Annotated in this window: 55 protein-coding genes, 4 pseudogenes and 2 riboswitches (1 of these 61 cut by a window edge); of the genes and pseudogenes, 18 read left to right on the top strand and 41 right to left on the bottom strand. The window is 71.7% G+C overall.

Features of this window, described 5'->3' with window-relative positions:
• From ACFY4A_RS30830 to ACFY4A_RS30820, 3 genes are all read right to left on the bottom strand, one after another.
• A protein-coding gene (locus ACFY4A_RS30830) for a protein kinase (protein ID WP_390832608.1) crosses the window boundary here: on the bottom strand, nt 1-841 show its 5' portion. Its footprint begins 1,931 nt before the window's first position; only the first 841 of its 2,772 coding nucleotides appear in the window; the start codon lies at nt 839-841; the stop codon falls past the left edge of the window.
• Nucleotides 842-1,018: 177 nt separating this feature from the next.
• Nucleotides 1,019-3,115 (bottom strand): serine/threonine-protein kinase, encoded by a 2,097-nt coding sequence (locus ACFY4A_RS30825; RefSeq protein WP_390832607.1) that lies wholly within the window; start codon nt 3,113-3,115, stop codon nt 1,019-1,021.
• 254 nt (nt 3,116-3,369) lie between these two features.
• Entirely contained in the window at nt 3,370-5,076 is a 1,707-nt protein-coding gene (locus ACFY4A_RS30820) for a glycerol-3-phosphate dehydrogenase/oxidase (protein WP_390832606.1), read from the bottom strand.
• A gap of 300 nt (nt 5,077-5,376) precedes the next feature.
• Here ACFY4A_RS30820 and ACFY4A_RS30815 point away from each other — a divergent pair, with 300 nt between their 5' ends.
• On the top strand, nt 5,377-6,585 hold the full coding sequence (locus ACFY4A_RS30815; RefSeq protein WP_390832605.1) for a nucleotide sugar dehydrogenase: 1,209 nt from the start codon (nt 5,377-5,379) through the stop codon (nt 6,583-6,585).
• A 561-nt stretch (nt 6,586-7,146) separates the two neighbouring features.
• Here ACFY4A_RS30815 and ACFY4A_RS30810 read toward each other — a convergent pair.
• The 4 genes from ACFY4A_RS30810 to ACFY4A_RS30795 form a co-directional block, all read right to left on the bottom strand.
• Nucleotides 7,147-8,271 (bottom strand): GuaB3 family IMP dehydrogenase-related protein, encoded by a 1,125-nt coding sequence (locus ACFY4A_RS30810; protein ID WP_390832604.1) that lies wholly within the window; start codon nt 8,269-8,271, stop codon nt 7,147-7,149.
• 105 nt (nt 8,272-8,376) lie between these two features.
• Complete coding sequence (gene guaB / locus ACFY4A_RS30805; RefSeq protein WP_390832603.1) at nt 8,377-9,879, bottom strand: IMP dehydrogenase; 1,503 nt, start codon at nt 9,877-9,879, stop codon at nt 8,377-8,379.
• Between the two features lie 142 nt (nt 9,880-10,021).
• Nucleotides 10,022-10,609, bottom strand: a complete 588-nt coding sequence (locus tag ACFY4A_RS30800; RefSeq protein WP_100569800.1) for a sigma-70 family RNA polymerase sigma factor — start codon at nt 10,607-10,609, stop codon at nt 10,022-10,024.
• A gap of 450 nt (nt 10,610-11,059) precedes the next feature.
• Nucleotides 11,060-11,671 (bottom strand): response regulator transcription factor, encoded by a 612-nt coding sequence (locus ACFY4A_RS30795; RefSeq protein ID WP_003948568.1) that lies wholly within the window; start codon nt 11,669-11,671, stop codon nt 11,060-11,062.
• A 381-nt stretch (nt 11,672-12,052) separates the two neighbouring features.
• On the opposite strand from ACFY4A_RS30795, the gene ACFY4A_RS30790 reads away from it, so the two are divergent.
• A complete protein-coding gene (locus ACFY4A_RS30790; RefSeq protein ID WP_358733963.1) occupies nt 12,053-12,382 on the top strand; it encodes a WhiB family transcriptional regulator in 330 nt (109 codons plus the stop codon).
• A 94-nt stretch (nt 12,383-12,476) separates the two neighbouring features.
• Here ACFY4A_RS30790 and ACFY4A_RS30785 read toward each other — a convergent pair whose 3' ends face one another.
• Nucleotides 12,477-13,373 (bottom strand): LysR family transcriptional regulator, encoded by an 897-nt coding sequence (locus ACFY4A_RS30785; RefSeq protein WP_390832602.1) that lies wholly within the window; start codon nt 13,371-13,373, stop codon nt 12,477-12,479.
• A gap of 81 nt (nt 13,374-13,454) precedes the next feature.
• Between ACFY4A_RS30785 and ACFY4A_RS30780 the strand changes: the two genes are divergently transcribed.
• From ACFY4A_RS30780 to ACFY4A_RS30770, 3 genes are all read left to right on the top strand, one after another.
• Entirely contained in the window at nt 13,455-14,135 is a 681-nt protein-coding gene (locus tag ACFY4A_RS30780) for an MOSC domain-containing protein (RefSeq protein WP_390832601.1), read from the top strand.
• Between the two features lie 96 nt (nt 14,136-14,231).
• Nucleotides 14,232-15,005, top strand: a complete 774-nt coding sequence (locus ACFY4A_RS30775) for an SDR family NAD(P)-dependent oxidoreductase (RefSeq protein WP_390832600.1) — start codon at nt 14,232-14,234, stop codon at nt 15,003-15,005.
• Nucleotides 15,006-15,120: 115 nt separating this feature from the next.
• Nucleotides 15,121-15,828 (top strand): ester cyclase, encoded by a 708-nt coding sequence (locus ACFY4A_RS30770; protein WP_390832599.1) that lies wholly within the window; start codon nt 15,121-15,123, stop codon nt 15,826-15,828.
• Nucleotides 15,829-15,835: 7 nt separating this feature from the next.
• Here ACFY4A_RS30770 and ACFY4A_RS30765 read toward each other — a convergent pair whose 3' ends face one another.
• The 5 genes from ACFY4A_RS30765 to ACFY4A_RS30745 form a co-directional block, all read right to left on the bottom strand.
• On the bottom strand, nt 15,836-16,777 hold the full coding sequence (locus ACFY4A_RS30765; RefSeq protein WP_390832598.1) for a biotin-dependent carboxyltransferase family protein: 942 nt from the start codon (nt 16,775-16,777) through the stop codon (nt 15,836-15,838).
• Nucleotides 16,774-17,457: an allophanate hydrolase subunit 1 gene (locus ACFY4A_RS30760; protein WP_390832597.1), complete on the bottom strand. Its 684-nt coding sequence runs from the start codon at nt 17,455-17,457 to the stop codon at nt 16,774-16,776. The genes ACFY4A_RS30765 and ACFY4A_RS30760 overlap by 4 nt, the downstream gene beginning before the upstream one ends.
• Nucleotides 17,454-18,233: a LamB/YcsF family protein gene (locus tag ACFY4A_RS30755; protein WP_390832596.1), complete on the bottom strand. Its 780-nt coding sequence runs from the start codon at nt 18,231-18,233 to the stop codon at nt 17,454-17,456. Before ACFY4A_RS30755 ends, ACFY4A_RS30760 begins: the two co-directional genes overlap by 4 nt.
• Before the next feature lie 14 nt (nt 18,234-18,247).
• Entirely contained in the window at nt 18,248-19,090 is an 843-nt protein-coding gene (locus tag ACFY4A_RS30750) for an urea carboxylase-associated family protein (RefSeq protein WP_390832595.1), read from the bottom strand.
• A gap of 78 nt (nt 19,091-19,168) precedes the next feature.
• Nucleotides 19,169-19,861 carry a GntR family transcriptional regulator gene (locus ACFY4A_RS30745; protein WP_390832594.1) on the bottom strand — a complete coding sequence of 231 codons (693 nt, stop codon included), beginning with the start codon at nt 19,859-19,861 and terminating at the stop codon, nt 19,169-19,171.
• Nucleotides 19,862-20,145: 284 nt separating this feature from the next.
• Between ACFY4A_RS30745 and ACFY4A_RS30740 the strand changes: the two genes are divergently transcribed.
• Together ACFY4A_RS30740 and ACFY4A_RS30735 are read left to right on the top strand one after the other, a co-directional pair.
• On the top strand, nt 20,146-21,501 hold the full coding sequence (locus tag ACFY4A_RS30740; RefSeq protein ID WP_390832593.1) for an MFS transporter: 1,356 nt from the start codon (nt 20,146-20,148) through the stop codon (nt 21,499-21,501).
• Nucleotides 21,502-21,683: 182 nt separating this feature from the next.
• Nucleotides 21,684-21,839 (top strand): hypothetical protein, encoded by a 156-nt coding sequence (locus tag ACFY4A_RS30735; RefSeq protein ID WP_390832592.1) that lies wholly within the window; start codon nt 21,684-21,686, stop codon nt 21,837-21,839.
• Between the two features lie 128 nt (nt 21,840-21,967).
• Here ACFY4A_RS30735 and ACFY4A_RS30730 read toward each other — a convergent pair whose 3' ends face one another.
• Nucleotides 21,968-22,231, bottom strand: coding sequence for a hypothetical protein (locus tag ACFY4A_RS30730; RefSeq protein WP_390832591.1), 264 nt, complete (start codon nt 22,229-22,231; stop codon nt 21,968-21,970).
• Between the two features lie 289 nt (nt 22,232-22,520).
• Nucleotides 22,521-22,617, top strand: a riboswitch (glycine riboswitch).
• Nucleotides 22,618-22,708: riboswitch (glycine riboswitch) on the top strand. It abuts the riboswitch before it with no gap.
• 318 nt (nt 22,709-23,026) lie between these two features.
• Between ACFY4A_RS30730 and cycA the strand changes: the two genes are divergently transcribed.
• Both cycA and ACFY4A_RS30720 read left to right on the top strand, forming a co-directional pair.
• A complete protein-coding gene (cycA, locus tag ACFY4A_RS30725) occupies nt 23,027-24,508 on the top strand; it encodes a D-serine/D-alanine/glycine transporter (protein WP_390832590.1) in 1,482 nt (493 codons plus the stop codon).
• A 182-nt stretch (nt 24,509-24,690) separates the two neighbouring features.
• A pseudogene (locus tag ACFY4A_RS30720) lies at nt 24,691-24,756 on the top strand (hypothetical protein); the annotation flags it as partial.
• A 345-nt stretch (nt 24,757-25,101) separates the two neighbouring features.
• On the opposite strand, the gene ACFY4A_RS30715 reads toward ACFY4A_RS30720, so the two are convergent.
• The 6 genes from ACFY4A_RS30715 to ACFY4A_RS30690 all read right to left on the bottom strand — a co-directional run bounded on the left by ACFY4A_RS30715 (nt 25,102) and on the right by ACFY4A_RS30690 (nt 30,094).
• Nucleotides 25,102-25,500 carry a type II toxin-antitoxin system VapC family toxin gene (locus ACFY4A_RS30715; RefSeq protein ID WP_390832589.1) on the bottom strand — a complete coding sequence of 133 codons (399 nt, stop codon included), beginning with the start codon at nt 25,498-25,500 and terminating at the stop codon, nt 25,102-25,104.
• A complete protein-coding gene (locus ACFY4A_RS30710; protein ID WP_390832588.1) occupies nt 25,497-25,730 on the bottom strand; it encodes a hypothetical protein in 234 nt (77 codons plus the stop codon). Before ACFY4A_RS30710 ends, ACFY4A_RS30715 begins: the two co-directional genes overlap by 4 nt.
• 164 nt (nt 25,731-25,894) lie before the next feature.
• Entirely contained in the window at nt 25,895-27,520 is a 1,626-nt protein-coding gene (groL, locus tag ACFY4A_RS30705) for a chaperonin GroEL (protein ID WP_390832587.1), read from the bottom strand.
• Nucleotides 27,521-27,649: 129 nt separating this feature from the next.
• Nucleotides 27,650-27,958 (bottom strand): co-chaperone GroES, encoded by a 309-nt coding sequence (gene groES / locus ACFY4A_RS30700; protein WP_100569792.1) that lies wholly within the window; start codon nt 27,956-27,958, stop codon nt 27,650-27,652.
• Between the two features lie 361 nt (nt 27,959-28,319).
• The gene (locus tag ACFY4A_RS30695) at nt 28,320-29,156 is read right to left on the bottom strand and encodes a polysaccharide deacetylase family protein (RefSeq protein ID WP_390832586.1); all 837 of its coding nucleotides are present in this window, start codon (nt 29,154-29,156) and stop codon (nt 28,320-28,322) included.
• The gene (locus tag ACFY4A_RS30690) at nt 29,153-30,094 is read right to left on the bottom strand and encodes a polysaccharide deacetylase family protein (protein WP_390832585.1); all 942 of its coding nucleotides are present in this window, start codon (nt 30,092-30,094) and stop codon (nt 29,153-29,155) included. Before ACFY4A_RS30690 ends, ACFY4A_RS30695 begins: the two co-directional genes overlap by 4 nt.
• A gap of 90 nt (nt 30,095-30,184) precedes the next feature.
• Here ACFY4A_RS30690 and ACFY4A_RS30685 point away from each other — a divergent pair, with 90 nt between their 5' ends.
• Nucleotides 30,185-31,393, top strand: a complete 1,209-nt coding sequence (locus tag ACFY4A_RS30685; protein WP_390832584.1) for a methyltransferase domain-containing protein — start codon at nt 30,185-30,187, stop codon at nt 31,391-31,393.
• A 6-nt stretch (nt 31,394-31,399) separates the two neighbouring features.
• Here the strand turns inward: ACFY4A_RS30685 and ACFY4A_RS30680 are convergent, their stop codons facing one another.
• Both ACFY4A_RS30680 and ACFY4A_RS30675 read right to left on the bottom strand, forming a co-directional pair.
• Nucleotides 31,400-32,485 carry an LCP family protein gene (locus ACFY4A_RS30680; RefSeq protein ID WP_390832583.1) on the bottom strand — a complete coding sequence of 362 codons (1,086 nt, stop codon included), beginning with the start codon at nt 32,483-32,485 and terminating at the stop codon, nt 31,400-31,402.
• Nucleotides 32,486-32,579: 94 nt separating this feature from the next.
• Nucleotides 32,580-32,903: pseudogene (locus ACFY4A_RS30675) on the bottom strand (substrate-binding domain-containing protein); the annotation flags it as partial.
• Between the two features lie 2 nt (nt 32,904-32,905).
• Between ACFY4A_RS30675 and ACFY4A_RS30670 the strand changes: the two are divergent.
• Nucleotides 32,906-33,601: a hypothetical protein gene (locus ACFY4A_RS30670; RefSeq protein ID WP_390832582.1), complete on the top strand. Its 696-nt coding sequence runs from the start codon at nt 32,906-32,908 to the stop codon at nt 33,599-33,601.
• 52 nt (nt 33,602-33,653) lie between these two features.
• Here the strand turns inward: ACFY4A_RS30670 and ACFY4A_RS30665 are convergent, their stop codons facing one another.
• From ACFY4A_RS30665 to tsaB, 4 genes are read right to left on the bottom strand one after another with little or no spacing between them, the layout of a single operon-like run.
• Nucleotides 33,654-33,920, bottom strand: a complete 267-nt coding sequence (locus ACFY4A_RS30665; RefSeq protein ID WP_390832581.1) for a hypothetical protein — start codon at nt 33,918-33,920, stop codon at nt 33,654-33,656.
• A complete protein-coding gene (gene tsaD, locus ACFY4A_RS30660; protein ID WP_390832580.1) occupies nt 33,917-35,023 on the bottom strand; it encodes a tRNA (adenosine(37)-N6)-threonylcarbamoyltransferase complex transferase subunit TsaD in 1,107 nt (368 codons plus the stop codon). The genes ACFY4A_RS30665 and tsaD overlap by 4 nt, the downstream gene beginning before the upstream one ends.
• Nucleotides 35,016-35,498 (bottom strand): ribosomal protein S18-alanine N-acetyltransferase, encoded by a 483-nt coding sequence (rimI, locus tag ACFY4A_RS30655; protein ID WP_390832639.1) that lies wholly within the window; start codon nt 35,496-35,498, stop codon nt 35,016-35,018. Before rimI ends, tsaD begins: the two co-directional genes overlap by 8 nt.
• Before the next feature lie 44 nt (nt 35,499-35,542).
• Nucleotides 35,543-36,196 (bottom strand): tRNA (adenosine(37)-N6)-threonylcarbamoyltransferase complex dimerization subunit type 1 TsaB, encoded by a 654-nt coding sequence (gene tsaB, locus ACFY4A_RS30650; RefSeq protein ID WP_390832579.1) that lies wholly within the window; start codon nt 36,194-36,196, stop codon nt 35,543-35,545.
• Between the two features lie 112 nt (nt 36,197-36,308).
• Here tsaB and ACFY4A_RS30645 point away from each other — a divergent pair, with 112 nt between their 5' ends.
• Complete coding sequence (locus ACFY4A_RS30645) at nt 36,309-36,866, top strand: hypothetical protein (protein WP_390832578.1); 558 nt, start codon at nt 36,309-36,311, stop codon at nt 36,864-36,866.
• 79 nt (nt 36,867-36,945) lie between these two features.
• On the opposite strand, the gene ACFY4A_RS30640 is transcribed toward ACFY4A_RS30645, so the two are convergent.
• The 7 genes and pseudogenes from ACFY4A_RS30640 to ACFY4A_RS30610 all read right to left on the bottom strand — a co-directional run.
• Entirely contained in the window at nt 36,946-37,143 is a 198-nt protein-coding gene (locus tag ACFY4A_RS30640; RefSeq protein WP_390832577.1) for a hypothetical protein, read from the bottom strand.
• Between the two features lie 131 nt (nt 37,144-37,274).
• Nucleotides 37,275-37,793, bottom strand: a complete 519-nt coding sequence (gene tsaE / locus ACFY4A_RS30635) for a tRNA (adenosine(37)-N6)-threonylcarbamoyltransferase complex ATPase subunit type 1 TsaE (protein ID WP_390832576.1) — start codon at nt 37,791-37,793, stop codon at nt 37,275-37,277.
• Nucleotides 37,762-39,015, bottom strand: coding sequence for an alpha/beta fold hydrolase (locus ACFY4A_RS30630; protein WP_390832575.1), 1,254 nt, complete (start codon nt 39,013-39,015; stop codon nt 37,762-37,764). The genes tsaE and ACFY4A_RS30630 overlap by 32 nt, the downstream gene beginning before the upstream one ends.
• A gap of 121 nt (nt 39,016-39,136) precedes the next feature.
• The gene (gene alr / locus ACFY4A_RS30625) at nt 39,137-40,345 is read right to left on the bottom strand and encodes an alanine racemase (protein ID WP_390832574.1); all 1,209 of its coding nucleotides are present in this window, start codon (nt 40,343-40,345) and stop codon (nt 39,137-39,139) included.
• A 127-nt stretch (nt 40,346-40,472) separates the two neighbouring features.
• Nucleotides 40,473-41,909, bottom strand: a complete 1,437-nt coding sequence (locus tag ACFY4A_RS30620; RefSeq protein ID WP_390832573.1) for an NAD(P)H-hydrate dehydratase — start codon at nt 41,907-41,909, stop codon at nt 40,473-40,475.
• Nucleotides 41,910-41,976: 67 nt separating this feature from the next.
• Entirely contained in the window at nt 41,977-42,348 is a 372-nt protein-coding gene (locus ACFY4A_RS30615; protein ID WP_390832572.1) for a holo-ACP synthase, read from the bottom strand.
• Between the two features lie 30 nt (nt 42,349-42,378).
• Nucleotides 42,379-42,632: pseudogene (locus ACFY4A_RS30610) on the bottom strand (ATP-binding protein); the annotation flags it as partial.
• On the opposite strand from ACFY4A_RS30610, the pseudogene ACFY4A_RS30605 reads away from it, so the two are divergent.
• The 3 genes and pseudogenes from ACFY4A_RS30605 to ACFY4A_RS30595 all read left to right on the top strand — a co-directional run.
• Nucleotides 42,631-43,143, top strand: a pseudogene (locus ACFY4A_RS30605) (DUF5753 domain-containing protein); the annotation flags it as partial. The pseudogenes ACFY4A_RS30610 and ACFY4A_RS30605 overlap by 2 nt on opposite strands.
• Nucleotides 43,144-43,151: 8 nt before the next feature.
• Nucleotides 43,152-43,352 (top strand): DUF397 domain-containing protein, encoded by a 201-nt coding sequence (locus tag ACFY4A_RS30600; RefSeq protein ID WP_390832638.1) that lies wholly within the window; start codon nt 43,152-43,154, stop codon nt 43,350-43,352.
• Between the two features lie 8 nt (nt 43,353-43,360).
• Nucleotides 43,361-43,576, top strand: a complete 216-nt coding sequence (locus ACFY4A_RS30595; RefSeq protein ID WP_390832571.1) for a DUF397 domain-containing protein — start codon at nt 43,361-43,363, stop codon at nt 43,574-43,576.
• Here ACFY4A_RS30595 and glmS read toward each other — a convergent pair.
• Both glmS and ACFY4A_RS30585 read right to left on the bottom strand, forming a co-directional pair.
• The gene (gene glmS, locus ACFY4A_RS30590; RefSeq protein WP_390832570.1) at nt 43,537-45,384 is read right to left on the bottom strand and encodes a glutamine--fructose-6-phosphate transaminase (isomerizing); all 1,848 of its coding nucleotides are present in this window, start codon (nt 45,382-45,384) and stop codon (nt 43,537-43,539) included. The genes ACFY4A_RS30595 and glmS overlap by 40 nt on opposite strands.
• A gap of 100 nt (nt 45,385-45,484) precedes the next feature.
• Nucleotides 45,485-46,273 carry a hypothetical protein gene (locus ACFY4A_RS30585; RefSeq protein WP_390832569.1) on the bottom strand — a complete coding sequence of 263 codons (789 nt, stop codon included), beginning with the start codon at nt 46,271-46,273 and terminating at the stop codon, nt 45,485-45,487.
• Nucleotides 46,274-46,489: 216 nt separating this feature from the next.
• Between ACFY4A_RS30585 and coaA the strand changes: the two genes are divergently transcribed.
• Nucleotides 46,490-47,458 carry a type I pantothenate kinase gene (gene coaA, locus ACFY4A_RS30580; RefSeq protein WP_390832637.1) on the top strand — a complete coding sequence of 323 codons (969 nt, stop codon included), beginning with the start codon at nt 46,490-46,492 and terminating at the stop codon, nt 47,456-47,458.
• Between the two features lie 228 nt (nt 47,459-47,686).
• Nucleotides 47,687-48,640 carry a DUF389 domain-containing protein gene (locus ACFY4A_RS30575; RefSeq protein WP_390832568.1) on the top strand — a complete coding sequence of 318 codons (954 nt, stop codon included), beginning with the start codon at nt 47,687-47,689 and terminating at the stop codon, nt 48,638-48,640.
• A gap of 3 nt (nt 48,641-48,643) precedes the next feature.
• On the opposite strand, the gene glmM is transcribed toward ACFY4A_RS30575, so the two are convergent.
• From glmM to rplM, 3 genes are all read right to left on the bottom strand, one after another.
• Nucleotides 48,644-50,002, bottom strand: a complete 1,359-nt coding sequence (glmM, locus tag ACFY4A_RS30570; protein WP_390832567.1) for a phosphoglucosamine mutase — start codon at nt 50,000-50,002, stop codon at nt 48,644-48,646.
• A 203-nt stretch (nt 50,003-50,205) separates the two neighbouring features.
• Nucleotides 50,206-50,718 carry a 30S ribosomal protein S9 gene (gene rpsI / locus ACFY4A_RS30565; RefSeq protein WP_351930989.1) on the bottom strand — a complete coding sequence of 171 codons (513 nt, stop codon included), beginning with the start codon at nt 50,716-50,718 and terminating at the stop codon, nt 50,206-50,208.
• 42 nt (nt 50,719-50,760) lie between these two features.
• Nucleotides 50,761-51,204, bottom strand: a complete 444-nt coding sequence (gene rplM, locus ACFY4A_RS30560; protein ID WP_030173943.1) for a 50S ribosomal protein L13 — start codon at nt 51,202-51,204, stop codon at nt 50,761-50,763.
• 377 nt (nt 51,205-51,581) lie between these two features.
• Between rplM and ACFY4A_RS30555 the strand changes: the two genes are divergently transcribed.
• A complete protein-coding gene (locus ACFY4A_RS30555) occupies nt 51,582-52,463 on the top strand; it encodes a hypothetical protein (RefSeq protein WP_390832566.1) in 882 nt (293 codons plus the stop codon).
• A gap of 60 nt (nt 52,464-52,523) precedes the next feature.
• Here ACFY4A_RS30555 and truA read toward each other — a convergent pair whose 3' ends face one another.
• The 3 genes from truA to ACFY4A_RS30540 form a co-directional block, all read right to left on the bottom strand.
• Complete coding sequence (gene truA, locus ACFY4A_RS30550; protein ID WP_390832565.1) at nt 52,524-53,378, bottom strand: tRNA pseudouridine(38-40) synthase TruA; 855 nt, start codon at nt 53,376-53,378, stop codon at nt 52,524-52,526.
• Nucleotides 53,379-53,468: 90 nt separating this feature from the next.
• Complete coding sequence (gene rplQ / locus ACFY4A_RS30545; protein ID WP_390832564.1) at nt 53,469-53,999, bottom strand: 50S ribosomal protein L17; 531 nt, start codon at nt 53,997-53,999, stop codon at nt 53,469-53,471.
• A gap of 203 nt (nt 54,000-54,202) precedes the next feature.
• The coding region (locus ACFY4A_RS30540) for a DNA-directed RNA polymerase subunit alpha C-terminal domain-containing protein (protein WP_308401769.1) at nt 54,203-54,526 on the bottom strand (324 nt) is incomplete at its 5' end.

Raw genomic sequence — 54,526 nt, 5'->3', positions numbered from 1 at the left:
CGGGATCCGCCGGCGGGGTGCCCCTGCCACCCTCGAAGCCACCCGCGCCGCCCCCGAAGCCACCGAAGCCGCCCGTGGCCTCCGTGAATCCGCCGAAGTCCGTCGCACCGGCCGTGCCGCCGAGGCGGCCCGTGGAACCACCCGGCGTGCCGGACGCGCCGTCCGGATCGTCCTCGCCCCCGGTGCCCTCGAGCGGGACCGGGTCGTACCCGCACAGGGCCTCCTCCGCCGCGCCGACCGCGAGGCCGGTCAGCATCACGCGGCCGTCGTCGCAGACGAGGACCGTGCGGGCGGTGATGTTGCGGTGCACCCAGCCGTGGGCGTGCAGCACGCGCAGCGCCGTGAGGATGTCGGAGGCGACCTCGGCCGCCCGGTACGGCGTCAGCGGCTTCTCGGCGAGCAGTGCGGCCAGCGGCCGCGCGGCGACCAGTTCGCTGACGACCCACAGCGAGCCGCCCTCCGCGAACACGTCGAAGACCTGGTCGAGCCGAGGGTGGTCGGGGATCCGCGCCGAGGCCTGCGCGGCCTCCACCGCCCGCCGCACCGCCGGATCGGCGGGCCGCCGCGACGCCGTACGCGCGCCACGGGCCTCGCCCGCCGTACGCCCGGTACGGGCCGTCCCCCGCCAGGAGGCTCCGTCGCGCGCGGTGAAACCGTCGGGCAGCCCGTCCGCGTCGAGCACCTCCGCCTCGACCACTTCGGGCAACGGCACCTGCCGGAGCAGGACTTCCTGCCCGCTGTAGGTGTCGAAGGCCCTGGTCTCGGTCAGTTCGTACTCGTCGGACGGAGGCAGCGGCAGGCGGTAGCGGTCGGCGAGAACCCGGCCCGAATAGTCGTCCACGTTGCCTCCCCCGGCCGCACGGTCGGTCAATTCCGTTCGCCACGCGTCCCGTTCCCGATGCTTACGGTCCGCAACCACTCACGATACGTGCCGGAGGCAACCCGCAATGACGGGATGCCGGATCTCGCACGCCCGACCCGGCAACCCCGGAGACGGACGGCGGGACCGGTCCGCTCACTACTTCTTCGGCTGGAAGGTCCCCGTCAGCGTCTTCCAGCTGCTCTTGCGCAGGTCGCTGTCCCACGTCGCGGCCTTCGCGCTGTACATCAGCGCGTGCCCGAGGTGGTCGTTCACCACGAACCCGCGGTCTATGGTGCGGTACTTGGTCCCGCCGTCGACGTAGGTGAACTCCCAGTCGGCGGTGTTCCAGTCGCGGTAGTCCACCTTCTCTATGCGCACTCGCTTGTACTGGGAGCGCACCATGTACTTCTCCTGGTTGGCCCAGTCGGTCACCGGGTCGCCCTTGGGCGTGGACGTCCAGGCGACGAGCAGCCGCTGCCCGTCCGGGCCGGTGAAGCGGACCCCCGCGGAGTCGGTGCTCGCGTACTTCCAGCCCTCGGGCAGCCCGATGGAGAAGCCCTGAGCGCCCTTGTACGTCGACGCCACGGCGGCGCCGTCGTCGTCCCCGGACCTGTCCCCGCCGGAGCGGGCCTCGGAACCAGAACCGGAACCGGAGTCCTCACCCGACGTCCCGGCGTCGGCGTCCCGGGCCGGCGTGCCGCCGGAGCCGTCGGCCTCCGTCGCGGAGCCGGCCCGGTCCTGGCCCGTGGAGGCCTCGCCGCTCGCGCCCTTCCTGGTGGAGCCGCCCGCGGACGAACCGGCGGTGGCGGCCGTGCGGCCGGACGCGTTCTTGTCGTCACCGCCGAGCGTGAAGGCCAGCACGGTGCCGATCACGGCGAGCACCACGACCACCGCGGCGATCACCAGCGTCCGCCGCGGCACCACGTCGGTGAGCGACGCCCTGGGCGCCGGCCGCGGCGGCAGGTCCAGGTCCGGCGGGGTCATCACGGGCCACCCCGAACTGGGCCGCCCCGCCTGCGCGCCACCGGCACCGCTTCCCGAGGCGGACGCGGTCCGCGTCCGGGCCTCCGCCGACTCCGCGGCGGCCCCGGTCTCGGAGCCGGAGCCCGCCGAACCCGTGCCGCCGGACGCCGAAGCGGCCTGGGCCCCGGCTGCCGCCGAGGGGTTCGCCCCCGCCACGGCGGCCTTGCGCACCGAGCGCAGCGCCCCGCGCAGCCGCTCGCCCGCCTCCTCTCCCCGCCTGCCCCCGGAACCCGAACCGGAGCCGGAACCGGAACCCGCCGAACCACCTTTGCGGGAACGCCTGTCCGGCTGCGCGGGCAGCGGGACGACCTTGGTGGCGTCCGCGGGCGGCTCCGGCTCGGCGTCCTTCGGCTCGGGCGCGTTGATGACGGCGTTGAGCATGGTCCGGGCACCCGCGTCGTCGAGCCGCTCGACCGGGTCCTTGTTGAGCAGGCCGTGGATGACGTCCTTGAGCGGGCCGGCGTTCCTGGGCTCCTCCAGCGGTTCGGTCATCACCGCGGTCAGGGTGGCGATCGCCGAGCCCTTGTCGTACGGCGGCGTGCCCTCCACCGCCGCGTACAGCAGGCCGCCGAGCGACCACAGGTCGGCCGCAGGGCCCGGCTTGTGCCCGCGGGCCCGCTCCGGGGAGATGTAGGAGGGTGCGCCGACGAGCATGCCGGTGGAGGTGATGGACGGGTCGCCCTCGACCTGCGCGATGCCGAAGTCGGTGAGGACGACCCGGCCGTCGTCGGCGATGAGCACGTTGGACGGCTTCACGTCGCGGTGCAGGATGCCCTGGCTGTGCGCGGAGCGCAGCACGTCGAGGACCGCGAGGCCGACCTCGGCCGCCCGACGCGGCTCCAGCAGCCCGTCCTCGCGGATGACTTCGGCGAGGGACTTGCCCTCGACGAGCTCCATGACGATCCACGGGCGGTCGTCCTCGTCGACCACGTCGAAGACGGTCACCGCGCTCGTGTCGCGAATGCGCGCGATCGCCTTGGCCTCGCGCAGCGTGCGCGTGATCAGCCGCCGCTTCTCGTCCTCGTCGATGTTCGACGGGAACCGCAGCTCCTTGACGGCGACGGTCCGGCCCAGGGTCTCGTCCTCGGCCCGCCACACCGTGCCCATGCCGCCGCGGCCGAGCACGTCCCCCAGCCGGTAGCGTCCGGCGAGGAGACGCTCGCTCCTGTCCTGCAGAGAGTCCTGACGAGTGTCCTGGCGGGATGTTCCCGCCCGCTCCGCGTCCGACATGCGTCCCCTCATGCAACCCGCCCTGACAGAGCCTCCATTGTCTCTCACCCGACAAGCACGCGACGCCCAGGGCCCCCTGAGGACACCCCGGGGGGAGGGCCGAACGCCCGTGTTACTACCGGGAATGACGGGCCGTGACGACAAGGAAGCCATGGATGCCGACCCTTCGGACCATTCCGGCCATAATCTGCGCCGGACGCCCGCGGCAGGTGTCGTGCGTCTCGTGCGGGGCGGTGGGCCGGGCCCCGGCGGGTTCACAACGGCACGATGTCCGGTGCTCCCAGCCGGGCCGCGTCGGCCGTCAGGTCGTCGGGCTGGCGCTGCGACTCCCGCTCGGCCTCCACCCGCTTCTCGTAGTGCTCGACCTCGCGCTCGAGCTGGTCCTTGTCCCAGCCCAGCACCGGCGCCATCAGCTCGGCGGCCTCCCGGGCGCTGCGCGTGCCCCGGTCGAAGGTCTCGATGGATATGCGCGTACGCCGGGTCAGCACGTCGTCCAGGTGCCGGGCTCCCTCGTGGGAGGCGGCGTAGACGATCTCGGCGCGCAGATAGTCGTCGGCGGCCTTGAGGGGAGCGCCCAGGGTCGGGTCCTCGGCGACCAGGGCGAGCACCTCCCGCGCCGCCGACCCGAACCTCCTCAACAGGTGCTCCACGCGCACCACATGGAGGCCGGTCTCGGCTGCGATGCGCGCCCGCGCGTTCCACAGGGCCGGGTAGCCCTCGGCGCCGAACAGCGGGATCTCCTCGGTGACGCAGTCGGCGACGCGCATGTCGAGGCCGCGCACCGCCTCGTCGACGGCGTCCTTTGCCATCACCCGGTAGGTCGTGTATTTGCCGCCGGCGACCACGACGAGGCCGGGCACCGGATGGGCCACGGTGTGCTCGCGCGACAGCTTGCTGGTGGCGTCGGACTCGCCGGCCAGCAGCGGCCTCAGGCCGGCGTACACGCCCTGCACGTCGTCACGGCCGAGCGGCACCGCGAGCACCGAGTTGACGTGCTCCAGCAGGTAGTCGATGTCGGCGCTGGAGGCGGCCGGGTGGGCCTTGTCGAGGTCCCAGTCGGTGTCGGTGGTACCGACGATCCAGTGCCGGCCCCAGGGGATCACGAAGAGCACGGACTTCTCGGTGCGCAGGATCAGCCCGGTGGTGGAGTTGATGCGGTCCTTGGGCACGACGAGGTGGATGCCCTTGGATGCCCGGACGTGGAACTGACCGCGCTCCCCCACCATCGCCTGGGTGTCGTCGGTCCACACCCCGGTGGCGTTGACGATCTGCTTGGCGCGGATCTCGTACTCGCCGCCGCCCTCCACGTCCCGTACCCGCGCGCCGACCACCCGCTCGCCCTCGCGCAGGAATCCGGTGACCCGGGCGCGGTTGGCGGCCTTCGCGCCGTACGACACCGCCGTGCGCACCAGGGTGGCCACGAAGCGGGCGTCGTCCATCTGGGCGTCGTAGTACTGAAGGGCGCCGACCAGGGCGTCCTTGCGCAGGCACGGAGCGACCCGCAGGGCGTGACGGCGGGTCAGGTGGCGGTGCAGCGGCAGGCCCCGGCCGTGACCGCGGGCCATCGACATGGCGTCGTACAGGGCGACGCCGGACCCGGCGTAGAGGCGCTCCCAGCCCTGGTGCTGGAGCGGGTAGAGGAACGGCACCGGGCGGACCAGGTGGGGGGCGAGGCGTTCGAGCAGCAGGCCGCGCTCCTTCAGCGCCTCCCGGACCAGCGCGAAGTCGAGCATCTCCAGATAGCGCAGTCCGCCGTGTATCAGCTTGCTGGACCGGCTCGACGTGCCCGACGCCCAGTCACGCGCCTCCACCATGCCGGTGGCCAGACCGCGGGTGACGGCGTCCAGGGCGGTGCCGGCGCCGACCACGCCTCCGCCCACGACCAGGATGTCCAGCTCCCGCTCGGCCATTCCCGCCAGTGCCTCGGCGCGCTGCGCCGGCCCCAGTGTCGCTGTCCTCACCGCTGCCTCCCGCTGTCGGTCGCGCCGGCCGCACCCGTCGGGCGAAGCCCGTTCCCATCCCCCATGCCTCTAGCGTGTCCCCCCGCCTCCTCCCCATGCCCAAATTCTGACCGGGTTGCCCGCCTTCAGCCACCAGTCGCCCCCAGCCTGTGGACAACTCCGCGGGCGTACCGAGAAACACGCTGGTCAATCCCACATAACGGTCATATTTACTCCTAGTCTGACATTGCGCTCGCTCGTCCTGTCCACAGGACTTGCGTGCCTGCCACGCCTCGGTTATTGGGAAGGACGGCCCACGCCATGCCCGCAGATCTCGCCGTCATCGGACTCGGCCCGCTCGGCCTGCCCCTGGCCCAGGCCGCCGTCTCCGCCGGCATCCCCACCCTCGGGTACCGCACCGGGAACGAGTCCGGCTCCCTCAGACCCGCCGAACTGCGCCGGATGCTCTCGGGGGGCTTCCGGCCGGCCACCAACCCCGCCGAACTCGGCCGGGTGCGCACCGCGGTGATCTGCGCGCCGACCCCGCGGGGCGCGGACGGCGGGCTCGACCTGAGCCAGGTGGAGGCCGCCGCCCGCGCGCTCGCCGGGCAGATGCGCCCGCACACCACCGTGATCCTGGAGTCGCCCGCGCACCCGGGGACGACGGAGGAGTTCCTGCGCCCGCTGCTGGAGAAGGGCTCGGGGCTGCGGGCGGGCCGCGACTTCCACCTCGCCTACTCGCCCAGCCGCGTGGACCCCGGCAACCGCGAGGTCACCCCGGCCAACACGCCCAAGGTGATCGGCGGCCTCACCCCGGCCTGCACCGAGTCGGCCGCGGCCTTCTACGGGCGGCTGACCGACAAGGTGGTGCGCGCACGGGGACTGAGGGAGGCGGAGACGGTCCAGCTCCTGGAGACCAACTACCGGCACGTCAACATCGCCCTCGTCAACGAGATGGCCGTGCTCTGCCACGACCTGGGCGTCGACCTGTGGGACGTCGTGCGCTGCGCGGAGACCAAGCCGTACGGCTTCCAGGCCTTCCGCCCCGGCCCCGGCATCGGCGGCCACGGCCTCCCGCAGGACCTTGCCGGGCACGCGGGCTGCGGGCTGCGCATGGTGGAACTCGCCGAGCAGGTCAACGGCCGCATGCCGCGCTACGTCGTCCAGCGCGCCGCCGCCCTGCTGAACGAGCACGGCAAGTCGGCCCGGGGCGCCCGGGTCCTGCTGCTCGGCGTCACGTACAAGGCCGACCTCGCCGACCTCCAGGGCACGCCCGCCGAGGAGATCGCCGTCCGGCTGACGGGCCTCGGCGCCTCGGTCAGCTACCACGACCCGTACGTGCCCGCGTGGAGCGTCCGTGACCGGCCCGTGCCCCGCGCGGACTGCCTGTACGAGGCGGTGGCCGACGCCGACCTGACGATCCTGCTCCAGCAGCACCGCACGTACGACCTCCAGGGCCTGTCGGTGAAGGCCCAGCTGCTGCTGGACACACGGGGGGCCGCGCCCACGGGGGCGGCGCACCGGTTGTGAAAGGGGCGCGCAGGGATGCTTCAGCCCCCGCGGCTGGTGGCGAGCGGTGCCCTCCGCCGGTACCGTACGAAACTGGTGGAGTCCACCGCAGTGGCCGCTGCGGCAGGCTCCTGACCGCCAAGCGGAGTGTCCACCCCTATTCTCTGTAGGGGTGGCCGCTCAGCGGCCGTGAATCCGCAAGATCCACCTCCTCCGGAACTTCACCAGCCGAAGCCGGAAGCGGTCCCAGCGGGTGGGCTTGCGGTGACGGCCCATGGGCGCGCCCCCTTCCGCGATGCCGCCCATTGGCCCGGTAAGGCGGCCCGTCGGAATCGGGCTGGGCCCCGAGGGCGGGGTCCGGACCGTGTCCTTGGAAGGGGGCGCTCCGGAGAACCGGGTCGCCGGTCACGGACATTACTGGTCCGACACTCCTGTTCCCCGCGTATTCGCCCCGAAGGACGGTGCGCCCCCGTCTCGCAATACGCGCCCCCACCTGCGCGGACGCCCGGCACGTGCAAAGGGGCCCGGTCGCCCGCGTGGGCGGGTGACCGGGCCCCTTCGTGGGCCGTGGACGCGGTGTGGTTACCGCTTGTGCTGCGAGTCCGCCACCGTGACCTCGACCCGCTGGAACTCCTTGAGCTCGCTGTAGCCGGTCGTGGCCATGGCGCGGCGCAGGGCGCCGAAGAAGTTCATGGAGCCGTCGGGGGTGTGCGAGGGCCCGGTGAGGACCTCCTCGATGGTGCCGACCGTGCCGAGGTCGACCTTCTGGCCGCGCGGCAGCTCCTCGTTGACGGCCTCCATGCCCCAGTGGTGGCCCTTGCCGGGCGCGTCGGTGGCGCGGGCCAGCGGGGAGCCCATCATCACGGAGTCGGCGCCGCAGGCGATCGCCTTGGGCAGGTCGCCGGACCAGCCGACGCCGCCGTCCGCGATCACGTGCACGTACCGGCCGCCGGACTCGTCCATGTAGTCGCGGCGGGCGGCGGCCACGTCGGCGACCGCGGTGGCCATCGGGACCTGGATGCCGAGCACGTTGCGCGTGGTGTGCGCGGCGCCGCCGCCGAAGCCGACCAGGACGCCGGCCGCGCCGGTGCGCATCAGGTGCAGGGCCGCGGTGTACGTGGCGCAGCCGCCGACGATCACCGGGACGTCGAGCTCGTAGATGAACTGCTTGAGGTTCAGCGGCTCGTGCGAGGACGACACGTGCTCCGCGGAGACCGTCGTACCGCGGATGACGAAGATGTCCACGCCCGCGTCCACGACGGCCTTGGAGAACTGGGCGGTGCGCTGCGGGGAGAGCGCGGCGGCGGTGACCACGCCCGAGTCGCGCACCTGCTTGATCCGCGCGCCGATCAGCTCCTCCTTGATGGGAGCGGCGTAGATCTCCTGGAGGCGGCGGGTCGCGGCCCCGGCGGGCAGCTCGGCGATCTCGTCGAGCAGCGGCTGCGGGTCCTCGTACCGCGTCCACAGGCCCTCGAGGTTGAGCACGCCCAGGCCGCCCAGCTCGCCGATGCGGATGGCCGTGGCCGGGGAGACGACCGAGTCCATGGGAGCGGCCAGGAAGGGCAGCTCGAACCGGTAGGCGTCGATCTGCCAGGCGATGGAGACCTCCTTCGGGTCCCGCGTACGGCGGCTGGGGACGACGGCGATGTCGTCGAAGGCGTACGCCCGGCGGCCGCGCTTGCCGCGCCCGATCTCGATCTCAGTCACGTCTGTGGCCTTTCCCTGATGCGTTGCAGCGTCTTCCAGTATCGCCGACACCCATGCCAAGGGCGGCCCCGGAGGCTTCCGGGGCCGCCCTTCACGGCATGCCGCCTACTTACTGCTGTAGTTCGGCGCCTCGACCGTCATCTGGATGTCGTGCGGGTGGCTCTCCTTCAGGCCCGCCGAGGTGATCCGGACGAAGCGGCCCTTGGACTCCATCTCCTCGATGGTGGCCGCGCCCACATAGCCCATGGTCTGGCGAAGACCGCCGACGAGCTGGTGCAGGACGTTGGCCAGCGGGCCGCGGTAGGGCACCTGGCCCTCGACGCCCTCGGGCACGAGCTTGTCGTCGGAGGCGACCTCGGCCTGGAAGTAGCGGTCCTTCGAGTACGACTTCGCCTGGCCGCGGGACTGCATGGCGCCGAGCGAGCCCATGCCCCGGTACGACTTGAACTGCTTGCCGTTGATGAAGAGCAGCTCGCCGGGCGACTCCTCGCAGCCCGCGAGCAGGCTGCCCAGCATGACCGTGTCGGCGCCGGCGGCCAGCGCCTTGCCGATGTCGCCGGAGTACTGCAAGCCGCCGTCGCCGATCAGCGGGACGCCCGCCGGGCGGGCGGCGAGGGAGGCCTCGTAGATGGCGGTGACCTGCGGGACGCCGATGCCGGCGACCACGCGCGTGGTGCAGATCGAACCGGGGCCCACCCCCACCTTGATGCCGTCGACACCGGCGTCGATCAGGGCCTGCGCGCCGTCGCGCGTGGCGACGTTGCCACCGATCACGTCGATGGACACACTCGACTTGATCTTCGACATCCAGCTCAGCGCGTTGCTGTTGTGGCCGTGCGAGGTGTCGACGACCAGGAAGTCCGCTCCAGCCTCGGCGAGCGCCTGGGCGCGCTCCAGGGCCTCGGGGCTGGCGCCCACCGCGGCACCGACGAGCAGCCGGCCCTCGGAGTCCTTGGCCGCGTTCGGGTACTGCTCCGCCTTGACGAAGTCCTTGACGGTGATCAGGCCCTTGAGGATGCCCTCGTCGTCGACCAGCGGCAGCTTCTCGATCTTGTGCTTGCGCAGCAGCTGCATGGCGTCGACGCCGGAGATGCCGACCTTGCCGGTGACCAGCGGCATGGGCGTCATGACATCGCGCACCTGGCGGCTGCGGTCGGTCTCGAAGGCCATGTCACGGTTGGTGACGATGCCGAGCAGCCTCCCGGCGGGGTCGGTGACGGGGACGCCACTGATGCGGAACTTGGCGCACAGGGCGTCCGCCTCGGCGAGCGTCGCCTCCGGGTGCACCGTGATGGGATCGGTGACCATGCCGGACTCGGACCGCTTGACCAGGTCGACCTGGTTGACCTGGTCCTCGACCGAGAGGTTGCGGTGCAGCACGCCGACGCCGCCCAGCCGGGCCATCGCGATCGCCATGCGGGACTCGGTCACCTTGTCCATCGCCGCCGAGAGCAGCGGGATGTTGACCCGGACGTTGCGGGAGATACGGGACGAAGTGTCGACCGCGTTGGGGAGCACCTCGGATGCGCCCGGCAGGAGCAGCACGTCGTCGTAGGTCAGCCCGAGTGTCGCGAATTTCTCGGGCACTCCGTCGACGTTGGCAGTCATGACACCTTCCCCAAATGGCCTTGATCGGTGCGGATGTCCATGCTAACGGGAAGCGGAGGCGTCTCATTCCACGATGGGAGATCGTCCCGGGCTTCGTCTCTTCCTACGGAACCGGCGCACCGCCGGTCCGGCGGCAGCCCGGTCACTGTTCGGCGAGGGCCCTCAACCTGCTCAGCGCCCTGTGCTGGGCCACCCGGACGGCCCCGGGTGACATTCCCAACATCTGTCCCGTTTCCTCCGCGGTCAACCCCACCGCGATGCGCAACAGCAGCAGTTCGCGCTGGTTCTCCGGGAGGCTGGCCAGCAGCTTCTTGGCCCACTCGGCGTCGCTGCTGAGCAGGGCACGCTCCTCCGGGCCGAGGGAGTCGTCCGGGCGCTCGGGCATCTCGTCCGAGGGCACGGCCGTCGAGCCCGGGTGCCGCATGGCGGCGCGCTGGAGGTCGGCGACCTTGTGGGCGGCGATGGCGAAGACGAAGGCCTCGAAGGGACGGCCGGTGTCCTTGTAACGCGGCAGGGCCAGCAGGACCGCGACACAGACCTCCTGGGCGAGGTCCTCGACGAAGTGCCGGGCGTCGCCCGGGAGCCGGGACAGCCGGGTGCGGCAGTAGCGCAGTGCCAGCGGATGGACGCGGGCGAGCAGATCGTGTGTGGCCTGCTCGTCGCCGTCGACGGCGCGGTGGACGAGCGCACCGATCGCCCCTTGGGCAAGTGCCGCCTGGTCGTCGCGCATCGGTCCATGGTGCCTTGACGTCGCCCGTTCCGTGGCACCGCCTTCGTGGTTGTGCACCGAAGCGTTATGAGCAGGTGCGCCGAAGCTCATCCCCTGCGCCCTCCCCTTCCGCTCGACCAACTCGTCCGCGAGGAACTCCACACCCTCAAGGATGCGTCATCCGCGGCGAAACGAGCAGCGGGCGCCCGGCGGGGCGCTTTGCCACCGGCGTCCGCGATGCGGTATGGCACGTCACGCGCGGTCCGGGCCCACGTTCTCACAGGGCCGCGACGGCCGCCCGCCGTCTCACGAGCGCCCGGGACCGGGGAGCGGACCCGGCGCGGAGAGGTGAGAGCGACACGGCCGCGCGACCGGCCGACCGGACGCCCCCACGCCCGTTGCCGTGCGTGGGGGTGGCGTCGCGTTCCGGTACGCCGGTTCGGGACGGCCCGACCGGGATCCGCACGGGTCCTAGCGGACCAGGCCCCAGCGGAAACCGAGAGCCACCGCGTGCGCGCGGTCCGAGGCGCCGAGCTTCTTGAACAGCCGGCGGGCGTGGGTCTTGACGGTGTCCTCGGAGAGGAACAGCTCGCGGCCGATCTCCGCGTTGGAGCGGCCGTGGCTCATGCCCTCCAGGACCTGGATCTCCCGCGCGGTGAGCGTGGGCGCGGCGCCCATCTCGGCCGAGCGCAGCCGACGCGGAGCGAGCCGCCAGGTGGGGTCGGCGAGGGCCTGTGTCACCGTGGCCCGCAGCTCCGCGCGGGAGGCGTCCTTGTGCAGGTACCCACGGGCGCCGGCGGCCACGGCGAGCGCCACGCCGTCGAGGTCCTCGGCGACCGTGAGCATGATGATGCGCGCGCCGGGGTCCGCGGACAGCAGCCGCCGGACGGTCTCGACGCCGCCCAGTCCGGGCATGCGCACGTCCATGAGAATGAGGTCGGAGCGGTCGGCGCCCCAGCGGCGGAGGACTTCCTCGCCGTTGGCCGCCGTCGTCACACGCTCGACGCCGGGCACGGTCGCTACCGCGCGGCGCAGCGCCTCTCGGGCAAGCGGGGAGTCGTCGCAGACGAGGACGGATGTCATGGCCGTCCTCCGCAGCTGATGCGCGTCACCTTGAGCCTCCAGGCTGGTACGGAATCGTCACCTGTGCGGTCGACCGTCTCGGACGCCCGCCCGAGCGCTTGTGTTCTCAACCGCCTCCGCACTCTCAACGACGGTCACTCGAAAGAGTTACGGGGCTGTACGCCGTCTTCGGCACTCTACGTGAGGGAACGGACACAGAGCAGACATGAACGTCAGACCCTCAACTTTTCATCACAAGCTATGCCCCATTTAGCCCCTTTTGTTCCCGTTTCTAGGTGTCTAGGGCTAGATTCGCAATGAGTCATATTTTCATCTCCTTAGATCGGAGATGTACGGTCGTTGGCACCGTATCCGCCACGAACGGCTACAAGGGGTCACGTAATGGCAGATTTCTCCCGCCTTCCCGGACCAAACGCGGACCTGTGGGACTGGCAGTTGCTGGCTGCCTGCCGCGGGGTCGACAGCTCGCTCTTCTTCCATCCCGAAGGCGAGCGCGGGGCGGCTCGGAGCGCTCGAGAGAACTCGGCCAAGGAGGTCTGCATGAGGTGCCCGGTCCGTGCGGAGTGCGCGGCACACGCCCTGGCGGTGCGCGAGCCGTACGGAGTGTGGGGAGGCCTGACCGAGGACGAGCGCGAAGAGCTCATGGGGCGGGCACGGAACCGGCTGGTGTCGGCGTCGTCGACCAGCGGGGACACCGCCTCGGACAACTGAAGGAACGTTTTTTCTTATCCGCTCGCGTTGAGCCGCAGCAGGGCACGCGCCACGCGTGCCCTCGCGATATCCGATCCCCTTGTGCCAGCTTGTGTCAGCGGGCCCCGGCCCGAACCAGCTCCTCCAGCGTCGCCGCCACCGCCGGTACCTGTGCCAGGTCGGGCAGGGTGAGGGCGACGATCTCCCGCCGCACCGCCGGTTCCAGTTCCACGGTGCGCGCGCCCCTGGGCCGTACCGACTCGACCGCCAGCTGGGGCAGGACCGCGACCCCGAGTCCCGCACCCACCAGGCCGACCACCGCCGGGTAGTCGTCGGTGGCGAAGTCGATACGGGGCGTGAAGCCGGCGCCCTCGCACACCTGGACCAGCTGGCCGCGGCATCGCGGGCAGCCCGCGATCCACGGATCGCCCGCGAGTTCGCCGATGGCGACGGACCCCGCGCGGGCCAGCCGGTGCCGCTCGGGCACCAGCCCCACGAGCCGGTCGGTCAGCAGCGGCCGTACGACCAGGTCCTCCCATTCCCCGGCGCCCGCGGCCCCCTCGTAGCGGAAGGCGAGTGCCACGTCGCAGTCGCCCTGGCGCAGCAGTTCGACGGACCTCGGCGGCTCGGCCTCCTCCAGGGACACCCGGGTGCCGGGGTGCGCGGCGCGCAGCGCGGCGAGCGCGGTGGGCACGAGCGTGGAACTTCCGCTGGGGAAGGAGACGAGCCGTACCCGCCCGGCTCGCAGCCCGGCGATGGCGGCGATCTCCTCCTCTGCGGCGGTGAGCCCGGCGAGGATGCCGGTGGCGTGCCGGACGAGCGCCTCGCCGGCCTGGGTCAGGCGCATCTCGCGGCCGGCCCGGATCAGCAGCGGGGTGCCGACAGCCGCCTCGAGGGCCTTCATCTGCTGGCTGACGGCCGGCTGGGTGCAGCCCAGTTCGCGCCCCGCCGCGGAGAAGGAACCGGTGGTGGCGACGGCACGCAGCACACGGAGATGACGAGCCTCGATCACACCGTCGAGCATAAGCGAAACTTGGGCGGGTGGCGGATTATCGCGTCGACACTTTGACCACCGCTCGCCTACCGTGCCCGCATGAAGCTTCTGTCAGTGAACCTGGGCCGCCCCGAGGCCGTGCCCTACACCGACCAGCCGGAAGGTGTGACCGGCATCGGCAAGCGGCCGGTGGACGGGCCGGTCAAGGTGTCGGCGCCGGGTCCGAAGGGGGTCGGCGCGAGCGGGCTGGCCGGGGACGCGGTGTGCGACACGCGGCACCACGGCGGCGACGACCAGGCGGTGTACGCGGTGGCGCGCGAGGACCTCGACGAATGGGAGCGCGAGCTGGGCCGGACCCTGGCCAACGGCGCCTTCGGCGAGAACCTCACCACGCTCGGCCTGGACATCACCGGCGCGCGGATCGGCGAGCGCTGGCGCATCGGCTCGCCGCTCGGCCCTTCGGTGCTCCTGGAGGTCACCAGCGGAAGGATTCCCTGCCGGACCTTCCAGGGCCATCTGGGTGAGAAGGGGTGGGTGAAGCGGTTCACGCGCAGGGCGGCGCCGGGCGCGTATCTGCGGGTGCTCGAAGCCGGTGGGATCCGGGCGGGCGACCCCGTCCAGATCGTGCACCGCCCGGACCACGACGTGACCGTGGGCCTGGAGTTCCGGGCCATGACGACCGAGCGCCCGCTGCTGCCCCGGCTGCTCGCGGCGGGTACGGCGCTGCACCCGGAGACGCTGGCGGCGGCCCGGAAGTACGCGCGAGAGAACGAGGGCTGACCGGCCGTCATCGTCCCGCCGACACGTGGGCATCACCGATCGGTAGGCCCTGTGCAGAGATCGGGACAACGCGTTTCGGACCACTAATCTTTCGGCATGACAACGGCTCTGATTACGGGATCGACCGCGGGCATCGGCGCCGCCTTCGCGCGGCGGCTGGCGGCCGACGGGCACAACCTGGTGCTGGTGGCGCGCGACACCGCGCGCCTGACGGAGCAGGCCACCGAACTGCACGACCGGCACGGCATCGAGGCGGAGGTGCTGACGGCCGACCTGGCGACGGACGCGGGCATCGAGGCCGTCGCCGCCCGGCTGGGCGACCGCAAGGATCCCGTGGACCTGCTGGTCAACAACGCGGGCTTCGGGAACAAGGGCCGTTACCTGGACGTGTCGATGGCCGACGAGCTCAGGATGCTCAAGGTGCACGTCGAGGCGGTGCTGCGGCTGACGTCGGCGGCGACCGCGGCGATGCGCGAGCGCGGCCGGGGCGGCGTCGTGAACGTGGCCTCGGTGGCCGCCTTCGTGCCGCGCGGCACGTACGGCGCGTCGAAGGCGTGGGTCGTGCAGTTCACCCAGGGCGCCGCGCGCGACCTGGCCGGCAGCGGCGTACGGCTGATGGCGCTCTGCCCCGGCTTCGTGCGCACCGAGTTCCACCAGCGGGCCGGCATGGGCACGGAGAACATCCCGAACTGGATGTGGCTGGACGCGGACAAGCTGGTCGCGGCGGCGCTGACGGACCTGGCCCACGGCAAGACCCTGTCCGTCCCGGACCCGCGGTACAAGGCGCTGATGGGCCTGGTGAAGGTGACACCGCGCGGTCTGCTGGGCGGGATCACCTCGAAGACGGGCCGCAAGTACGGACCGCAGTGACGTCACGGAGGTGACGACGGCGCCCCAGTGGGAAAATGGTTTTCTCGGACATCCTTTTCCTTCCCGGACATCCTTGACGGAGAGCCGGACCAGGCCGGGGGACCGGAGGCGCGTCATGACCTTCGTACAGCTCATCGACTGCAGGACGAGCCGGTTCGAGGAGATGAACCGGCTGCTGGACAGCTGGGTCGAGAAGACCGGAGGCAGGCGGACCGCGACGCACGCGGTCGTCGGCAAGGACCGGTCGGACGAAGCCCACGTCGTCGAGTTGGTGGAGTTCCCGTCGTACGAGGAGGCGATGCGGAGCTCGAACCTGCCGGAGACCGACGAGATCTTCCGGGGCCTGGTCGCCCTCTGCGACGAGATGCCCACCTTCACGGACCTGGACGTCGTGCGGGACGAGCAGCTCTGCGAGACCGCCGTGCGCCGTTTCTACGGCACCCTGACGACCGCCGGTGAGCTGCCGCCGCTCAACGACCTGATCGACGAGGACTGCCACAGCCACGACCCCGTCAACCCCCAGGTCACCATCGGTCTGGACGCCATCCGCCGCGACTTCCGCATGTGGCGCGACGCCTTCGACGCCTCGTTCGCGGTCGAGGACCTGATGGCGCAGGGCGACCGGGTCTGCGCCCGCTGGACCTGGACCGCCACGCACAAGGGCGAGTTCCTCGGCATCGCGCCCACCGGCAGGCGGGTCACCATGACCGGCATGACCGTCTTCCACTTCGGCGGCAACGGCAAGGTCGCCGAGGTGTGGTGGCAGCACGACCAGCTGGGGCTGCTGCAACAGCTGGGGGCGCTGGACGAGTTGGAGCGGTAGCGAGGACTCACCGGGTGGCACGGAAGCGGACGGCGGCGCCCGGCGGGATCTGCCCGGCCAGGGGCAGGTCGGCGGCGTCGACGACCGCGATGACCGGGTAGCCGCCGGTGACGGGGTGGTCGGTGAGGAACAGCACCGGCCTGCCGTTCGGCGGGACCTGAAGGGCGCCCGGCACCATGCCCTCGGCCGGGAGCTCCCCGTCACGGACCCGCGTCAGGGCCGGGCCGTCGAGCCGGATGCCGATCCGGTTGCTGCGGCTGGTCGCCTCCCAGCGGGCACCGAGCAGCGTCGCGTACGAGGCGTCGCCGAACCAGTCGTCGCGCGGCCCGCGCACCACGCGCAGCGTGAACTCGCGCGGCGGTGCCGTGCGCGGTGCCAGGTCCACGCCCGGGAAGGCGAGCGCGGGGCGGCCGACCGGCAGCCGGTCGCCGGTGCGCAGGGGCTGGAGGCCGATGCCGGAGAGCAGGTCGGTGGAGCGGGACCCCAGAAGCAGTGGCGTGTCGAGCCCGCCGCGCACGGCGAGGTACGTCCGCAGTCCCGAGGCGGGCACGCCCAGGTGCAGCGTCTGTCCGTCGTGCAGCGGGAACGGCGCGTCGACCGGGACTGCCCGGCCGTCCACGGTGGCCGGGCAGGGCGCCCCCGTCAGGGCCGCGTACAGCACCGACGGGACCCCCGACGGCGTACGGCAGCGCACGCGCACCCGCAGGCCGCCGAAGGTGGTCTCGATTCCGGCCGCGTCCTCGGGATTGCCCACGAGCCGGTTGGCGAGGGCCAGCGAGTCCCGGTCGGCGGCGCCGGAGCCCGAGACCCCGAGGTGGGCCCAGCCGGGGCGGCCCAGGTCCTGGACCGTGGCGAGCGGGCCGGGCGCCAGGACCTCCAGGCCGGAACCGGTCGCCGCGGCGCTCGTCGCCGGGGCGCCGGCGGTCGCCTTCGCTGCGGACGTCGTCACCGTGTCTCCTCGGGAACGAAGCGGACGTGGCTGCCGGGGACCAGCAGCGCCGGTGGGTCGCGCCGCTCGTCCCACAGCACGGCGTCCGTGGTGCCGAGCAGCTGCCAGCCGCCCGGCGAGGAGCGCGGGTAGACCCCCGTGAAACCGCCGGCGACGGCGACCGAGCCCGCCGGCACCGCGGTGCGGGGCTCGGACCGCCGCGGAAGCCGCAGCAGTGGATCGGTGCCCGTGAGGTAGCCGAAGCCCGGGGCGAAGCCCGCGAAGGCGACCGTGTAGAGCGGTGCGGTGTGCCGGGCGATCACCTCGCCCACACCCAGTCCCGTCAGCCCGGCCACGTGGGACAGGTCCTCGCCGTCGTAGCGGACGGCGAGCGTGACGATCGGGTCACCGGCCGGCTCGGCGGACCCGGCGGATCCGGCCGGCGCCGAAGGGGTGCCGGGAGCGGACCGTCCGGCCGGGCCGAGGGCCGCCGCGTGCTCCGCCACGGCCGCGGCCACGGCCGGGTGGGCGGTGACCGCGGGGTCGTAGGTGACGAGCAGCGTGCGGGCGGCCGCGACCAGTTCCCGGACGCCGCGCGGGCGGTCGGCCTCCAGCGCGCCGCGCAGTGCCAGCACCTGCTCCAGGCCGTCGGCCTCGACCAGCAGGGCGTGGCTGCCGGCCCGGCGGATGCCGACGCTCACGCCGGCACCGTCAGGGGCTTCGGCACGGCGAACGGCGTCGGGGCGAGACCGGCCCGCTCCAGCTCCTCACGCAGCCGGCGCGCGATCGCGACCGCGCCGGCCGTGTCGCCGTGCACGCACAACGACCGTACGGACAGCGGCACGTCGCTGCCGTCCACGGCCTCCACCACGCCCTCGGTCACCATGCGCAGACAGCGCCGCACGATCACCTCCGGGTCGTGCAGCACCGCGCCGGGTTCGCGGCGCGAGACCAGGGTGCCCTCAGGGGTGTACGCCCGGTCCGCGAAGGCCTCGTGGACCGGGGTGAGCCCGGCCGCGCCGGCGGTGCGCAGCCAGACGCTGCCGGGCAGGCCCAGCACCGGAAGTTCCGGGTCGTAGCGGCGCACGGCCTCCGCGACGGCGGCGGCCTGCGCCTCGTGGTGGACGATCGTGTTGTAGAGGGCGCCGTGCGGCTTGACGTACGCGACGCGGGTGCCGGCGAGGCGGGCGAAGCCGTCGAGCGCGGCGATCTGGTAGACGACGTCGTTGACCAGCTCGGCGGGGTCGACGTCGATGAAGCGGCGCCCGAAGCCCGCCAGGTCCCGGTAGCCCACCTGGGCGCCGATGGCGACGCCGCGCTCGGCGGCCCGCTCGCACGTCCGGCGCATCACGGTCGGGTCGCCGGCGTGGAAGCCGCAGGCCACGTTGGCGCTGGTGACGAGGGACAGCAGGGCGTCGTCGTCACCGAGCCGCCACTGCCCGAAGCCCTCGCCGAGGTCGCTGTTGAGGTCGATCATGGATGCTCCGCAGCTCAGCTCTGCCACTCGGGACGGGTCATGCCGTGCAGGTTGCGGTACTCGGCGACCCGCGGCGAGGACCAGCCCTCCAGCAGCTCGGGGTCGACCTTGTAGACCTCGACGCCGATCGGATGGCACACCTCCACGGGGTCGTGGGCCTCCGGGCCCCACATCGGGACGGACAGATCGCCGCCGGGGCAGGTGGACAGCGCGCACAGCAGGTCGAGTTCGGCGAAGAACTCGAAGTGGTCGCCGGGGCGGGCCGGGCAGTCCTTCATGAAGTACTGGTCGTCCTCGTTGAGTCCGGTGCACTGGAAGACGTTCAGCACGTCGTGCACGTCGAACTCCGTGAGCCCGTAGGGGAGCACGGACCGCACCAGGTTCGAGTGGCAGTGGAAGTCGAAGTCCTCGCCCGTCAGCATGCGGTTGACGTACGGGTCGCAGCGGGTGCCCAGCAGGTCGTGCACGCGCCCGCCCTCGGCGTCACGGCCGTAGGCGGCGAGCGTGTCGTCGGTGATCGTCAGCAACGGACGCAGGAAGGGCAGGTTCGACCAGATCCGGTCATACGTGCTCACGTGGGCGCGCTGGAGCTGGCGGGTGCGGGCCGCCCACATGCGCTCACGCGGGTCGTTGCGGTTCCAAATGTTCAGGTCGCCGACCTGCGGCCCGTCGACGGTGACCAGGCGGCACAAGTGTCCGGCCGGAACCTCCCAGGCGCGGCCCGAGCGAATCGGTATGACGAAGCTGTCGACGAGTTCGCGGCCCTCCTCGGTCTTCGAGACCCGGTCGTAGAACGCGCGGTCGACGTCGAGCGGACCGCCTTTCGTCGCCTGATAGGCGGCTGCGGTGGTGGCCATGGGGGGCGTACCTCTTTCCTGGGTGGCTGGTGGGGTGGGGTTGACCGCGGGCGGCCGAGTGGGGGTGCCTACGGCCCGTCAGGTCTCGCGGCGGGCCGCGGCGGCCCGCACCATGTCGACGACCGCGCGCTCGGAGTCCTCGAGGTAGCGGCGCAGCGCCTCCGCGGCCTGGGCGCGCCGCCCGGTGCGCAGCAGATCGCACACCTCGCGGTCGCGCGGCACCCACTGCGCCTGGAACTCGGGCTCGCGCGGGACCTCGGCGAAGGCCAGGCGCAACTGCGCGACGATCGTGTCGAAGAACCGGTCGAGCCGCCTGCTGCCGAGCAGCCGTACGACGGCGCGGTGGAAGTCCAGCGACCAGGTGCTGACCTCGCTCCAGCGCCCCGCCCGGGCCGCCGCCTCCTGGGCCGAGACCCGCTCCTCGAGCGCGGCCAGCGCCTCCTCGGAGGCGTACACGCTCTCCTCCACCGCGCGCAGTTCGAAGCAGCGGCGGGCGGCGTAGATGTCGTGCACGTCGGCCACGTCGAGCCGCTTGACGGCGGCGCCCTTGTAGAGCCGGTGGACCGCCAGGCCCTCGTGCACCAGGAGCCGTACGGCCTCGCGCAGCGTGTTGCGCGAGACGCCCAGTTCGGCGGCGAGGGCCGCGTCCCGCAGGGGCAGGCCCGGGGGCAGCTCGCCCCGGCTGATCCGCTCGCGAAGCCGGTCGGCGACCGCTTCCGCGGCGACATCGCCGGGCTCGGGGACCCCGGCGGTGCTCTGTTCTTCGGACATGGCGGCGACAGTACCCCAGGATTGTTCATCAATCCATAGCTCGATTGATCGCGGGTGTCTGACTTCGACCGCAGAATGCCGTCCCTCACTGGCTGTCTGCCGCATCCGCGCTGACCGACGATCGTCCAACCCTTGACAGGATCGTTCAATCATTTCTAACTTGACCGCCACCGCAGGCCCCCCTCATCGCCGTGGTCGACGCCGCCGACGGACGACATCCAGCCGCGGCTCACCCCCCTCACGACTCCGCCCTTCCCTCTCCCGACCCGCCACGGAGGTGGCTCATGCCGCCGGTTCCCGCTCAATCCGCCACCGACGCGCCCCCGAGCAGTGGCCGCGCCCTGCTGGAGGACAGCGCCCTCACCTCGTTCCACCGCAGGCTGACCGTCTATTCGGCGGGCGGGCCCTTCCTCGACGGACTCATCCTCGGCGTGATCGGCGTCGCCCTCACCCAGATCGGCCCGCGCTGGCACCTCAGCGGCCTGTGGGAGGGCTTCCTCGCGGCGGCCGCGCTGTGCGGACTGCTCGTCGGCGGAACCGTCTTCGGCTACGTCACCGACCGCTTCGGCCGCCACATCATGTACACGATCGACCTGGCGGCGATCGTGGTCTTCTCCGTCGCCCAGGCCTTCGTCACCGGCCCCGAGCAACTGCTCGTGCTGCGCTTCCTGATCGGCGTGGCCGTCGGCGCCGACTACCCGATCGCCACGTCCCTGCTCGCCGAGTTCTCACCGCGCAAGCACCGCGGCGCGATGCTCGGTCTCCTGACCGTGATGTGGTCCGTGGGCAGCGCGGCCGCCTACCTCATCGGCGATCTGCTGCTGCGGCTCGGCCCCGACGGCTGGCGCTGGCTGCTCGCCTGCCCCGCGGTGCCCGCCGCGATCCTGGTCCTGCTGCGCATCGGCACCCCCGAGTCACCCCGCTGGTTGCTCTCCCAGGGCAGGGTCGAGGAGGCCGAGGCGGTGATGCGCAAGGTGTTCGGACCCGGCGCGGGCGTCGCCGACCTGGGCACCCCGGCCCAACCCGCCCGCTTCTCGGCCGTCTTCCGTGGCACCTACGGCAAGCGCACCGCCTTCGTCTCGCTCTTCTGGGCCTGTTCGGTGATGCCGATCTACGCCATCTACGCCTTCGGTCCCCAACTGCTCGCCGCCATGGGCCTGTCCGGCGACAGCGGCACCCTCGGCTCGGTCGCCATCAGCCTGGTGTTCCTGATCGGCTGCCTGGTCTTCCTGCCACTGCTGAACCGCGCGGGACGGCGTCCCGTCCTCGTCTGGACCTTCGCGGCGTCGACGGTCCCGCTGCTGGTGCTCGGCGTCTTCCCGGGGCTGCCGGCGGTCGGGGCGGGACTGCTGTTCGCGGTGTACGCGATCGCCGTCGGCGGTCCCACGCTGCTCCAGTGGATCTACCCGAACGAGCTGTTCCCGACGGAGATCCGGGCGACCGCGGTCGGTGTCGGCACCGGCTTCAGCCGCATCGCCGCCGCCGCCGGCACGTTCCTGACCCCGCTGGCCCTGGAGCACTGGGGCGTGGGAGCGACGCTGCTGCTGGCCGGCGTCGTGTCGGCGGTGGGCACGCTGGTGTCGATCGCGATGGCCCCGGAAACGCGGGGCGTGTCCCTGGAGACATCCAGCGCCACCTGAGCCGACGCCAGGCCGGCAGCCGCGGACCGACGGACGGGCATGAGTGAGAAGTGGCAGGGAGCACGACGGCTCCCTGCCACCCCTCGTTTGGGGACCACAGCCTCTCCTACGGCCGACCCCGTTGTCGGAGGAGCCGACTAGGATTTCGGGGCCGCCACTGGAGGGGCTGCGCCACCCGCTCGGTGGTACGGCACACCGCGACCGAGCGCGACAAGGCCGGCGACCACTACCACCAGGCATGGTGCGTTCTCGACGTCGACGAGTTCGCCAACCTGCACCCGGCGCTGCGGCTGGCCGACGACGAAGTAGCCGAAGACGAAGCCCCAGCGGCCCCGTGACCGGCCCGCGGCTGCGCACGTTGCCAGTTTCGGTCGACCGGTCGGCAGAGGCGCCGGCGCGCGGTGCGGCCCGGGTTCCACCGTCCGGCGCAACCCGGGCTCGAGCCTTGCATTACGGCGCTCCAGGGTCAGTGCACCGAGTCGACGGTCGGCGTCCCGGAGCGGCGCGACGAGTCGGCGGCCCTGACGGATACAGCCGTCCACGACACCCCGCCCACCGGGACGCTCCCGCAGAACCGCAGCTCCCGGAACGTCCCGCCGCTGCCGGGTCCAGACGAAAATCCCCAGCTCCGGCTCTGCAGCACGGCCCGGGCGATCTGCCGGATCTCACTGATATCGGGGCGATCGCGGTTTTCGACGAACCAGGTGAGCGCCATGGTGCAGGGCGGCATATCGACCACGTAACCGGCATTCAGTCAGCAGATCCGCGTGCTGGAACAGCGGTTGGGTCTTCAGTTGGTCGAGCGCACCAGAGCACGGCCACCATCGTCATGGGCCGCCCGCGCGGCTGAGTCGGGCGGTCGTGCGCACGGCTGGTTCACCCGCCTGATTGCCCAGGTCGGCTTGCCGGCTCCGGACGGACACGACGCGGCTCACCCGGCAGTTATGGGCAGTGGCTTCGCGGCGCACCCTTGACCGGCAGCCGGTGTGGACTTAGCCTCACCGCAGTAAACGGTCGTTCACCCCGCAGCGGGAGAGCATCGGGTCAGCCAGACCCGGGCGCCGAAGGAGCAACACCTCCCCGGAAACTCTCAGGCATCCCTACCGCTCGGGCAGGCAACTCTGGAAAGCAGGCGCTCACGCGTCTCGCCCACGGTGCAAGCCGCGGATTCCCGCGGTGAATCTCTCAGGCCCATGACAGAGGGGGAGGCTCACTCGGCCGCGCGGTCCCCTCCGCGCTCAACCCTCGAGGAGCCTTTGATGGCTGTCCCGTCGCGTCACCCCCGTCCGTCGCCCGCCTGCCGGCTTCCGGGCTGAACTTCGGCTTTCCTCTTTTCCCCGGCCGCCACCGGACCGGCTCCCCCGTCGCGTGCGCGTGTTCAGCGTGCCCTGCCGCCGTTCCGGTCGGTCCCGTATATCCGCATGTCCGCGTGCAGAACACCGTGTCCGCTCGTTCTGTGTGCGCGTGTGTTCACCCACCGAGACACCCCATGCCCGCACGCGTATGAGATCCCTAAGGTTTGCCCATGTCTGAAAGCAGTGACACCGGCGTGACCACCGCGTCCGCGCCCCAGAGAGGGCACGCACCGACGCCCTCGCCGGCGGGTCAGCAGCACCTCTCCCGGCAATTGTCCAACCGGCACATCCAGCTCATCGCGATCGGCGGTGCGATCGGAACCGGTCTGTTCATGGGATCGGGCAAAACGATCTCGCTGGCCGGCCCCTCGGTGATCTTCGTCTACATGATCATCGGCGCGATGCTGTTCTTCGTGATGCGGGCGATGGGCGAGCTGCTGCTCTCCAACCTGCGCTACAAGTCCTTCGCCGACTTCGCCTCGGACCTCCTCGGGCCGTGGGCCGGCTTCTTCACGGGCTGGACCTACTGGTTTTGCTGGATCGTCACCGGGATGGCCGACGTCATCGCGATCGCCGGGTACGTGTCGTACTGGTGGCACGGGCTCGCGCTGTGGATACCCGGGCTTGTGGCGGTCGTCGTGCTGATCGCTCTGAACCTGCCCACCGTGAAGGCGTTCGGCGAGACCGAGTTCTGGTTCGCACTGATCAAGATCGTCGCTATCGTGGCGCTGATCGTCGTGGGGCTCGGCATGGTGCTGGGCGGCTTCCATGCGCCTGGGGGCGCCACCGCGAGCTTCTCCAACCTCTGGAACGACGGCGGCTTCTTCCCCACCGGCCCCATGGGCTTCGTCGCGGGATTCCAGATCGCGACCTTCGCCTTCGTCGGCATCGAACTCGTCGGCACCACCGCGGCCGAGACCAAGAACCCGGAACGGAACCTGCCCAAGGCGATCAACTCGATCCCGGTACGCGTGATGCTGTTCTACGTGGTCGCCCTGGTCGTGATCATCTCCGTCACTCCCTGGCGCGACATCAGCGCGGACCGCAGCCCCTTCGTCGTGATGTTCGCCCTCGCCGGCCTGGGCATCGCAGCCTCGTTGATCAACTTCGTGGTGCTGACCTCGGCCACCTCGTCCGCGAACTCGGGCATCTACTCCACCTCGCGGATGGTCTACGGCCTGGCACAGGAGGGCGACGCGCCCTCGCGGTTCGGCAGGCTCACCTCCAGGAAGGTGCCGGTCAACGCCCTGCTCCTGTCCGGCGTCTTCCTGCTCCCCGGTGTCGTCATGCTCACCCTGGGCGACTCGATCATCGAGGCCTTCACGCTGGTGACCACCATCTCGGCGCTGCTGTTCATATTCGTCTGGTCGATCATCCTGATCAGCTACATCGTGTACCGCAAGCGCCGTCCGCACCTGCACGAGGTATCGACGTTCAAGATGCCCGGCGGCATCCCCATGTGCTACGTCGTGCTCGCGTTCTTCGCGTTCCTCATCTGGGCACTGACCCAGAAGGACGACACGCTGCAGGCGCTGCTGGTGACCCCGGTGTGGTTCGTCATCCTCGGCATCGCATGGGCGGTGCTGCGCCGTCGCGGCCGCCGTCAGGCCCGGCAGACCGTCTCCCTGCCCGGCTCCCGGAACGGGGAGTGACCCGACCCCGAGGAAGGCGGAGTCACACAGACGGGGACCGATCCCACGCTGCGTAACGACTCGGTGGCGGCACATCCGGCTGCCACCTCAGACTCCGTCGCCGCGCTCTGCGCCGTCGATCACTCGGTGAACGCGATGCCTCACTCGCCACCGTCCTGGCCGCCGTCATCGAGACAGAGCACGTGCCGTACCTCGCCGCGCTGCGGTACAAGGACTCCGGCCTCCGCGAGCGCACCCAGTGGGAGAAGGTCTGGGACCAGCAGAGGGAAGAGGACCGCACCGGTGAAAGGCTCGACACTCGGATGCCGGAGGACCCCGCTTCGTACCTCTCCTCGCCGGTCTGCGCGAGGTGCTGCCCTGGGTCCACCAGTAGTACGGCGAGTACGACGAGGAGTGGGGGGCGACCCCGCCGAGGAGTTCCAGGCCGCCCTCGAAACGGGCCGTACGGAACGCCAACTCTCCGGGTCCGACCTCGTCAACTGGCGTCCCGAGAAGAAGCCTCGCGGACGCCAGAAGAAAACCGACTGAAGCCACGAGCCCCGGACGATCGGCCGGGGCTCGTCGTTGCTCCGACTACGGCCGAGCCGCCCTGCTCAGACCTTCTCCGCCCGCACCCGCGGGTGCTCGGCGGTAAGCAGTCCGATGTCCTCCACGTCGGAGGTCAGGATTGTCGGTCGGCCCGGATGCTGAAGCGCGGTCGCGCACAGCATGGCGTCGATGGCGTACTTGTGGCCGTGCAGGCCCGCTGTTCGCAGTAGAGCGGCGGCGGACTGTGCCACGCCCTGCGTGACCGGTTCCACGTGCAGTCGGGACAAGGTCCACTTCAGCGCCGCATCGTTGATCTTCGGGTGGATGACCTCCACCAGGACGGCAGCCGAGGTGATGACCGGCAGGTCGGCGTCACGGGCGGCTGTCAGCCACTCGTGGATCTCCCGGTCGCGCTGTACGGCCTTCGCCAGGCCCTCGCTGTCCAGGACCAGGGCACCGCTCACGCGGCTGCTCCAGCGCCCGAGGCACCTCCGGTGAGCCGGGCCCGCTTGGCCGCCACCGCCTCCGGGTCGGCCGGGCCGTGCACCTTGTCGAAGTCGGCGATCAGCTCGTCAAGGTTGTCCCGCTCGATCTGCCGCTGAGCCGCCTTCTCCAGGTACGCGGAGAGGCCCCGCTTGCCGACCCGCTCACGAATCGCCTGCAGGGTACCGGCGGACCTGGACGCGCCGCACATTGGTCATGCTCCCCGCCGGGAGTACACGTCCACACCCACGCACTCATGTCCATGTCTATTTTCACGGCGGAAGTGAATCAGACTTCAGGCAGATCAAAGCACCGGTGCCCGGCCCCCCGAAGGGGCGCCGGGCACCGGTGTTTCGGCTCAGTCCAGCAAAGCGCTCAGTGGGCGTGGCCGTGGCCGTGGCCCGCTGCGGCCGGCTCTTCCTCTTCCTTCTTCTCGACGACCAGGGTCTCGGTCGTGAGCAGGAGGGAGGCGATGGAGGCGGCGTTCTCCAGGGCGGAGCGGGTGACCTTGACCGGGTCGATGACGCCGGCCTTCACCAGGTCGCCGTACTCGCCGGTGGCGGCGTTGTAGCCGCTGCCCTTCTCCAGCTCCGCCACCTTGGAGACGATGACGTAGCCCTCGAGGCCGGCGTTCTCGGCGATCCAGCGCAGCGGCTCGACGGCGGCGCGGCGGACGACCGCGACACCCGTGGCCTCGTCGCCGGTCTTGCCGAGGTTGTCCTCCAGGACCTTCACGGCGTGGACGAGCGCGGAGCCACCACCGGAGACGATGCCCTCCTCGACCGCGGCGCGGGTCGCGGAGATGGCGTCCTCCAGACGGTGCTTCCTCTCCTTCAGCTCCACCTCGGTGGCGGCGCCGACCTTGATCACGCACACGCCGCCGGCCAGCTTCGCGAGGCGCTCCTGGAGCTTCTCGCGGTCCCAGTCGGAGTCGGTGTTCTCGATCTCGGCCTTGATCTGGGAGACGCGGCCCTCCACGTCCTCCTTCTTGCCGGCGCCGTCGACGATCGTGGTGTCGTCCTTGGTGACGGTGACGCGGCGGGCGGAGCCGAGGACGTCCAGACCGGCCTGGTCGAGCTTGAGGCCGACCTCCTCGGAGATGACGGTGGCGCCGGTGAGGACCGCCATGTCCTGGAGCATCGCCTTGCGGCGGTCGCCGAAGCCGGGGGCCTTGACGGCCACGGCGTTGAACGTGCCGCGGATCTTGTTGACGACCAGGGTCGACAGGGCCTCGCCCTCGACGTCCTCGGCGATGATCAGCAGCGGCTTCGAGGCGTTGGCCTGGATGATCTTCTCGAGGAGCGGGAGCAGGTCCGCGATCGCGGAGATCTTGCCCTGGTGGATCAGGATGTACGGGTCGTCGAGGACGGCCTCCATGCGCTCCTGGTCCGTGACGAAGTACGGCGACAGGTAGCCCTTGTCGAAGGCCATGCCCTCGGTGAAGTCCAGCTCCAGACCGAAGGTGTTGGACTCCTCGACGGTGATGACGCCGTCCTTGCCGACCTTGTCCATCGCCTCGGCGATCAGCTCGCCGACCTGCTGGTCCTGGGCGGACAGCGCGGCAACGGCGGCGATGTCGGACTTCTCGTCGATCGGACGGGCCGAGGCGTGCAGGTCGTCGGAGACGGCCTTGACCGCGGCGTCGATGCCCTTCTTCAGCGCGGCCGGGGAGGCGCCCGCGGCGACGTTCTTCAGGCCCTCGCGCACGAGCGCCTGGGCGAGCACGGTGGCGGTGGTGGTGCCGTCACCCGCGATGTCGTTGGTCTTGGTCGCCACCTCCTTCACCAGCTGGGCGCCGAGGTTCTCGTACGGGTCCTCGATCTCGACCTCACGGGCGATGGTGACGCCGTCGTTGGTGATGGTGGGCGCGCCGAACTTCTTGTCGATGACGACGTTGCGGCCCTTGGGGCCGATCGTCACCTTGACCGTGTCGGCAAGCTTGTTGACGCCGCGCTCGAGGGCGCGACGGGCGTCCTCGTCGAACTTCAGGATCTTCGCCATGGCAGCGGGAGCCCTCTCGAAATCTGGTGGTAAGACACTGCGCCCCGGGCGCCCGGCTTCTTATCGGTCGCGGGGGCCAGGGGCGCAGCTCAAGCAGAATTGCTTCGGCTTCGTGAAGAAGCGGGTGAACTACTTCTCGATGATCGCGAGGACGTCGCGAGCCGAGAGGACGAGGTACTCCTCGTTGTTGTACTTCACCTCGGTGCCGCCGTACTTGCTGTAGAGCACGACGTCACCGACCTTCACGTCGAGCGGAAGACGGTTGCCGTCCTCGAAGCGGCCCGGGCCCACGGCCAGGACGACGCCCTCCTGGGGCTTCTCCTTGGCGGTGTCCGGGATGACCAGGCCAGAGGCCGTGGTCTGCTCGGCGTCCAGCGGCTGGACCACGATGCGGTCCTCGAGCGGCTTGATGGCAACCTTGGTGCTGGCGGTCGTCACGATCCGACCTCCCCCTTCGGAGATCTCACGGGGTTAACTGTCTGAGGTGGCGACCAGGTCGATCCGTCGTCGCGGGTGCCGGACCTGCCCGTCGCTTTGTTGGCACTCTCCAGGGGGGAGTGCCAGACCTGAGACTATGACCGTCGTTAGCACTCGGTCAAGCGGAGTGCCAATTGCCTCGTGGCGCGTCGGGTGTGGGGCGCTTGGGGGAACGCGTGTTCAAGGTGCTGTGGGTCTGTGTGGGCGGCCCTGGGGCCGCTGCCCCCAGACCCCCGCTTCGACCTCGCCCTCAAGCGCCGGACCGGCTGCTCGATGCCGGACTCGGCTGAAAGCCTCAGCCCAGAGATAGTCCCGCCTGAGCTCAGAGATAGTCCTGCAGGCGGCCCACCGTCAGGCCCTCCTCCTGGATTCTGCGGAGCAGGCGGGTCGTGCGGTCGCGCAGGGGTGGGCCGTCGAGGTCGTCGTCGTCCGAGGCGACGAGGAGGATGTCGCCGGGGCGCAGTTCGTGGGGGCCGTGGGTGAAGCGCAGGCCGGTGTCGGTCGTGGCGCCGCGCCACCGCACGACCGCCGAGACCCCGCAGTCGGCGGCGGCGCGCAGGGTCGTCATGTCGTACCGGCCGTAGGGCGGGCGGAAGAGGCGGGGGCTGACGCCGAAGCGGGCGCGGATCTTGTCCCGCTGGCCGCAGATCTCGGCGCGCTGGCCCGCGTAGGGCAGACCGCGCAGCGAGGGGTGGTCCAGGGTGTGGTTCTGGAGGTCCGCGCCGACCGACATCAGGCGCGCGAAGTGCCCGTACCCCGGTCCGACGACACTGTCCGTGAGGAACATGCTGACCGGCAGCCGCAGTTCACGGACCATGTCGACGAACCGCGGATCCTTCTCCGCGCCGTCGTCGTAGGTGAGGAAGGCGACCGGGTCGGAGGTCGCGACGTGGTCCACGACCTCGGGCAGTCCGGCGGACGGGCTGGCGCCGGCGGGCCGCGGCGGACGGGCGGGCGGCTTCGGTGGCGCGGGCAGCGGCGCCGTGAGTCCCCAGCGCCGGTAGGCCTGGTCGGCCGCCGGGCTCTGCGACCGTACCCCCTGCGCCGCCTTGCGGCCGAGCCGCTCGATGGGATCGACGGACGTGGCACAGCCGGACAGCAGCGAGGCGGCGAGCAGGGCCACGGCGAGGTGCCGGGGCCTGACGGGCCGCAGTCTCACAGGTAGTCCTCCAGCCGGGCCACCGCGTACCCGTCCGCCGTGACCTTGCTCAGGAACCGGCGCATGTCGTCGGCCATCGTGCCGTTCCATTCGTTGGGACCCCGGAAGTGGGTGAGCACGATGTCGCCGGGCCGCAGCCGCTGGTCGTCCTCGCGGAACTCCCAGCGGTCGACGTAGACCTCCTCGTTCCAGATGGGCGCGTACTCGATGCCGCAGGACTTGGCGGCGCGCAGGGTGTCCTGGTTGTAGTTGCCGTAGGGCGGGCGGAACATCTTCGGGCGCTTGCCGAACCGCTCCTGCATGATGTCCTGCATACCGCAGATCTCGCGCTTCTGCTCCTCGTAGGACAGGCCCGGCAGGTAGGGGTGGTGCAGGGTGTGGTTGTTGAGGGTGACCCCGGAGGCCTGCATCTTCCAGAAGTAGCCGTAGTCGTCCTTGATGAGGTCGTCGCTGAGGAACACCGTGTACGGGATCTTCAGGTCGCGCATCATCCGCAGGAATTCCGGGTCCTTCTCCGCTCCGTCGTCGATGGTGAGGAAGACGACCTTGTCCTTGGTGGGGACCGTGGTGAAGACCGGGGGCAGGTTCCAGTCCTCCTGATGTTTCACCTCGAAACCCGCGCGGGCGGTGGCCTTCGGTTTCGTCGTGGGCGGCTGCGGGGGGATCAGCGGGACCTGCTCCAGACCCCAGCGCTTGGTGGCGGCCACCCGCTGCGCGTGGGAGGTGTGCAGGCGGTCGGCGTAGGAGCCGAGGGCGGGGGCGGGGGGCGCCTGGGGGCGCTGCTGGCCGGGGGCCGGGCGCACCTGCGCCGCCTCCGGCTGCGCGCAGCCGGAGGCGAGGGCGGCGACGGCGAGCACCGCGAGCCCGCCGCGGATCCGGGCCCTGCGACTCGGGAACCTTTCAGGACCCTTTTTGTCATTTTGTACTACTAGCCTCATGGCGCCGGATCCTCGCAGGCCACCGCCCCGAACACGGGGCGACACCGCGACCGGAGGCACACCATCCACCGACTGGCCGACAATGAGCCGGTGAACGACCACCTCCACGCCTTCGCCTCGCTGCTCACCCCCGAGGGCCGCGCCCTCCTCGACGAGGTGCGCGGCACCGAACCCGCCGACGAACTCGCCGTCGCCACCCGGCTGCGCCGTGAGCACCCCGCCGAACTGGTGTCGGCGGCGCTCGGCCAGGCCCGGCTGCGGCAGCGGGCGGCCGCGAAGTTCGGGGTCGAGGACGCGGGGCGGATGTTCTTCACGCCGAACGGGGTGGAGCAGTCGACGCGGGCGAGCGTGGCGGCCTACCGGGCGGGCCGGCTGCGGGAGTCGGGGGTGACCTCGGTCGCCGACCTGTGCTGCGGGATCGGCGGCGACGCGATCGCCCTCGCCCGCGCCGGGATCCGGGTCCTCGCCGTGGACCGGGACCCGCTGACCGCCGCCACGGCCCGCGCGAACGCCGAGGCGCTCGGGTTGGCGGACCTGATCGAGGTACGGGAGGCGGACGTCACGGAGGTCGGCACGGCGTCGTACGACGCGGTGTTCGTGGATCCGGCCCGGAGGGTGGGCGCAGGAAGGGGTGGCGGCCGGGCGACGGGCGGGCGGATCTTCGACCCCGAGGCGTACTCGCCGCCGCTGTCCTGGGCCGTCGGCGCCGCGCTCCGGGCGCCCCGCGCGGCCCTGAAGATCGCCCCCGGCATCCCGCACGAGATGATCCCGCCGCAGGCCGAGGCCGAGTGGATCTCCGACGGCGGGGACGTGAAGGAGGCGGTGCTGTGGTTCGGCACCGAGCCGGGACTGGTCCGGGCCACCCTGCTGCCTGGCCCGCGCACCCTGCGCGGCCGCGGCCTGCCCGACCCCCAGGTCCGTACCCCGGGCCGCTACCTGTACGAGCCCGACGGCGCGGTCATCCGCGCCCACCTGGTCGCCGAGGTCGCCCGGGAACTCGACGGCGGCCTGATCGACGAGACCATCGCGTACGTGACCGCCGACGAACTCCGCCCCACCCCGTACGCCACCGCCTACGAGATCACCGACCGGCTCCCCTTCAACGTCAAGAGGCTCAAGGCCCTGCTGCGGGAGCGCGAGGTGGGGACGCTGACCGTGAAGAAGCGGGGCTCGGCGGTCGAGCCGGAGGAACTGCGCAGGAAGGTCCTTGCGAAGCCGCACGGCAGGAACGCGGCGACGGTGTTCCTCACCCGGGTCGCCGGGGCGCCCACCATGCTGCTCGGCCACCCGGCGGGCTGACGCCGCTCACCGCAGCGACGTCCACAGGTCGCCGGCGTCCGGCTCCTGCGCCACCACCCGGTTGGGGTTCCACGGGGCCGTCACCACCGGCATGGTCACCGTCCTCACGTTCTGCGCCGACAGGCCCTTCAGGCTCTGGCCGAGGGTCGTGAGTTCGCCGAGCGAGTCGAGGCCGGTGTCGGTGGTCAGGCTGCCGGTCACCGCGTCGGCGACCCGGTAGAGCCCGGCGGGGTCGTCCAGCAGGCCGGAGGCGGAGATCTCCTCCAGCAGCGCCTTGACCAGCGTCTGCTGGAGGCCTATGCGGCCCAGGTCGCTGCCGTCGCCCACGCCGTGGCGGGTCCGGGCCAGGGCGAGGGCCTCGGTGCCGTTCAGGTGGTGGGTGCCCGCCTTCAGGTGCAGATGGCTCTTGTCGTCGTCGATGTCCAGCTCGGTGGTGACGGTGACCCCGCCCATCGCGTCCACCAGCTTCGCGAAGCCGGAGAAGTCGATCTCGACGTAGTGGTCCATGCGGATGCCGGTCAGCGTCTCGACCGTCTTGACCGCGCACACCGGTCCGCCCACCGAGTACGCGCTGTTGAACATGGCGTAGTTCGCCACCGCCGTGGAGCCGCCGGACTCCAGCGGGCAGGACGGGCGGGTGACCAGCGTGTCGCGCGGGATGCTCACCACGGTGGCCGAGGTCCGGCCCGCGTCGATGTGCACGATCATCGCGGTGTCGGAGCGGGCGCCCTCGCTGTCGCCGCCGCCGAGTTCCTTGTTCTGCTCGCCGCTGCGCGAGTCCGAGCCGAGGACCAGGATGTTGAGGGCCCCGCTGGGCAGGGCGGCCTTCTCGGCCGACGGTGCCGTACGCGGCCCGGGCGGACGGTCGTCCCCGAGCGCGCTGTTGATGTCGACGCCCTTGATGTTCTGGTTCAGGTGCCAGTACGCCCAGCCCGCCGCCGCGACGCCCAGCACCAGGACGCCCGCCAGGCCGAGGCCCACGGTCTTCAGGGCCCGTGACCGCCGGCCGGCCCCTCCGCCCGCGTCCCCGCTGTCGCTGCCGCCCTGGCCCCTGTCATGTCCCCTGTTGTGTCCCCTCACGGGGAGGAACATACGTCCGACTCACGCGAAGCCCGACAGGGGGAGGCGCCCACGACCGAATTCTTCGGAAAATCTCATCTTCCCCGAAAGTTTCGGCACTTGAGCTTCACTTCGCGGGCGCCGCCGTACTGCTGCGCCCCACCGGACTCGTGGCCAGCTCCACCCGGGTCGCCACCGGCGTGTCCTCCTCGCGCCCGAGGTCCAGGACCCGCTTCGCCGCCGCCTCGGCCATCTCCGTCAGCGGCCGGCGCACGGTCGTCAGCGGCGGCCCGCCCCAGCGCGCCACCGGCAGGTCGTCGAAGCCGACCACGCTCAGGTCCTCCGGGACGCGCAGGCCCAGTTCGCGCACCGCCTCGTAGACGCCGAGCGCCTGGAGGTCGTTGCCCGCGAAGACGGCGGTCGGCCGGTCCTCGCGGCGCAGCAGCTTCGCAGGTGACCGCGGCCCCCGCGCACCGCCGCCGCCACTGGTCCAGGCGCCCGAACCCGCCGGCCGGCCTCGGCTCGGTCATCTGGCCGGTCGTCGTGATCGTCCCGATCTACGCGATGATCTCGACCTCGCTGACCCGGCAGGACCAGGTGCTGGGCAACGCCCTCGGCCCACCCGAGCACCCGACCCTGGAGAACTACAACACCGGCCTGCACAGCGGCTTCGGCCACCTCCTCGCCAACACGACGACCGTCGCGGCGGCGGTGGCCATCGTCCTCGTGCTGTGCGTCCCGCTCGCCCACGTCGCCGTCCGTACCCGCAGCTTCTGGTCGGGCGCGGCCTTCCGCATGTTCCTGCCCGGGATCGCGATCCCCGCCCAGGCGGTCGTGGTCCCGCTCGACCTGGTGATCGCCAAGCTGAACCTCTACGACAGGCCGCTCGCGGTCCGGGTGGGAGGGTGGGAAAGCGGGGGTGAAGGGGGCGGAGCCCCCGCCGGGGTCCGGGCGGAGCCCCAGGGACGGGGCCTCTCAACTCACCGAGAAAGCCCGGCGGGTGGGCGAAGCGGGAACGAAAAAACCCCACCCCCGGATGAACCGGGGACGGGGTTTCCGTCGAGCGCCGGGCAGGCCTTGCACCTGCATCTCCCCGCAGGAAGCGGGGCGTCTTTCCTTGGACCACCAACGCACTGCTCGCGAGCCTGAGTTGGCCGCTTGCGTGCGATGATCATAGCCGACCGGGAGGGCCGCAGGCCAATCAGGCGTCCTGGCCCCCGCCGACCGACTCGAACCGCCACCGGTGCACGGCCCGCGTGACCAACTCCCCTGCGGGATCGGGAAGTTCCGGCAGCTCGGCGGTGAACTCCGCGTCCCACCAGGTGACGACCAGCACCCGGTCCTGCGGGGCCCGGAAGGTCTCCCGGCGCAGGGGCCGCCGGGCGAGCTCCTGCCGCCGGACCCAGGCGAGCAGTTCCTCCCCCCGGCCCGCAACCGCCCGGGCCTCCCACATCAGCGCCACCGTCACGAGTACAGGTTCTCCTTGCTGACCTCGTGCACATGGTCATGGGCGTGCCCGGTGCCCGGCACATGCGGATCGGTCACCGGCAGGGACGAGTCCGCCGACAGGTCCCAGCCGGAGGCCGCCCTGCCCCGGCTGACCATCTCCGCGCCCAGCGCCGCCACCATCGCGCCGTTGTCAGTGCACAGCTTGGGCCGGGGCACGCGCAGCCGGATCCCGGCCGCCTCGCACCGCTCCTGCGCCAGGGCCCGCAGCCGCGAGTTCGCGGCCACGCCGCCGCCGATCATCAGGTGGTCCACGCCCGCGTCCTTGCAGGCCCGTACGGCCTTGCGGGTCAGCACGTCGACCACGGCCTCCTGGAAGGACGCGGCCACGTCACGCACCGGCACCTCCTCCCCGGCCGCCCGCTTGGCCTCGATCCAGCGGGCCACCGCCGTCTTCAGGCCGGAGAAGGAGAAGTCGTAGGCGGGGTCGCGCGGACCCGTCAGCCCACGCGGGAAGGCGATCGCCCCCGGGTCGCCCTCCTTCGCGTACCGGTCGATGACCGGTCCGCCCGGGAAGCCCAGGTCCAGCACGCGCGCGATCTTGTCGAAGGCCTCGCCCGCCGCGTCGTCGATCGTCGCGCCCATGGGCCGCACGTCCGCGGTGATGTCCGTGGACAGCAGGAGCGAGGAGTGCCCGCCGGACACCAGCAGCGCCATCGTGGGCTCCGGCAGCGGGCCGTGCTCCAGCTGGTCCACGCAGATGTGCGAGGCGAGGTGGTTGACGCCGTACAGCGGCTTGCCCAGGGCGTAGGCGTACGCCTTGGCCGCCGAGACGCCGACGAGCAGGGCGCCGGCCAGGCCTGGTCCCGCGGTGACCGCGATGCCGTCCAGGTCCCTCGCGCTGACCCCCGCCTCCTGCAGCGCGCGCTCGATGGTCGGCACCATCGCCTCCAGGTGGGCCCGGGACGCCACCTCCGGGACGACCCCGCCGAACCGGGCGTGCTCGTCGACGCTGGAGGCGACCGCGTCGGCCAGCAGGGTGGTGCCGCGGACGATGCCGACGCCGGTCTCGTCGCAGGAGGTCTCGATGCCGAGGACGAGCGGCTCGTCCCTCAAGTCAGTCATGGATCTCGGTTCCTTGTACACCGTTGACGGAGGTTGCCGGGTCGGACAGGCGCATCACCACGGCGTCCACGTTCCCCGGCTGGTAGTAGCCGCGCCGGAAACCGATGGGCTCGAAGCCGAAACGCTCGTAGAGCTTCTGCGCGCGGACGTTGTCCACGCGGCACTCGAGCATCACCTCGGCGCACTCGAAGGCGGTCGCGGCCCGCAGCAGTTCGGTCAGCAGCCGGGCGCCGAGCCCCGTGCTCCAGTGGTCGCGGGCGACGGCGATGGTCTGCACGTCGCCCTGCCCACCGGAGGCGATCAGCCCGGCGTACCCGACGATCCGGCCGCTGTCCTCGGCCACCACATAGCGCCGGGTCGCCCCCGGGCCCCTGGAGTGCGCCAGCTCGGACCAGAACATGCCCCTGGACCAGGCGTCCTCCGGGAACAGGTCCTTCTCCAGTTCCAGCACCGGGTCGATGTCCCACCAGCGCATCTCGCGCAGTACGCACCGGGCGGGCCCGGTCGTCGTCTGTCCCGTCACTTCGGGGTGACCACCTTGTAGTTCTTGGGCACCTGGGCGTCCGGCCGGCGCAGGTACAGCGGCCGGGGCGCGGGCAGCTCCTCCCCGGCGGCCAGCCTCTCGGCGGCCAGCGAGGCGAGGGCGGCGGCCGACACGTGCTCGGGCTCGTGCGCCTGCGGGAAGGTCTGGGGGTACAGCAGCGCGCCCGCGCCGACCGCGGGCAGGCCCCTGACCTGGTCGGCGATGTCGGCCGGCCGGTCCACGGCCGGGTCGGTGACCCGGGTGCGCGAGTCGGCGTACCGGGCCCAGTAGACCTCCTTGCGGCGGGCGTCGGTCGCCACGACGAAGGGGCCGGGAAGGTCGGCCGCGTAGGCGAGGCCGTCGAGCGTGCACACGCCGTACACGGGCACGCCGAGGGCGAGCCCGAGGGTGTCGGCGGTCATCAGGCCGACGCGCAGGCCGGTGTACGGGCCGGGCCCGACGCCGGCGACGACGCCCGTGACGGCGTCCAGCTTGAGCCCGGCCTCGGCGAGCACCCGGTCGACGGCCGGCAGCAGGAGCTCTCCGTGCCGGCGCGCGTCCACCTGGCTGGAGGAGGCGATGACGGCCGTACCGTCGTGCAGGGCGACGGTGACGGCGGGGGTGGCGGTATCCAGAGCGAGCAAGAGCACGCAAACAGCCTACGGCTCCCGCGCCTCCGGCACGGCCGCCCCGGTCGGGCGGATTCCGGCTGCTACGGTCGCCGCGAGGCAGCTCGCACGACCGATGCGGAGGTGGACGACCGTGGCACGGAGCAGCTCGGGGTTCGTGGCCGGGATCACCGCCGCGGCCGTCGTCACGGTCGGCTTCCTCGCCTACCAGGCGCAGGCGAGCGTTCCGCGGAGCCTGGGCGGCCGGCCCGGCCCGGCCGCGACGCACGTGGCGGGCGCCGGCAAGGCGCCCCGGGACAAACGGCACCCGACCGCCCTGCCCGGCGGCTCCGGAACCGGCGAGCGGGTCGTGTACTCGCTGGACGACAACCGGGTGTGGCTGGTCGGCGCGGACGGGACGGTCCAGAACACCTTCAAGGTCAGCCCCGGCAACGTCGACCCGGCGCCGGGGACCTACGCGGTCGCGTCCCGTTCGAAGGCGATCACCGGGACCGACGGCGTCCCCGTCGAGCACGTCGTGCGTTTCACCAGCACGGACGAGGTGGTCATCGGCTTCAGCGCGGCGGTGGACGGCTCCTGGTCGACGCCCGACCGGGCGATCAGGACCGGCGGCATCCGTGAGTCCAGGGCGGACGGCGAGGCAATGTGGATGTTCGCGACGATCGGCCAGAAGGTCGTCGTCATCCGCTAGAGCGGCCGACCACCGGAGCGCACCCTCGCCGGATCAGGTCCTTCACCGGAGGGCGTCGTCCGGAAGTCATCCGACAGGGCTACGCCGCTTCACGCGTCTCCTCCGCCGTGCGGGGGTCCGCCGGCTCCGGGGCGCGCGGGGGCCGGGAGACCGCGTCGGCGGCGGCGCAGGAGGCCAGCAGGTCGCGCATGGACACACCGCCCACCGTGTACGGCCGCGGCTTCGGTTTCGACTGGTGTCGCCGCCGCTGCTGCTCGTTGCTCTCCATGGCCGACATGGACGCCTCCTGGGGGCCGGGGGGCGGACGTGGTTAGGCACGCCTAACCACGGGCTGACCACCATGTGACCATGCCCGGAGCACCCGGCGCAAGCACTTGCCGACGTCCTGTCGGAAAGTCAGGGCGGCGCTCAGGCGGTCAGAACGCCCAGGTCGACGGCGTCCCACCGGTCACCGACCCCCGTCACCGTCACGTGCCGCACCTCGTCCGTGGTGTCTCCGACGGCCCGGTGGATCAAGACCTGGAGCCGCTCGTCGGTCAGCTCCTCGACCTTGCCCTCGCCCCACTCCACGACGACCACCGAGTCCGGCAGCGACACGTCGAGGTCGAGGTCCTCCATCTCGTCGAGCCCGCCGGACAGGCGATAGGCGTCGACGTGGACGAGCGGCGGACCATCGCCCAGGGGCGGGTGCACACGGGCGATCACGAAGGTCGGCGAGGTGACGGCGCCGCGCACGCCGAGCCCCTCGCCGAGACCGCGGGTCAGCGTGGTCTTGCCCGCGCCGAGCTCCCCGCTGAGCATCACGAGGTCGCCCGCGCGCAGCAGCTTCGCCAGACGGCGGCCCAGCTCGCGCATCTGCTCGGGGGCGTTGACGGTGATCTCTACGGACCCGGGGTCACGGGTGTGCCGTGCTGCTGGTGCTTCCATAGCCATCAACGGTAGTGCCTGCCGGGACCGCGCCCGCGCGGGCGAGCAGGTCGGCGAGGCGGTCCGTGACGACCTCCGGATGCTCCAGGATCACCAGGTGCCCGGCGTCCGGGACCAGCACCAGCTCCGCCTCGGGGAGCAGGTCGGCGATGGCCTCGCTGTGCTCGCTGGGCGTCACCAGGTCCTGTACCCCGGCCAGGACCAGCACCGGCATGTCCGCGAAGAGGGCGAGCGCCTCGGTCTTGTCGTGGTCGGTGAAGGCCGGGTAGAACTCGGCGACCACGTCGATCGGCGTGCTCTCGATCATCCGCTCGGCGAACCGGGCGACCACCGGGTCGATGTCCCGGCCGGCGAACGAGTACCGCTTGATGATGCCGGTGAACAGGTCCGCGGTGGCCCGCCGCCCCTTCTCCACCAGCTCGGCGCGCTGCCCGAGCGCCTTGAGCACGCCGGGGAGCACCCGGCGCACCGCGTTGACGCCGGCCACCGGCAGTCCGAAGTTGACCTCGCCGAGCCGCCCGGAGGAGGTGCCGACGAAGGCGGCGGCGACGACCCGTTCGCGGATCAGCTCGGGGTACTGGGCGGCCAGCGCCATCATCGTCATGCCGCCCATGGAGTGCCCGACCAGCACGATGGGCCCCTCGGGCGCGGCGGCGTCGATGACGGCCTTCAGATCGCGGCCTAGCTGGTCGATGGTCAGTTCCACGCCGTCGCGGGTCTGGGACAGGCCCCGCGCGGACCGGCCGTGGCTGCGCTGGTCCCAGTGCACGGTGCGTATGACACCGCGCAGTGCGGCGCGCTGGAAGTGCCAGGAGTCCTGGCTGAGGCAGTAACCGTGGCTGAAGACGACGGTGACGGGGGCGGGGGCCTTGCGGCCGAAGAGCCGCCGGCGGCGCGGGCCGAGGTTCGCGGTGGAGTCGGGGTCGATGTCGTCGACCTCGTAGTAGAGCTCGGTGCCGTCGTCGGCCAGGGCCTTCCCCGGCGTGCCGCGCAGGGCTCCGTAGGGGCCCACCGAGTCCAGGGCGAGCCGGGCCTTGCGGCGCATGCCGCGGCCGACGGTCATCCGCTCGATGGCGACCCCGGCGGCGGCGCCCGCCGCCACCACGCCTATCGCGGCGCCGGCGATGCCGGTCGCCCGGCGCCAGCCGCCGGCCGCTTCGGCGGCAGAGGCGACGGCCGCCGTGGCGGCCCTCGCGACGCCCCCCGCACTGCTCTCGCTCACGTACCGCTCCTCTTTTTGCCGTACTGCTGTTCGCTTCAGTGGCCGGCACCGGTCCCGGTGGGTGCGGAGGGTGCCGCCGCCCCGCTCGGGGTGCCGTGCCGCGGCCGGGTGTCCGCGCGGGTCACCCGTCGTGCGCGGCCCGCTCCCCGCCTTCTGCCCCGTCCGGCTTCTCGTTGACATAGACGCGGGGAACGCGCGTTCCGATGCGCGTGACGATCTCGTAGGCGATGGTGCCGGCGGCCTGCGCCCAGTCCTCGGCGGTGGGTTCGCCGCGGTCGCCGGGGCCGAAGAGCACGGCCTCGGCGCCGATCTCGGGCTCGTCCCCGCCCAGGTCGACCACGAACTGGTCCATGGCGACCCGTCCCGCGACCGTACGCCACTTGCCGCCGACCAGGACCGGCCCGGTGCCGGATGCGTGGCGCGGGATGCCGTCCGCGTAGCCGACGGGCACCAGGCCGAGGGTGGTCTCGCCGGGGGTGACGTAGTGGTGCCCGTAGCTGATGCCGTGGCCCCCCGGCACGTGCTTCACCAGGGCCAGCGAGGCGGACAGGGTCATGGCGGGGCGCAGCCCGAAGTCGGCCGGGGTGCCGAGCTCGGCGCTGGGCGAGACGCCGTAGACGGCGATCCCGGCGCGGACGAGGTCGAAGTGGGTCTCGGGGAGGGTGAGCGCGGCGGGCGAGTTGGCGATGTGCCGCACCTCCGGGCGCAGCCCGCGCTGTTCGGCGTGGGCGATCACCTCGCGGAAGACGCCGAGCTGCGCGGCGATGGAGGGGTGGCCCGGCTCGTCGGCGCACGCGAAGTGGGACCACAGCCCGGTGACCCGGACCAGCCCCTCGGCCTCGGCGCGCAGCGCCTCGGCGACGAGTTCGGGCCAGTCGGCGGGCTGGCAGCCGTTGCGGCCGAGTCCGGTGTCGGCCTTCAGCTGCACGCGCGCGGGACGGCCGGCCTGCCGGGCGGCCTCCCGGACCTCCGCCAGGGCCCACATGTCGCTCACGGACATGTCGAGGTCGGCCTCGATCGCCTCCCGCCAGGGCCCGCCCGGCGTCCACAGCCAGCACATGATCCGCACCTGTGCGGGCGACAGGCCGGCCGCGCGCAGGGCGAAGGCCTCCTCCGGCGTGGCGGTGCCCAGCCAGGTCGCCCCGGCTTCGACGGCCGCACGGGCGCACGGGACCGCGCCGTGGCCGTAGGCGTCGGACTTGACCACGGCCATGACGGCGGCGCCGGGCACGCGGCCGCGCAGGGCCCGCACGTTGGCCCGTACGGCGGCCAGATCGATCTCGGCACGGGCACGCAGCGGCGCCGTCCGTGGGTGTGCTGTGTCGTTCATCGCGCCCCCAGTGTCTCAGAGGCACCGGACGGCCTTTCGAGAAGCGGGTCGGTGACGGACGCCACCGTGTGCCGCCGGCCGGCGCTCCTGTCCGCCGCCGCGCCCCGTCCGCCGCGCGGTCCGCGGCTCAGTCCCGCACGTCCCGCCAGGCCAGCGGGATGGCCTCCGCGACGTCGTGGGCACCGATCGGCGCGCCGTGCGCGGCGAGCCGGCCGGCCAGTCCGTGCAGATAGGCCGCCGCACTGCCCGCGTCGCGGGCGGAGAGACCGGCGGCCAGCAGTGAACCGGCGAGGCCTGACAGCACGTCACCGCTGCCGGCGGTGGCGAGCCAGGGCGTGCCCGTCGGGTTGACCCGCACGGGAGCCCCGTCCGGGTCGGCGACGAGTGTGGTGGAGCCCTTGAGGAGGACCGTCGCCCGGTAGCGGGCGGCGAGTTCGCGTACGGAGGCCAGCCGCGCGCCCTCGACCTGCTCGCGGGCCACACCGAGCAGGGCGGCGGCCTCCCCGGCGTGCGGAGTCATCAGGGTCGGGGCGGTACGGGCGCGTACGGCGTCGCGTTCGGCGAGGCGCAGCCCGTCCGCGTCGATCAGTACGGGTACGTCGGTCTCCAGCACCTCGGCGACGGTGGCCGCGTCGTCCCCGGCGCCCGGGCCCACCACCCACGCCTGCACGCGGCCCGCCTTGTGCGGCCCCTGGTCGGACACGAGCGTCTCCGGGAAGCGGGCGATGACGGCGCGCCCGGCAGGACCGACGTACCGCACCGCGCCCGCCCCGCCGCGCAGCGCGCCCGACACGGCGAGCACGGCCGCGCCCGGGTAGCGGGCCGAGCCCGCCGCGACGCCGACGACACCCCGCCGGTACTTGTCGCTCTCGGCGGCCGGCCGCGGAAGCAGCGCGGCCAGGTCGGCGTGCTGGAGCGCCTCCAGTTCGGGTTCGGCGGGCAGCTCGGGGCCCAGGCCGATGTCGACGAGGCGGACCGTGCCGGCGTACTCGCGGGCGGGGTCGACGAGCAGCCCCGGTTTGTGGGTGCCGAAGGTGACGGTCAGGTCGGCGCGCACGGCGGCGCCCAGCACCTGGCCGGAGTCCGCCTCCACCCCGCTCGGCAGGTCCACGGCGACGACGGCCGCCCCGGAACGCGCCGCGCGCTCGGCCAGCGGCGCGGCGTCGGCGCGCAGGCCGCCCTTGCCGCCGATGCCGACGATGCCGTCGACGACGAGGTCGGCCCGGTCGATCGCCTCCTCGGCGGCACCGGCCCGGGCCACGCTCCCGCCCGCCCTGCGCAGCGCGGCGAGGCCTCCGGGATGGGTGCGGTCGGGCGCGAGCAGCACGGCGGTCACCCCGGCGCCGCGCCGGGCCAGCCGGGCCCCGGCGTACAGCGTGTCGCCCCCGTTGTCCCCGCTGCCGACCAGCAGCACCACCCGGCGTCCGTACACCCGCCCGAGCAAGTCCGCGCTCGCGGCGGCGAGTCCGGCGGCGGCCCGCTGCATGAGGGCGCCGTCGGGGAGCCTCGCCATGAGCGCGCGCTCGGCTGTCCTGACCGTCTCTACGCTGTACGCGGTACGCATGCGGTCGAGTCTGCCCCGGATGCGTCCGGTCCCGCACGCGGACCCGGCGGGGCGGTGGCGCGGGGCGTCAGCCCTCCGCGATCACCACGGCCGAGGCCACTCCCGCGTCGTGGCTCAGGGACACGTGCCAGGAGCGGACGCCCAGTTCCGCGGCCTTGGCGGCGATCGTGCCGGTCACCCGCAGCCTCGGCCGGCCGGAGTCCTCGACGTACACCTCCGCGTCGGTCCACAGCAGTCCGGCCGGCGCGCCGAGCGCCTTGGCGAGCGCCTCCTTGGCGGCGAACCGGGCGGCCAGCGACGCCATGCCCCGGCGTCCCCCACTGGGCAGCAGCAACTCGCTCTCCACGAACAGCCGCCCGGCCAGTCCGGGCGTCCGCTCCAGCGACGCCGCGAACCGGTCGATCTCGGCCACGTCGATACCGACCCCGATGATGCTCATGCGGAGCACCCTACGGCGCGCGGTCCCGGGTCAGGCGGCGGCCAGTTCGCACCAGACGACCTTGCCGCGGTTGCCCTCCCTGACCAGGGGCTGCCATCCCCACAGGTCGGAACAGGCCCGCACCAGCGCCAGCCCGCGCCCCTCCTCCCCGTCGCCCACGCGTTCCAGGGGTACGGGCGGCTCGGGGGCGCGGGGTCGGCGTCCCATGCCCCGATCCGCAACACACCCGCGGCCCACCGCAGCCGGAGCGCGGCGGGCCCCTTGGTGTGCCGTACGGGGGCTGACGTGGAGTTCCTCTACATCCCTGGCCTCCTTCAGACGGAGGACTATGCCCGCGCCGCTTTCTCCTACCAGGTACCGGCACTACCCGAGGACGAAGTGGCGCTGCGGGTCCGGCACCGTATGGACCGCAAGGTCGTCATCGAGGGGACGACTCCCGTCCCGTACAAAGCAGTGATCCATGAGGCGGCGTTGCGGATCAGAGTCGGTGACCGCGCTGCCGCACGGACTCAACTCGGCCGCGTTCTGGAACTGTCCGAAGCAGGCCACGTGAGCGTGCGCGTCGTCCCCTTCGACCTGGACGGCTTCGCGGGTGCCTGGAGCAACATGTTGCTCGCAGGCGGCGACGTGCCCAAGCTGGACACAGCCGTTCGCGACGCACCCCACGGCACGGCTTTCATCGACTCCGAGGCACAACTCGGTGTCTTTCGAACGCTCTTCCGTAAAGTGGAGGAGGTATCACTCGACCCCGACCGATCGCGTGACTTCATTCACAGGCTGGCCAAGGAACTGTGAGGCTCATCGTGACCACCCCGGTCAACTGGCGAAAGTCGTCCTACTCCGGCGGCGGCGAGGGCAACAACTGTGTCGAGATCGCCAACTCCCCCACCCACACAGCCATCCGCGACTCCAAAGCCCCCACCAGGGCCACCCTCTCCTTCCCGACCGGAGCCTTCACCGCCTTCCTCAAAGCCCTGAAGAGCACCGACACCCCGGAAAACTGAGGCACCTCATGTCCACCCCCGACTGGCGGAAGTGGTCCTACTCCGGCCCCGGCGACGGCGACGACTGCGTCGAGATCGCCAACTCCCCCACCCACATAGCCATCCGAGACTCGAAGGCCCCGGCCAGGGGCACCGTCGTGCTCCCGGCCGAGGCCTTCACCGGCTTCCTCGAAGCCCTGAAGTGTCACTCCACCGTGACGGACTTCGCCAGGTTCCGCGGCTGATCCACCTCGTTGCCCCGCGCGGTCGCGAGTTCGCAGGCGAAGACCTGCAGTGGCACCGTGGCGACCAGCGGCTGGAGGAGGGTCGGGGTGGCCGGGATGCGGATCAGGTGGTCGGCGTACGGGACGACCGCCTCGTCGCCCTCCTCCGCGATCACGATCGTACGGGCACCCCGCGCGCGGATCTCCTGGATGTTGGAGACGATCTTGTCGTGGAGGAGGGACCGGCCCTGCGGGGACGGCACCACCACGACCACCGGCAGGTCCTCGTCGATCAGCGCGATCGGCCCGTGCTTCAGCTCGCCCGCCGCGAAGCCCTCGGCGTGCATGTACGCCAACTCCTTGAGCTTCAGGGCGCCTTCGAGGGCGACCGGATAGCCCACGTGCCGGCCGAGGAACAGCACCGTGTTCTTGTCCGCGAGCGAGCGCGCCAACGCCCGTACCGGCTCCATCGTCTCCAGGACCCGCTCGACCGCGCCGCCGATCTGCGACAGGTCGCGGATCACCACCTGGATCTCGTCGCCCCACTTGGTGCCGCGGACCTGGCCCAGGTACAGCGCCACCAGGTAGCAGGCCACCAGCTGGGTCAGGAACGCCTTCGTCGAGGCGACCGCGACCTCCGGGCCCGCGTGGGTGTAGAGGACCGCGTCCGACTCGCGCGGGATGGTGGAGCCATTGGTGTTGCAGATGGCCAGCACCTTGGAGCCCTGCTCGCGGGCGTGCCGGAGCGCCATGAGCGTGTCCATCGTCTCGCCGGACTGAGAGATGGCGATGACGAGGGTCTGGGCGTCCAGGATCGGGTCCCGGTAGCGGAACTCGCTGGCGAGTTCCACCTCGCAGGGAATCCGCGTCCAGTGCTCGATGGCGTACTTGGCGATCAGGCCCGCGTGGAAGGCCGTACCGCAGGCGACGATGACGACCTTGTCCATCTCGCGCAGCTCGGATGCGGAGATGCGGACCTCGTCCAGCGTCAGCGAGCCGGCCGCGTCGATACGGCCCAGCAGCGTGTCGGCGACCGCCTTGGGCTGCTCGGCGATCTCCTTGAGCATGAAGTAGTCGTAGCCGTCCTTCTCGGCGGCCGCCGCGTCCCAGTCGACGTCGTAGGAGCGGACGTCGGCGGGCTGCCCGTCGAACCCGGTGACCGTCACCCCGTCCCGGCGCAGCTCCACGACCTGGTCCTGGCCCAGCTCGATCGCGGAGCGGGTATGGGCGATGAACGCGGCGACGTCGGAGGCGAGGAAGGCCTCGCCCTCGCCGATGCCCACGACCAGCGGGGAGTTGCGGCGGGCGCCCACGACCACGTCCGGCTCGTCGGCGTGCACGGCGACCAGCGTGAACGCGCCCTCCAGGCGCCGGCACACCAGCCGCATGGCCTCCGCCAGATCGGCGCTCGCCGAGAACTCCTCGGCGAGCAGGTGCGCCACGACCTCGGTGTCGGTCTCGGAGTACAGTTCGTGCCCGCGCTCGGTCAACTCGGCCCGCAGCGCGGCGAAGTTCTCGATGATGCCGTTGTGGACGACGGCGACCCGCCCGGAGTTGTCGAGGTGCGGGTGGGCGTTGGCGTCGGTGGGACCGCCGTGGGTGGCCCACCGGGTGTGCCCGATGCCCGTGGAGCCGGTCGGCAGCGGCCGGTCCGCGAGTTCCTTCTCCAGGTTGACCAGCTTTCCGGCCCGCTTCGCCGCCGCCAGCCCGCCGTCCGCGAGCACGGCGACACCGGCCGAGTCGTAACCCCGGTACTCCAGCCGCTTCAGCCCGGCCATCACGACTTCGAGCGCCGACTGCGACCCCACATATCCCACGATTCCGCACATGGGCGGCAGCCTACGGGCCCGCCCCCACCGAAAGTGGCTACTTCGTGCCCGAAATCGGAAATTCCCACCGGGGTAGGAAGGGCCCCGGCGGGTGTCCGGATCACTTCAACTTGGCGAGCTGAGCGTCGACGAGCTCCGTGGGGAAGTCGAAGTCCTTGCCCGTGGCGGCCGAAGCGAGGTTGACGGCGGGGAAGTAGGCCAGGGTGGCGCCCTTGCGGACGACAACGGCCTTCACCGGCGCCTTGACGTCTTCGGCGTTCATGGTCTGCGTCACGGCGAACGCCTCGTCGGCGCCCCCGGGCGCCTGGGTCACGGCCACCTTGTCGATCCCGGTCCTGGTGCCGGCCGCGGTGTAGGAGTACCCGTCGGCGCACTTCTCGGCGGCCGTCCGAAGGTCCTTCATCGCCTGCTCGGCGCCGCCGCCGTCGTAGGAGGCGAGGGTCGCGACGACCTTCGCCCGGTCGAGCCCGGCCAGCAGGACGACCTGGGGGTCGGCGCCCGCCGTGGGCTTCTTCGCGTCGCCCAGCCACGACCGCTTCACGGTGGCAGCGGGCGTGCCCACGTAGCTGCCGGACTGGAGGAGCGCGAGCGGCGTGCAGGCGGCGTCGCCGGTCTTCACCTTGTCCTGCGCGACGTCGTCCGTCGCCGGCAGCTTGGTGGTGACCTTGCCGCTCCTGACGTCCGCCTGGGTGAGCGCGGCCTTCTCCAGCTCGGCGGCGCCGAGCGCCTTGGCCGGTGCGGCGGAGGCGGTCTTGTCGGCCTGCGCGGTCTTGCCGTCACCGGCCTTCTCGTCTCCGCTGCCGGAGGAACCGCCGCAGGCGGTGGCGAGCAGGACCAGAGCGGCGGTGGACGCGGCGAGCGCGGTACGGCGGACCACGGGGGAACTCACGGAAGGGCACTCTTTCTCTTCGGACCGGCGGACGGTCTCCGCGGCGAGTTACCGCGCACCCTACGCACCGCGACCTGAAGATGATCATGAACTGACCGCCCGGTACCCAACCGTGACGCCGGTGCGCTCTCCCCGTCCCCGCCCACGTGACACACCCCACCCTGCGCGCTGTTCAAACTCCGTTAACAATGGAATGTGATCTCTCCGGTCTCCTCGATGCCCCGGAGCGCCCACCGGTCCCGGCCGGAGGCGACTCCCTACGTCGACCTCACCCGCGCCGAGTGGAGCGCGTTGCGTGACAAGACGCCCTTGCCGCTCTCCGCCGCGGAGGTCGAGCGACTGCGCGGTCTCGGCGACGTGATCGACCTGGACGAGGTGCGGGACATCTACCTTCCGCTGTCCCGGCTGCTCAATCTCTACGTCGGCGCCACGGACGGGCTGCGCGGCGCGCTGAACACGTTCCTCGGCGAGCAGGGGTCCCAGTCGGGCACGCCCTTCGTGATCGGGGTGGCCGGCTCGGTCGCCGTGGGCAAGTCGACCGTAGCCCGGCTGCTCCAGGCACTGCTGTCCCGCTGGCCCGAGCATCCGCGGGTCGAGCTGGTCACCACCGACGGGTTCCTGCTGCCGACACGGGAGTTGGAGGCGCGGGGGCTGATGTCGCGCAAAGGGTTCCCGGAGTCGTACGACCGGCGGGCCCTGACCCGGTTCGTCGCCGACATCAAGGCCGGCAAGGACGAGGTGACCGCTCCCGTCTACTCCCACCTCATCTACGACATCGTCCCCGGCGAGAAGCTCACCGTCCGGCGCCCCGACATCCTGATCGTCGAGGGCCTGAACGTCCTCCAGCCCGCCCTGCCCGGCACGGACGGCCGCACCAGGGTCGGGCTCGCCGACTACTTCGACTTCAGCGTGTACGTCGACGCGCGCGCCGAGGACATCGAGCGGTGGTATCTGGACCGGTTCGGCAAGCTGCGCACGACGGCCTTCCAGGACCCGTCCTCGTACTTCCGCAGGTACACCCAGGTGTCCGAGGAGGAGGCCCTCGACTACGCCCGCACGATGTGGCGGACGATCAACAAGCCGAACCTGGTGGAGAACATCGCCCCCACCCGGGGCCGTGCGACGCTCGTGCTGCGCAAGGGCCCCGACCACAAGGTGCAGCGGCTGAGCCTGCGCAAGCTTTGACTGCTCCCCTCCCTAGGAGGGGATTACTGGCTCAGGCCGCCGCCTGGAGCAGCGCTCCGGGAGGTCTTGCGCCCTCGACACCAGCCGGGTCCAGACCTGCCCGGACGAGCTCGGCCTGCCCTTTCTTCGGCGTACGGCGGGCCATCATCCGGTCGTGGCGGGACAGCTGTACCCGGCGTGAACGCCGGGCCCCCTCGCAAGAGAGCAGGTGACGTCTACGCTGCCGCCATGCTGCATCTGCGCCTGATCACACCGTCCGAACAGACCGACGACGTGGTGCGTCTGATCGAGACGACGGTCGGCACCGCGCACCTCGTCGTGCTGCCCTCCGCCGCCCGCAACCCGGCCGGTGACGTGGTCATGTGCGACGTCGCACGCGAAGCCGGCGACGAACTCCTCGACGGTCTACGGAAGTTGGGGATCGAACGGAACGGCTCCGTCTCCGTCGAGAGCCCCGACCTGACGCTCTCCACCCAGGCCGAGCGGGCGGAGAAGGCGGCACCGGGCGAGGGCGCGGACGCGGTGCTGTGGGAGGAACTGACGGAGGCGACGCACGAGGAGTCGACGCTGTCGGTCACCTACCTCGCGTTCATCACGCTGGCCACCATGATCGCCGCCTGTGGCGTGGTGCTCGACAACGCCGTCCTGATCGTCGGCGCGATGGCCGTGGGACCGGAGTTCGGGCCGCTCGCGGGCATCGGCACGGCGCTGGTGCAGCGGGCCCCGCGGCTGGCCTGGCGCTCGCTGATCGCCCTGCTGGCCGGCTTCGCGCTGGCGATGGCGGTCACGGCCGGCTTCACGCTGTTCATGGACGTCGTCGGGCTGTTCAGCAAGGCGAAGCTGGAGGGCGCCCGGCCCAACACCGCCTTCGTCTACGCCCCCGACGCGTTCTCCTTCGTCGTGGCGGTCCTCGCCGGAGCCGCCGGCACGCTCTCGCTGACGTCGGCCAAGTCCGGCGCCCTGATCGGCGTGGCCATCTCCGTGACCACCGTCCCGGCCGCCGCCAACGCGGCCGTCGCGCTCGCCTACGGCGACACCGCCCAGACCGTGGGCTCGACGATCCAGCTTCTGCTGAACATGTTCGGCATCGTCCTGGCCGGCACGCTCACCCTGCTCGCCCAGAAGTGGTTCTGGGCGAGGCAGCGCGAGCGGATGTCCAAGGCCGGCCAGGGCCTGCCCTAGGGTCTAGCCGAGCGCCGACTTCACCGAATCCGCCAGGCGGCCCGCCACCGAGCGGGCCTGCTCGATGTCCGCGGCCTCGACCATCACGCGGACCAGCGGCTCGGTGCCCGACGGGCGCAGCAGCACCCGGCCGGTCCCGCCCAGTTCCCGCTCCGCCTCGGCGACCGCGGCGGCCAGGTCGGCGGAGGTCTTCACCCGGGTCTTGTCCACGTCGGGGACGTTGATGAGGACCTGCGGCAGGCGCTCCATCACGGACGCCAGGTCCCGCAGCGTACGGCCGGTCCCCGCGACCCGGGCGGCCAGCATCAGGCCGGTGAGCGTGCCGTCGCCGGTGGTGGCGTGGTCCAGGATGATGACGTGGCCGGACTGCTCGCCACCGAGGGCGTAGCCCTTGTCCTTCATCTCCTCCAGGACGTAACGGTCGCCGACGGCGGTCTGCACGAGCTGGATGCCCTCGCGCTCCATGGCCAGCTTGAAGCCCAGGTTCGACATCACGGTCGCGACGACGGTGTCGGAGCGCAGTGCGGAACGCTCCCGCATCGCCAGCGCGAGCACGGACAGGATCTGGTCGCCGTCGACCTCCTCGCCGGTGTGGTCCACGGCCAGGCAGCGGTCGGCGTCGCCGTCGTGCGCGATGCCCAGGTCGGCACCGTGCTCGGCGACGGCGGCCTTGAGCGGGCCGAGGTGGGTGGAGCCGCAACCGTCGTTGATGTTGAGGCCGTCCGGGTCGGCGCCGATGGTGACGACCTCGGCCCCGGCCCGCCGGAACGCCTCCGGCGAGACCCCGGACGCGGCGCCGTGCGCCTCGTCGAGCACGATCTTCAGGCCGTCGAGCCGGTTCGGCAGCACGCCGACGAGGTGGGCGACGTACCGGTCGAAGCCCTCGCCGTAGTCGCGGACACGGCCCACGCCGGCGCCCGTCGGGCGGTTCCAGGGCGCGCCGGTGCGGTGCTCCTCGTAGACGGCCTCGATCCGGTCCTCCAGCTCGTCGGCGAGCTTGTGACCGCCCCGGGCGAAGAACTTGACGCCGTTGTCCGGCATGGCGTTGTGGCTGGCCGACAGCATCACGCCGAGGTCGGCGCCGAGCGCCCCGGTCAGATACGCCACCGCCGGCGTCGGCAGCACGCCGACCCGCAGGACGTCCACGCCCGCGCTCGCCAGGCCCGCGACCACGGCCGCCTCCAGGAACTCCCCGGACGCGCGCGGATCCCGCCCGACCACCGCCGTCGGCCGGTGGCCCTCGAAGGTCCCCGCCTCGGCCAGTACGTGCGCCGCGGCGACCGAGAGGCCGAGCGCCAGCTCGGCGGTCAGGTCCGCGTTGGCGACACCACGGACGCCGTCCGTGCCGAAGAGTCGTCCCACTTGTCCTCCTGAGGAAGCGTCAGTTCAAGAAGGGGCCGGTCCATGGGCCGGTCCATGGCATTCGACGCTCCGGGCATTCGATCACATCAGCCGTTGAGCACCTTGTGCCGTTATACGCCGAAGCTTTGCGATAAACGAACGCCCCGGAGGCACATTGGCGTGCCGCCGGGGCGTTCGGAGTACGTGCAGGGGCGCCGCTGTGATTAGCGCTTGCTGTATTGCGGGGCCTTGCGGGCCTTCTTCAGACCGGCCTTCTTGCGCTCGACCGCACGGTCGTCACGACGCAGGAAGCCGGCCTTCTTCAGCGCGCCGCGGTTGTTGTCGACGTCGGCCTCGTTCAGGGCGCGGGCGACACCGAGGCGGAGGGCGCCGGCCTGACCGGAGACGCCACCACCGGCGATGCGGGCGACGACGTCGTAACGGCCCTCGAGCTCGAGCACCTTGAAGGGCTCGTTGACTTCCTGCTGGTGCACCTTGTTCGGGAAGTAGTCCTCGAGGGTGCGACCGTTGATCTTCCACTTGCCGGTGCCCGGGACGATCCGGACACGGGCGATGGCGTTCTTGCGGCGGCCCAGGCCGGCGGCCGGCTGCGGCTCGCCGAAGCGGGAGGCCAGCGACTCCGAGGTGTACTCGCCCTCGACGGGGACCTCGGACTCGGTGGTGTAGCTGTCGATGTCAAGCTCTTCGAGCGGCTGCTCGGCAGTGGTCTCGGCCACGATTCTCCTCAGATTCTCTTCAGTCTTAGGGGGTGGCCGGACTTACTGCGCGACCTGGGTGATCTCGAACGGCACCGGCTGCTGGGCGCCGTGCGGGTGCTGGTCACCCTTGTAGACCTTCAGCTTCGAGAGCATCTGACGGCCCAGGGAGTTCTTGGGGAGCATGCCCTTGACGGCCTTCTCGATGGCCTTCTCCGGGTTCTTGTCGAGCAGCTCGTCGTAACGGACGGAGCGCAGACCACCCGGGTAGCCGGAGTGGCGGTACGCCATCTTCTGGGTCCGCTTGTTGCCGGAGAGGTGCACCTTGTCGGCGTTGATGATGATGACGAAGTCACCAGCGTCGACGTGCGGCGCGTAGATCGGCTTGTGCTTGCCCCGCAGGAGGGTGGCGGCGGTGGACGCCAGGCGGCCCAGGACGACGTCCTGGGCGTCAATGACGTGCCACTGGCGCGTGATGTCGCCGGGCTTGGGGCTGTACGTACGCACGGTTCGTAGCCTTCGCTTCTTCAGTGAGTGGTCCTGACAAGGTCACCGAAGACGATCACGACAGCCCTGACCGCACCGCGGTGACGCAAACCGCGTGCTGGTCGCTGGTCATCGGCCCGGTGGACCGGTGTAAGGGCCCGTCCCGTGAGAATGAGCAAGCCAATACACAACGAAGATGCAGGATACCCGCGGCGCCCTGGCCCGGTCAAAACGGTGTGCGACCGCGGGTCCCGGCGGTTCCCGCCCCGCGTTCCCGGCCGCTCGACGGCTGGTATCGGCCGGCGGCACGCCGCTTTGTACCGGCGCGCGCCCAAGGCCCCGGGAGGACCGGCCGCAGGCGGGCGGAGGGCCCTCGGACCCCGTCTAAGATGCGCCCCATGAGTTATGGGCAGGGGGGCTCGCAGTCCCAGTGGGATCCCTGGAAACCGAATTCTGAGCAGTCCTGGAACAGCGGGGACGGCGGCCGGACCCCGGACTGGGCCGCGCTCGCCGAGGCCTCGGAGCAGCGGAACAGAAGGCGCCGGCTGCTGTTCGTCGGCGGTGGCGTGCTGGCCACCGTCGGGATCGGCGCGGCCGTCGCCATGGCCGTGGTGTCGGCGAACGGCGACAACGACGCGTCGGGCCGGCCCGCCACCCAGCTGCCCGGCACCGCCGCCCTGCCGAGCGAGTCCGCCACGGCGCCGTCGTTCGCCCCGACCACCGCCCCGCCTCCGCTGGATCCGAAGGACTTCATATCCAGCGCGAAGAAGGACACGGCCCCGCTCGGCACGGACACGCTCTTCCCGGGCACCCAGCTGACCATGGGCGAGACCGTGTACAAGAAGGGCCCCACGGACGACAGCAAGAGCTGCGCCACGGCCGCCCAGGGCACGCTCGTCAAGGCACTCACGGACAACGACTGCACCCGCCTGCTCCGGGTGACCTACAGCCAGGGCGGCGTCGCGGTCACGGTCGGCATCGCCGTCTTCGACACCGAGGCGCAGGCGCTCGAGGCGAAGAGCGAGGCGGACAGGAAGAGCATCATCAAGCCGCTGTCCGGCAGCGGCGTCAAGGCCTTCTGCAACGGCGCCGTCTGCCGCTCCACGACCAACTCCTACGGCCGCTACGCCTACTTCACCCTCACCGGCTTCACCAACGGCACGAGCGTGACGAACAAGGACACCGCGGCCTTCCGGGCCGGCGACGACCTCGCCCAGTTCTCCTTCCAGCAGATCCGCCGGCGCGGCGAGACCCAGGCGTCGGCAGCGGCCAACCAGTAACCGGCCGCCCGTCGCCCGCGCGGCGTCGGGCGACACACGGGGGGACCGGCGGACGGCCGCTCAGCAGCAGCCGGCCGCCGGCAGGGACCGCTTGTTGCGCGCCTCCCGGCTGCGCGCGGCCAGCAGCTCGTCGGCCGGGTAGCCGACCTCCTCCAGGGTCAGCCCGTGGGGCCGCACGACGTGCACGGCGGAGTCCCGCACCCTCGCGGCCAGCACCTTCCCCGGCCAGTCCGGCGGACGGTGGCCGTCACCGACGAACAGCAGCGCCCCGATGAGCGAGCGCACCATGTTGTGGCAGAACGCGTCGGCCCGGACAGTGGCCGTGATGACGCCGTCGCCGCCGCGTTCGAGGCTCAGCTCCTGGAGCGTGCGGATGGTGGTCGCGCCCTCGCGCTTCTTGCAGTAGGCGGCGAAGTCGTGCTCGCCCAGCAGCCGCCGCGCGGCCTCGTTCATGGCGTCGACGTCGAGGGGCCAGTCGTGCCACAGGACGTGGCCCCGCAGCAGCGGGTCGACACCGCCGGGGTTGTCGGTGACGCGGTAGGCGTAGCGGCGCCAGACGGCCGAGAACCGGGCGTTGAAGCCGCGGGGCGCGGGCCGCAGCGCCCACACCCGCACATCCCTGGGCAGCCGCCCGGCGAGCCGCTTGAGCAGCTTCTCGTGGTGCTCGCGCCAGACGCGCTCGGGCAGGTCGACGTGCGCAACCTGGCCCCGCGCGTGCACCCCGGCGTCGGTCCGTCCGGCCACGGTCAGCTCGTACGTCTCCCCGGACCGCGTGACCGTGCGCAGCGCGTCCTCGATCTCCCCCTGCACGGTCCGCCTGCCGCCGGCCTGCTTGGCCCAGCCGTGGAAGGCGGTGCCGTCGTAGGACAGGTCGAGACGGACACGGACATGACCGGGCTGTACTTCGTCACTCACGTGCAGATCCTCTCAGGGCGGATCCCCCGGAGGAAAAGCGGAAGCGGGCCCGCCCCAGGGGCGGACCCGCTTGCGACGTCGGGCAGGGCCTCAGGCGTCCTTCTCGCTGTCACCAGCCGCTTCCGCAGCGGGCTCGGCGGGAGCCTCGGTGGCCTCGGCCGGAGCCTCGTCCGCCTTGGTCTCCTCGACCTTGGCCTCCTCGGCCTCCTTGACCGCACGCTTGGTGGCGGCCTCGGCCTCACCCACGGCCTTCTGCTGCACCGTCAGCGCCTCGACCAGCTCGATCACGGCCATGGGAGCGTTGTCGCCACGGCGGTTGCCGATCTTGGTGATGCGGGTGTAGCCACCCGGACGGTTCTCGTAACGCGGGCCGATCTCGGTGAAGAGCGTGTGGACGATGCCCTTGTCCGTGATGACCTGGAGCACCTGACGGCGGTTGTGAAGGTCGCCCTTCTTCGCCTTGGTGATCAGACGCTCGGCGTACGGGCGCAGGCGGCGGGCCTTCGCCTCGGTGGTGGTGATGCGGCCGTGCTCGAACAGCGACTTCGCGAGGTTCGCGAGGAGCAGCTTCTCGTGCGCGGCGCTGCCGCCCAGACGGGCACCCTTGGCGGGCTTCGGCATGGTTCTTCTCCTAGTCGTCTGCCCCGGCCGTATCAGGTACCGGGGTCAGTATCCGAGCGGGCGGGTTTGCCCGTCGGAGATCCAGACGCCCCCGGAGGGGCATCTGGAAGGGGCGCGGGGCCGCTACATCATGCGGCCCCGCCGCGCGGGCGCGACCAGCCACAACCGGCCCGCAGACACAGTACGGCCTCCCCGCGGAGCGCTCAGTACTGCTCGGTCTCGACGAACCCGGCGTCCGCGTCGTCGTCGGCGCCGAACGCGTCCGCCGCGGCGGTCGGGTCGAATCCGGGCGGGCTGTCCTTCAGGGCCAGGCCCATGCCGGCCAGCTTCGCCTTGACCTCGTCGATGGACTTCGCACCGAAGTTGCGGATGTCCAGCAGGTCGGCCTCGGAGCGGGCCACGAGCTCACCCACCGAGTGGATGCCCTCGCGCTTGAGGCAGTTGTAGGAGCGGACCGTGAGCTCCAGCTCCTCGATCGGCAGCGCCAGGTCGGCGGCCAGGGCGGCGTCCGTGGGGGACGGGCCCAT

Origin of the sequence: Streptomyces sp. NPDC001292 (genome assembly GCF_042896465.1) — a bacterium.
Lineage (GTDB): Bacteria > Actinomycetota > Actinomycetes > Streptomycetales > Streptomycetaceae > Streptomyces.
This window is presented reverse-complemented; position numbering and strand designations above follow the sequence as displayed.

Excerpts from the sequence above, each read along its gene's own strand:
- ACFY4A_RS30825 (WP_390832607.1), bottom strand. The coding sequence starts at position 3,115 with ATGTCGGACGCGGAGCGGGCGGGAACATCCCGCCAGGACACTCGTCAG.
- ACFY4A_RS30815 (WP_390832605.1), top strand. The coding sequence starts at position 5,377 with ATGCCCGCAGATCTCGCCGTCATCGGACTCGGCCCGCTCGGCCTGCCC.
- guaB (WP_390832603.1), bottom strand. The coding sequence starts at position 9,879 with ATGACTGCCAACGTCGACGGAGTGCCCGAGAAATTCGCGACACTCGGG.
- ACFY4A_RS30800 (WP_100569800.1), bottom strand. The coding sequence starts at position 10,609 with ATGCGCGACGACCAGGCGGCACTTGCCCAAGGGGCGATCGGTGCGCTC.
- ACFY4A_RS30795 (WP_003948568.1), bottom strand. The coding sequence starts at position 11,671 with ATGACATCCGTCCTCGTCTGCGACGACTCCCCGCTTGCCCGAGAGGCG.
- ACFY4A_RS30790 (WP_358733963.1), top strand. The coding sequence starts at position 12,053 with ATGGCAGATTTCTCCCGCCTTCCCGGACCAAACGCGGACCTGTGGGAC.
- ACFY4A_RS30780 (WP_390832601.1), top strand. The coding sequence starts at position 13,455 with ATGAAGCTTCTGTCAGTGAACCTGGGCCGCCCCGAGGCCGTGCCCTAC.
- ACFY4A_RS30775 (WP_390832600.1), top strand. The coding sequence starts at position 14,232 with ATGACAACGGCTCTGATTACGGGATCGACCGCGGGCATCGGCGCCGCC.
- ACFY4A_RS30770 (WP_390832599.1), top strand. The coding sequence starts at position 15,121 with ATGACCTTCGTACAGCTCATCGACTGCAGGACGAGCCGGTTCGAGGAG.
- ACFY4A_RS30755 (WP_390832596.1), bottom strand. The coding sequence starts at position 18,233 with ATGATCGACCTCAACAGCGACCTCGGCGAGGGCTTCGGGCAGTGGCGG.
- ACFY4A_RS30750 (WP_390832595.1), bottom strand. The coding sequence starts at position 19,090 with ATGGCCACCACCGCAGCCGCCTATCAGGCGACGAAAGGCGGTCCGCTC.
- ACFY4A_RS30745 (WP_390832594.1), bottom strand. The coding sequence starts at position 19,861 with ATGTCCGAAGAACAGAGCACCGCCGGGGTCCCCGAGCCCGGCGATGTC.
- ACFY4A_RS30740 (WP_390832593.1), top strand. The coding sequence starts at position 20,146 with ATGCCGCCGGTTCCCGCTCAATCCGCCACCGACGCGCCCCCGAGCAGT.
- ACFY4A_RS30730 (WP_390832591.1), bottom strand. The coding sequence starts at position 22,231 with ATGCCGCCCTGCACCATGGCGCTCACCTGGTTCGTCGAAAACCGCGAT.
- cycA (WP_390832590.1), top strand. The coding sequence starts at position 23,027 with ATGTCTGAAAGCAGTGACACCGGCGTGACCACCGCGTCCGCGCCCCAG.
- ACFY4A_RS30710 (WP_390832588.1), bottom strand. The coding sequence starts at position 25,730 with ATGTGCGGCGCGTCCAGGTCCGCCGGTACCCTGCAGGCGATTCGTGAG.
- groL (WP_390832587.1), bottom strand. The coding sequence starts at position 27,520 with ATGGCGAAGATCCTGAAGTTCGACGAGGACGCCCGTCGCGCCCTCGAG.
- ACFY4A_RS30690 (WP_390832585.1), bottom strand. The coding sequence starts at position 30,094 with ATGAGGCTAGTAGTACAAAATGACAAAAAGGGTCCTGAAAGGTTCCCG.
- ACFY4A_RS30680 (WP_390832583.1), bottom strand. The coding sequence starts at position 32,485 with ATGTTCCTCCCCGTGAGGGGACACAACAGGGGACATGACAGGGGCCAG.
- tsaD (WP_390832580.1), bottom strand. The coding sequence starts at position 35,023 with ATGACTGACTTGAGGGACGAGCCGCTCGTCCTCGGCATCGAGACCTCC.
- rimI (WP_390832639.1), bottom strand. The coding sequence starts at position 35,498 with ATGCGCTGGTGGGACATCGACCCGGTGCTGGAACTGGAGAAGGACCTG.
- ACFY4A_RS30640 (WP_390832577.1), bottom strand. The coding sequence starts at position 37,143 with ATGTCGGCCATGGAGAGCAACGAGCAGCAGCGGCGGCGACACCAGTCG.
- tsaE (WP_390832576.1), bottom strand. The coding sequence starts at position 37,793 with ATGGAAGCACCAGCAGCACGGCACACCCGTGACCCCGGGTCCGTAGAG.
- alr (WP_390832574.1), bottom strand. The coding sequence starts at position 40,345 with ATGAACGACACAGCACACCCACGGACGGCGCCGCTGCGTGCCCGTGCC.
- ACFY4A_RS30620 (WP_390832573.1), bottom strand. The coding sequence starts at position 41,909 with ATGCGTACCGCGTACAGCGTAGAGACGGTCAGGACAGCCGAGCGCGCG.
- ACFY4A_RS30615 (WP_390832572.1), bottom strand. The coding sequence starts at position 42,348 with ATGAGCATCATCGGGGTCGGTATCGACGTGGCCGAGATCGACCGGTTC.
- ACFY4A_RS30595 (WP_390832571.1), top strand. The coding sequence starts at position 43,361 with ATGTCCACCCCCGACTGGCGGAAGTGGTCCTACTCCGGCCCCGGCGAC.
- glmS (WP_390832570.1), bottom strand. The coding sequence starts at position 45,384 with ATGTGCGGAATCGTGGGATATGTGGGGTCGCAGTCGGCGCTCGAAGTC.
- coaA (WP_390832637.1), top strand. The coding sequence starts at position 46,490 with ATGCCCCGGAGCGCCCACCGGTCCCGGCCGGAGGCGACTCCCTACGTC.
- ACFY4A_RS30575 (WP_390832568.1), top strand. The coding sequence starts at position 47,687 with ATGCTGCATCTGCGCCTGATCACACCGTCCGAACAGACCGACGACGTG.
- ACFY4A_RS30555 (WP_390832566.1), top strand. The coding sequence starts at position 51,582 with ATGAGTTATGGGCAGGGGGGCTCGCAGTCCCAGTGGGATCCCTGGAAA.
- rplQ (WP_390832564.1), bottom strand. The coding sequence starts at position 53,999 with ATGCCGAAGCCCGCCAAGGGTGCCCGTCTGGGCGGCAGCGCCGCGCAC.